Source organism: Catellatospora sp. KI3 (genome assembly GCF_029948125.1).
Lineage (GTDB): Bacteria > Actinomycetota > Actinomycetes > Mycobacteriales > Micromonosporaceae > Catellatospora.
The window spans coordinates 344,409-402,079 of sequence record NZ_JASAMB010000003.1; the positions used below are offsets into that span (position 1 = coordinate 344,409).

At 73.0% G+C, this 57,671-nt stretch carries 46 protein-coding genes (2 of these 46 cut by a window edge); 22 read left to right on the top strand and 24 right to left on the bottom strand.

The features are described from left to right. Nucleotides 1-2,222, bottom strand: partial view of a ThuA domain-containing protein gene (locus QEZ54_RS08025; protein ID WP_281303845.1) — the 5' portion only. It extends 1,210 nt beyond the left edge of the window; only the first 2,222 of its 3,432 coding nucleotides appear in the window; the start codon lies at nt 2,220-2,222; its stop codon lies off the left edge, out of view. Nucleotides 2,223-2,377: 155 nt separating this feature from the next. Here QEZ54_RS08025 and QEZ54_RS08030 point away from each other — a divergent pair, with 155 nt between their 5' ends. Next, the gene (locus QEZ54_RS08030) at nt 2,378-3,052 is read left to right on the top strand and encodes a hypothetical protein (RefSeq protein ID WP_281303846.1); all 675 of its coding nucleotides are present in this window, start codon (nt 2,378-2,380) and stop codon (nt 3,050-3,052) included. A 211-nt stretch (nt 3,053-3,263) separates the two neighbouring features. Here QEZ54_RS08030 and QEZ54_RS08035 read toward each other — a convergent pair whose 3' ends face one another. The 3 genes from QEZ54_RS08035 to QEZ54_RS08045 form a co-directional block, all read right to left on the bottom strand. Then, nucleotides 3,264-3,842, bottom strand: a complete 579-nt coding sequence (locus QEZ54_RS08035) for a DUF5709 domain-containing protein (RefSeq protein ID WP_281303847.1) — start codon at nt 3,840-3,842, stop codon at nt 3,264-3,266. 137 nt (nt 3,843-3,979) lie between these two features. Further along, nucleotides 3,980-4,345: a nuclear transport factor 2 family protein gene (locus QEZ54_RS08040; protein WP_281303848.1), complete on the bottom strand. Its 366-nt coding sequence runs from the start codon at nt 4,343-4,345 to the stop codon at nt 3,980-3,982. 134 nt (nt 4,346-4,479) lie between these two features. Continuing rightward, complete coding sequence (locus tag QEZ54_RS08045) at nt 4,480-5,223, bottom strand: phosphotransferase (protein WP_281303849.1); 744 nt, start codon at nt 5,221-5,223, stop codon at nt 4,480-4,482. Between the two features lie 265 nt (nt 5,224-5,488). Between QEZ54_RS08045 and sigK the strand changes: the two genes are divergently transcribed. From sigK to QEZ54_RS08090, 9 genes are all read left to right on the top strand, one after another. Next, complete coding sequence (gene sigK, locus QEZ54_RS08050; protein WP_281303928.1) at nt 5,489-6,067, top strand: ECF RNA polymerase sigma factor SigK; 579 nt, start codon at nt 5,489-5,491, stop codon at nt 6,065-6,067. Beyond that, nucleotides 6,064-6,789, top strand: coding sequence for an anti-sigma factor (locus QEZ54_RS08055; protein WP_281303850.1), 726 nt, complete (start codon nt 6,064-6,066; stop codon nt 6,787-6,789). The genes sigK and QEZ54_RS08055 overlap by 4 nt, the downstream gene beginning before the upstream one ends. Before the next feature lie 116 nt (nt 6,790-6,905). Further along, complete coding sequence (locus QEZ54_RS08060) at nt 6,906-7,517, top strand: fasciclin domain-containing protein (protein WP_281303851.1); 612 nt, start codon at nt 6,906-6,908, stop codon at nt 7,515-7,517. Nucleotides 7,518-7,579: 62 nt separating this feature from the next. Beyond that, nucleotides 7,580-9,091, top strand: coding sequence for a molybdopterin-dependent oxidoreductase (locus QEZ54_RS08065; protein ID WP_281303852.1), 1,512 nt, complete (start codon nt 7,580-7,582; stop codon nt 9,089-9,091). Nucleotides 9,092-9,154: 63 nt separating this feature from the next. Next, complete coding sequence (locus QEZ54_RS08070; RefSeq protein WP_281303853.1) at nt 9,155-9,886, top strand: peptidylprolyl isomerase; 732 nt, start codon at nt 9,155-9,157, stop codon at nt 9,884-9,886. Nucleotides 9,887-10,195: 309 nt separating this feature from the next. Then, a complete protein-coding gene (locus tag QEZ54_RS08075) occupies nt 10,196-10,666 on the top strand; it encodes a GNAT family N-acetyltransferase (RefSeq protein ID WP_281303854.1) in 471 nt (156 codons plus the stop codon). An 87-nt stretch (nt 10,667-10,753) separates the two neighbouring features. Continuing rightward, nucleotides 10,754-11,506 carry an MBL fold metallo-hydrolase gene (locus QEZ54_RS08080; RefSeq protein WP_281303855.1) on the top strand — a complete coding sequence of 251 codons (753 nt, stop codon included), beginning with the start codon at nt 10,754-10,756 and terminating at the stop codon, nt 11,504-11,506. Continuing rightward, the gene (locus QEZ54_RS08085) at nt 11,503-12,825 is read left to right on the top strand and encodes a phage holin family protein (RefSeq protein ID WP_281303856.1); all 1,323 of its coding nucleotides are present in this window, start codon (nt 11,503-11,505) and stop codon (nt 12,823-12,825) included. Before QEZ54_RS08080 ends, QEZ54_RS08085 begins: the two co-directional genes overlap by 4 nt. A gap of 95 nt (nt 12,826-12,920) precedes the next feature. Then, nucleotides 12,921-13,529 (top strand): hypothetical protein, encoded by a 609-nt coding sequence (locus QEZ54_RS08090; protein WP_281303857.1) that lies wholly within the window; start codon nt 12,921-12,923, stop codon nt 13,527-13,529. Here the strand turns inward: QEZ54_RS08090 and QEZ54_RS08095 are convergent. After that, entirely contained in the window at nt 13,490-14,356 is an 867-nt protein-coding gene (locus QEZ54_RS08095; protein ID WP_281303858.1) for a bile acid:sodium symporter family protein, read from the bottom strand. The genes QEZ54_RS08090 and QEZ54_RS08095 overlap by 40 nt on opposite strands. Before the next feature lie 222 nt (nt 14,357-14,578). On the opposite strand from QEZ54_RS08095, the gene QEZ54_RS08100 reads away from it, so the two are divergent. The 4 genes from QEZ54_RS08100 (at nt 14,579) to QEZ54_RS08115 (ending at nt 20,885) form a co-directional block, all read left to right on the top strand. Further along, nucleotides 14,579-15,535, top strand: a complete 957-nt coding sequence (locus QEZ54_RS08100; RefSeq protein WP_281303859.1) for a hypothetical protein — start codon at nt 14,579-14,581, stop codon at nt 15,533-15,535. A gap of 380 nt (nt 15,536-15,915) precedes the next feature. Then, entirely contained in the window at nt 15,916-18,738 is a 2,823-nt protein-coding gene (locus QEZ54_RS08105; RefSeq protein WP_281303860.1) for an AbfB domain-containing protein, read from the top strand. A gap of 100 nt (nt 18,739-18,838) precedes the next feature. Beyond that, nucleotides 18,839-19,360, top strand: a complete 522-nt coding sequence (locus QEZ54_RS08110) for a hypothetical protein (RefSeq protein WP_281303861.1) — start codon at nt 18,839-18,841, stop codon at nt 19,358-19,360. Nucleotides 19,361-19,454: 94 nt separating this feature from the next. Then, the gene (locus tag QEZ54_RS08115) at nt 19,455-20,885 is read left to right on the top strand and encodes a serine/threonine-protein kinase (RefSeq protein WP_281303862.1); all 1,431 of its coding nucleotides are present in this window, start codon (nt 19,455-19,457) and stop codon (nt 20,883-20,885) included. Nucleotides 20,886-20,897: 12 nt separating this feature from the next. Here QEZ54_RS08115 and QEZ54_RS08120 read toward each other — a convergent pair whose 3' ends face one another. Continuing rightward, a complete protein-coding gene (locus QEZ54_RS08120) occupies nt 20,898-21,710 on the bottom strand; it encodes an alpha/beta hydrolase (RefSeq protein ID WP_281303863.1) in 813 nt (270 codons plus the stop codon). Between the two features lie 130 nt (nt 21,711-21,840). Here QEZ54_RS08120 and QEZ54_RS08125 point away from each other — a divergent pair, with 130 nt between their 5' ends. Next, nucleotides 21,841-22,254, top strand: a complete 414-nt coding sequence (locus QEZ54_RS08125; RefSeq protein ID WP_281303864.1) for an SHOCT domain-containing protein — start codon at nt 21,841-21,843, stop codon at nt 22,252-22,254. A 72-nt stretch (nt 22,255-22,326) separates the two neighbouring features. After that, complete coding sequence (locus tag QEZ54_RS08130) at nt 22,327-23,109, top strand: rhomboid family intramembrane serine protease (RefSeq protein ID WP_281303865.1); 783 nt, start codon at nt 22,327-22,329, stop codon at nt 23,107-23,109. A 36-nt stretch (nt 23,110-23,145) separates the two neighbouring features. On the opposite strand, the gene QEZ54_RS08135 is transcribed toward QEZ54_RS08130, so the two are convergent. From QEZ54_RS08135 to QEZ54_RS08195, 13 genes are all read right to left on the bottom strand, one after another. Next, on the bottom strand, nt 23,146-23,328 hold the full coding sequence (locus QEZ54_RS08135; RefSeq protein WP_281303866.1) for a hypothetical protein: 183 nt from the start codon (nt 23,326-23,328) through the stop codon (nt 23,146-23,148). Nucleotides 23,329-23,348: 20 nt separating this feature from the next. Next, on the bottom strand, nt 23,349-23,477 hold the full coding sequence (locus tag QEZ54_RS08140; RefSeq protein WP_281303867.1) for a hypothetical protein: 129 nt from the start codon (nt 23,475-23,477) through the stop codon (nt 23,349-23,351). Between the two features lie 5 nt (nt 23,478-23,482). Then, nucleotides 23,483-24,553 carry a glycosyl hydrolase family 18 protein gene (locus QEZ54_RS08145; protein ID WP_281303868.1) on the bottom strand — a complete coding sequence of 357 codons (1,071 nt, stop codon included), beginning with the start codon at nt 24,551-24,553 and terminating at the stop codon, nt 23,483-23,485. A gap of 121 nt (nt 24,554-24,674) precedes the next feature. After that, nucleotides 24,675-26,207 (bottom strand): rifampin monooxygenase, encoded by a 1,533-nt coding sequence (gene rox, locus QEZ54_RS08150; protein ID WP_281303869.1) that lies wholly within the window; start codon nt 26,205-26,207, stop codon nt 24,675-24,677. A 230-nt stretch (nt 26,208-26,437) separates the two neighbouring features. After that, nucleotides 26,438-29,296: an MXAN_6230/SCO0854 family RING domain-containing protein gene (locus tag QEZ54_RS08155; RefSeq protein WP_281303870.1), complete on the bottom strand. Its 2,859-nt coding sequence runs from the start codon at nt 29,294-29,296 to the stop codon at nt 26,438-26,440. Between the two features lie 168 nt (nt 29,297-29,464). Continuing rightward, complete coding sequence (locus tag QEZ54_RS08160; protein WP_281303871.1) at nt 29,465-30,073, bottom strand: phosphoribosylanthranilate isomerase; 609 nt, start codon at nt 30,071-30,073, stop codon at nt 29,465-29,467. A gap of 103 nt (nt 30,074-30,176) precedes the next feature. Beyond that, on the bottom strand, nt 30,177-31,175 hold the full coding sequence (locus tag QEZ54_RS08165; protein WP_281303872.1) for a cellulose binding domain-containing protein: 999 nt from the start codon (nt 31,173-31,175) through the stop codon (nt 30,177-30,179). 132 nt (nt 31,176-31,307) lie between these two features. Further along, nucleotides 31,308-32,876 carry a YbjN domain-containing protein gene (locus tag QEZ54_RS08170; protein ID WP_281303873.1) on the bottom strand — a complete coding sequence of 523 codons (1,569 nt, stop codon included), beginning with the start codon at nt 32,874-32,876 and terminating at the stop codon, nt 31,308-31,310. Further along, entirely contained in the window at nt 32,873-34,654 is a 1,782-nt protein-coding gene (locus QEZ54_RS08175; protein WP_281303874.1) for an HSP90 family protein, read from the bottom strand. The genes QEZ54_RS08170 and QEZ54_RS08175 overlap by 4 nt, the downstream gene beginning before the upstream one ends. Further along, complete coding sequence (locus QEZ54_RS08180) at nt 34,651-35,085, bottom strand: YbjN domain-containing protein (RefSeq protein WP_281303875.1); 435 nt, start codon at nt 35,083-35,085, stop codon at nt 34,651-34,653. The genes QEZ54_RS08175 and QEZ54_RS08180 overlap by 4 nt, the downstream gene beginning before the upstream one ends. A gap of 97 nt (nt 35,086-35,182) precedes the next feature. Then, nucleotides 35,183-37,792: a glycoside hydrolase family 97 protein gene (locus tag QEZ54_RS08185; protein WP_281303876.1), complete on the bottom strand. Its 2,610-nt coding sequence runs from the start codon at nt 37,790-37,792 to the stop codon at nt 35,183-35,185. Between the two features lie 215 nt (nt 37,793-38,007). Continuing rightward, nucleotides 38,008-39,477 carry an RICIN domain-containing protein gene (locus QEZ54_RS08190; RefSeq protein WP_281303877.1) on the bottom strand — a complete coding sequence of 490 codons (1,470 nt, stop codon included), beginning with the start codon at nt 39,475-39,477 and terminating at the stop codon, nt 38,008-38,010. A 117-nt stretch (nt 39,478-39,594) separates the two neighbouring features. Beyond that, nucleotides 39,595-40,905 (bottom strand): RICIN domain-containing protein, encoded by a 1,311-nt coding sequence (locus QEZ54_RS08195; protein ID WP_281303878.1) that lies wholly within the window; start codon nt 40,903-40,905, stop codon nt 39,595-39,597. A 231-nt stretch (nt 40,906-41,136) separates the two neighbouring features. Here QEZ54_RS08195 and QEZ54_RS08200 point away from each other — a divergent pair, with 231 nt between their 5' ends. Then, complete coding sequence (locus tag QEZ54_RS08200) at nt 41,137-41,799, top strand: Type 1 glutamine amidotransferase-like domain-containing protein (protein ID WP_281303879.1); 663 nt, start codon at nt 41,137-41,139, stop codon at nt 41,797-41,799. 83 nt (nt 41,800-41,882) lie between these two features. Here QEZ54_RS08200 and QEZ54_RS36360 read toward each other — a convergent pair whose 3' ends face one another. The 3 genes from QEZ54_RS36360 to QEZ54_RS08215 all read right to left on the bottom strand — a co-directional run bounded on the left by QEZ54_RS36360 (nt 41,883) and on the right by QEZ54_RS08215 (nt 47,115). Further along, nucleotides 41,883-43,460, bottom strand: a complete 1,578-nt coding sequence (locus QEZ54_RS36360) for a SigE family RNA polymerase sigma factor (RefSeq protein WP_348650522.1) — start codon at nt 43,458-43,460, stop codon at nt 41,883-41,885. 52 nt (nt 43,461-43,512) lie between these two features. Next, nucleotides 43,513-45,465, bottom strand: a complete 1,953-nt coding sequence (locus tag QEZ54_RS08210; protein ID WP_281303880.1) for a toprim domain-containing protein — start codon at nt 45,463-45,465, stop codon at nt 43,513-43,515. A gap of 189 nt (nt 45,466-45,654) precedes the next feature. After that, nucleotides 45,655-47,115, bottom strand: coding sequence for a condensation domain-containing protein (locus QEZ54_RS08215; RefSeq protein ID WP_281303881.1), 1,461 nt, complete (start codon nt 47,113-47,115; stop codon nt 45,655-45,657). 145 nt (nt 47,116-47,260) lie between these two features. On the opposite strand from QEZ54_RS08215, the gene QEZ54_RS08220 reads away from it, so the two are divergent. The 5 genes from QEZ54_RS08220 to QEZ54_RS08240 are packed head-to-tail and all read left to right on the top strand — an operon-like array spanning nt 47,261 to nt 54,296. Next, complete coding sequence (locus QEZ54_RS08220; protein WP_281303882.1) at nt 47,261-48,724, top strand: class I adenylate-forming enzyme family protein; 1,464 nt, start codon at nt 47,261-47,263, stop codon at nt 48,722-48,724. Beyond that, a complete protein-coding gene (locus QEZ54_RS08225; RefSeq protein ID WP_281303883.1) occupies nt 48,721-51,579 on the top strand; it encodes a non-ribosomal peptide synthetase in 2,859 nt (952 codons plus the stop codon). Before QEZ54_RS08220 ends, QEZ54_RS08225 begins: the two co-directional genes overlap by 4 nt. After that, entirely contained in the window at nt 51,576-51,815 is a 240-nt protein-coding gene (locus QEZ54_RS08230) for an acyl carrier protein (RefSeq protein ID WP_281303884.1), read from the top strand. The genes QEZ54_RS08225 and QEZ54_RS08230 overlap by 4 nt, the downstream gene beginning before the upstream one ends. Continuing rightward, complete coding sequence (locus tag QEZ54_RS08235; RefSeq protein WP_281303885.1) at nt 51,812-53,128, top strand: condensation domain-containing protein; 1,317 nt, start codon at nt 51,812-51,814, stop codon at nt 53,126-53,128. Before QEZ54_RS08230 ends, QEZ54_RS08235 begins: the two co-directional genes overlap by 4 nt. Then, nucleotides 53,121-54,296, top strand: a complete 1,176-nt coding sequence (locus QEZ54_RS08240) for a macrolide family glycosyltransferase (protein ID WP_281303886.1) — start codon at nt 53,121-53,123, stop codon at nt 54,294-54,296. The genes QEZ54_RS08235 and QEZ54_RS08240 overlap by 8 nt, the downstream gene beginning before the upstream one ends. A 25-nt stretch (nt 54,297-54,321) precedes the next feature. Here QEZ54_RS08240 and QEZ54_RS08245 read toward each other — a convergent pair whose 3' ends face one another. Then, nucleotides 54,322-56,073 carry an ABC transporter ATP-binding protein gene (locus QEZ54_RS08245; RefSeq protein WP_281303887.1) on the bottom strand — a complete coding sequence of 584 codons (1,752 nt, stop codon included), beginning with the start codon at nt 56,071-56,073 and terminating at the stop codon, nt 54,322-54,324. Between the two features lie 14 nt (nt 56,074-56,087). Then, a protein-coding gene (locus tag QEZ54_RS08250) for an ABC transporter ATP-binding protein (RefSeq protein ID WP_281303888.1) crosses the window boundary here: on the bottom strand, nt 56,088-57,671 show its 3' portion. Its footprint extends 153 nt past the window's final position; only the last 1,584 of its 1,737 coding nucleotides appear in the window; its start codon lies beyond the right edge, outside the window; it ends in the stop codon at nt 56,088-56,090.

Consider the following 57,671-nt stretch of genomic DNA (forward strand, 5'->3'; position numbering starts at 1 on the left):
CCGTTGTCCCGGCTCGCGGTGATCTTCGCGGTGGGCGGCACACCGTTGGCCACGTAGTCGATCCGGTAGATGCCGGCTCCCTCGTTGGAGCCGCCGCGCCCACTGCCCGAGCCGGCGCCGAAGTCGATGACGTACAGCGATCCGTCGGGCCCGAACTCGGCCTCGAACGGCTGGATCCAGCTCATGCCCGCGAAGATCCCGTTGACCGACTGCAGCGAGCCGACGGTGGTGGGCCCGAACCGCGGGTCCGTGAAGGTCTGCGCCGTCTTGTGCAGCGACAGCGTCTTCCACCACTGGCGGGTCAGCTCGTAGACGATCCACTTGCCCTCGAAGTACTCGGGGAACTTCGAGATCCGGGGGTTGGCCGGGTCGTAGTCGTAGACCGGGCCGCTCATCGGGCCGCCGCCCCCGGTGCCGACCTCGGGGAACTGCGCCGAGGCGGAGTAGGCGTACCAGAGCAGCGCGCCGCGGGCCGCGGGCAGGGTGGTCAGGCCGGTGTTGTTCGGGGAGTTGTTGACCGGCGCGGCGCAGTTGAACTTCGCCCCGGAGACGCCGGTGGCGAAGTCGTAGTCGTTGAAGGCGGTGTTGTCGCCGATGCAGTACGGCCAGCCGTAGTTGCCGGCGCTGGTGACCCGGTTGAACTCGACGGTGCCCTCCGGGCCGCGGTTGGCGTTGGCGGCCGTGGCGTCGGGGCCGTAGTCGGCGACCAGGACGGCGTTGGACAGCGGGTCGACGGTGATCCGGAACGGGTTGCGGAAGCCCATCGCGTACACCTCGGCCCTGGTCTTGGCCGTGCCCGGCGCGAACAGGTTCCCGGCGGGCACGGTGTAGGTGCCGTCGGCCTGCGGCCGGATGCGCAGGATCTTGCCGCGCAGGTCGTTGGTGTTGCCGGCGGTGCCCTGGGCGTCGAACGCCCGCCGCCCGGAGCGCTCGTCGATCGGGGTGTAGCCGCTGGACTCGAACGGGTCGGTGTTGTCGCCGATGCCGGCGTACAGGTTGCCGTCGCGGCCCATGGCGATGGAGCCGCCCATGTGCGAGTTGGCCCGCGCCTCCCCGCGCAGCGTCGGTATGGTGAGCAGCCGTTTCTCGGAGCTGAGCGCGATCGTGGCGCCGGTTACGGTGAACCGGGACAGGTTGAGCTGGTTGAGGGTCTTGTCCGACCAGAGCAGGTACAGCCAGTTGTTGGTGGCGAAGTTGTTGTCCAGTGTCAGCCCGAGCAGCCCGTCGGACTGGCTGGTCTGGGTCGGGGTGTAGGCGAAGTCGAGCAGGGTGGTGACCGCGAGGGTAGCCTGGTCGACCACCTTCACCGCGCCGGTGCGCTGGATGTAGAACACCCGCCGGTCGGGCGCCACCGCCAGCTCGAACGGGTCGGCCAGGTCCGCGTTGACCAGCGGCACCCGCTGGAACTGCCCGTTCTGGGTGGCGCTGCAGTCGCCCGCGACCGCGCCGGCGGCCCACTCGATGCCCCAGCGCAGGTGGTCCAGGAACAGCGGATTGCTGAACGCGGAGCTGCTGTGCCCGCCCGCGGTGAACCAGGACCGGCCGCCGTCGTAGTTCTGGCACCACGAGTACGCGTGGTCGACGCCCTCGTCCAGGCCGGAGATGCCGTCCCGGACCTTGATCTGGGCGAGGGTGTGCACCCGGCCGGTCGGGTTGGTCTTCCAGTTGTACCACTCCTCACTGTGTTCCCACAGCTCAGGAAGGTTGCGAGTGGACGGATGGACCCGGTCGAGCACCTTGATCCGCCCCGGGTACACCCCGCCGGTCGCGGAGAAGTCCGGGTGGTAGTCGAAGATCGTGCCGACCAGGCCGTCGTACCAGGCCCAGTCGCGCTCGCTGGCCGAGGCGGCGTGCAGTCCCGCCCAGCCGCCGCCACCGCGGATGAAGTTCTGCAGCGCGAGCCGCTGCGACGCGTCGAGCAGCGCCCCGGACGCGGGGGTCGAGTTGGTGTTGTTGAAGACCAGCGCGTCGAACCGGGCGAGGTTGGCGTCGGTGAACGCGGCGGCGTCGGTGGTCGCCTCGACCTCGAAGTCGTACGCGGCCCCCAGCTGCTGGACGGCGGCGACGCCGGCGGGGATCGAGTCGTGGTAGTAGTTCGTGATCTTCGAGAAGACCAGCACCCGGAACCGGGGTGCGGCGGACGCGGGCGCGGCCACCGAGGTGGACAGCACCAGGGCGGCGAGGGTGACGATGGCGGGCAGGATGCTTCGGCGGCGACTCATGCGGGCGCTCCCTGACAGGGGACGGGCAGGCAGGTGGAGTGCGTACTGTTCGCCGAAGGTCCACATCATAAATCGGTAACAGCCGATGCGTCAAAGGATCCGGCGAGATCCGAAGCGGTCTTCGGGCGGGTGCGCGCAGCCGCTATGCTCCCGACGTGTCCACCCCCGACATCGGCGGCAGCCGCGACGCCGAGAACGCGCTGACCATCGCGCTGGCCGAGTACACCGCGCTCAACGACCTGCAGAAGGCGCTGCGGGACCAGTCCGCCGCCCGCTTCAACTTCTTCCTCGCCATCGTCACCGCCGCCGCGGCGGTCTCCGGCGGCCTGGCCTCGGGGGGCAAGCTGAGCGAGGCCGCGAAGGGCACGCTCGGCACGGTGGGCTTCCTGATACTGGTCCTGGGCCTGTCGACGTTCCTGCGCCAGGTCGAGTTCAGCCAGCGGGGCAACCGCTACGCCGCCGCCACCGACACGCTGCGCACCTATCTGGCGCGCAGCTGCGCCCCGGTCGCGCCGTACCTGATCATGCCGGTGATCGGTGACGTCGGTGTCATCGGCACGACCTACCGCAGGCGCACCGGCGTGCTGCGCGATGCCATGAGCCTGCCCGGCACGGTCGGGATCATCAACAGCGCGCTGCTGGCGCTCGGCGCGGGCTTCGTCACCGGGATCTGGCTCGACTACACGATCTGGCCCCCGGCCGCCGCCTTCGCCGCGTTCGCGCTCAGCATGGTGCTGCACATAGGCCACCTGCGGCGGGCGTTCCGGCGCAGCCGGACCGAGGTCGCCGCGCTGCTGGCCGCCCGCGGGCTCGACGCCGACCCGAACTGAGCGCGTACCCGGCGGCGCCGGTGCCGTATCTTCGTGCGATCTCCGCCGTTGAAGAACTCAGAGTCACCGCCGTGAGGGGTTGCGGCGGTCTGAACTCAGCCGGTGGGACTGCTCGAGGGGTGCAGTCCCACCGGTGCGTTTCGCCGCCGGCGCCGATATCCGGCTCGCCCGGATGCCCGGCCCCGGGCTGAGCGGCCGACCCCCGCGGTCGCTACGGTCGGTCGCCCGGCTCCTCGTGCATCGCGAGCTCCTCGGCGCTGGCACCGCCGCCGGCGGGGCCGGCGTCGTAGGCGACCGCGTCGGCCTCCTCGTCGGAGGCGAGGCCTTCGTCGGGTGCCACGAGCCGCCCGACCGTACCCCCGGAGACGGGATCGTCACCCATCCGCTCGTACATCGAGACCTGCGACTCCAGGTGGGGATCGACGGGTCCCCGGTCCGCCAGCCGCCGGTCGAGCGCGGCCTGCTCGTCGTCGACGATGCTGGAGCCCGTGTCGCCGTTCGGCCGGTCGGCGTCGGAGATCTCAGCCAGAACGTCCGGTTCCTCCCGGGACAGCCGCGCGTCCAGCGACTCCCCGTCGTGCTGCTCCTGCGCGGTGACACCGAACTCGTCCAGGGCCAGCGGGCCTTCGTCGCGGTCGGCGGGGAGCGCGGCGGGGTCGGGGCCGTCGGCTTCCCGCACGGACGGCACCCGCTCGTCGGCGGTGGAGTCGGCGTCGGCGTACTCCGGAATGCCGTCGGCTGCCGGGTCGGAGACCAGGTGCGGATAGTTGTCGTCATGCTGAGGTGCCATGTCTGCGCGGTACCCGATCTTCGCCCGGCCAAACGGCGGCGGCCGGGCTGAGCGCGCTGCTCGGGGGCGCTCCCGCACCCCGAACAGCGCGCCGAGCCCGGGCGCCGGACCGGACGTCCCGGCGGCGGAGGCGCCGATCAGCGGTAGTCGTTCTCCTTGAGCTCGATCACCCAGGCGCGGCGCTCGGCGATCAACCCGTCGCGCATGACGAACACCTCGGCCATCGACATGCGCATGGCGGAGCCGTCGACGCGCCGGACCGAGCCGGTGAGCTCGGCCATCACCACGTCGTCCTGCTCGACCATGCGGACCGTGTCCAGCGTCGGCGGCTGGATGAAACCCGGGCCGTCGATGGCCTCGTCGTAGGCCTGCTTGCCGGTCAGCTGGAACCCGCCGAAGACGGTCCACCTGATGTCGTCGGTCAGGCACGACAGGATCTGCGCGTGGTCGTTCCTGCGGAAGCCGTCCAGGTACCGCTCGACCGTTCGCTTGTTCTCCGACATGCGTACTCCTCCTGAATCCGTACTGCTCCCGGTGGGGCCCGAGGCTCAACGTCGGCGCGTGCGTCAGGGCATCGCGCCGGGCCCCTGGATGGGTACGGAGCCGGTCGCGCGAATTCGACACGGCCGGAGCGTCGTCAGACCGGCCGGACCTCGGCGAGCCGCCGGACCGCGTACCCGTCGTCCCAGCAGACGGCGGCCTCCCAGGCGGCCGACGCCTGCGCGGCGGCGTCGTAGGCCGCGTCGTCGAGGTCGGCGGCGTTGCCGGGCAGCACCAGGTCGAGGTCGGGCACGTCCACGTGCGCCTCGTCCCAGTCGATCAGCGCGACCCGGTCCGCGGTCACGAGCACGTTGCCCGGGTTGGCGGGATTGCCGTGCACGACGCAGGTCGGCCGTCCGGCGAGCCGCGCCCACGCCACCCGGCACCGGGCGACGCCCTCCGGAGGCATCGCGCCGAGGTCGATCTTCGTGCCCGATCCGGCGTGCAGCAGATCGGTCGATGATCGCCAGCCGGACCGCTGCGGCCAGCCCCGCGTCAACCGGTGCAGCTCGCGGAGCGTGCCGGCCACTCGGCGCCAGTCGGCCTGCGTCTCAGGCGGCCCGCCGTCCAGGTACGTCATCACGACCAGGCCGTCGACGAACAGCCGCCCGTCCACCGTGGGAACCGGCACCGGCACGGTCAGGCCCGCGCGGTCGAGGTGCCGGATGAGCTCGGCCTCCCACGCGAGGTCGGCATCGCTTCTGGTGCCGAGGCGCGCGACGGCGGGGCGCCCGTCGACGCGTACGCGCCACACGTCGTTGGCGACCCCACCGGTGAGCCGCTCCATGCGGACCGCGTCGTCACCCCACTGCCTCAGCGCCTCCCACCCCACCGGCCACATGCTACGGGGCTTGCGTACGTCGCCCACCCGCCAGCCGACGCCACGCGTCCGGCGCGCACGGCGCGGCGGGCAGGTGTCCGACCCTGTTGGATGACAGCCGGGCCGGTTCCCGGAGCGCCTCCGTCGCAGAACTTGCGGGTTCCACCCATCCGTGCGCGACTCGGCACCGAACCTCCAGCGTCGCCGAAACGACGGCGGCGACCCTGAGCAGACCCGAAGGTGGAACGTGAACGGTGCCGACCAGCCCAATCCGCGGTACGACCACCTGTCACGCGTCCCCGACCCGGCCGAACAGGCCGACGCCGAGACGCTGCTGCGGGCGGTGGCCCGCGGCGACGAGACCGCCTTCACCCGCCTGTACGAACTGGTCGCCCCCCGCGTGTACGGGCTGGCCAGGCGGGTCCTGCGCGACCCGGCGCAGGCTGAGGAGGTCGCGCAGGAGGTGCTGGTGGAGGTGTGGCGCACCGCCAGCCGCTTCGATCCGGCGCGCGGCTCGGCCACCGCCTGGGTCTTCACCATCACCCACCGCCGGGCCGTCGACCGGGTCCGCTCGGAGCAGGCGGCGCTGGACCGGATAAGACGGCTGACCCCGGAGGCGGCGCAGACCCCGGCCGACGAGGTCGAGGACCAGGCCACCGCCCGGCTGCGCCGCCAACAGGTGCGACGCTGCCTCACCACGCTCACCGACCTGCAACGCGAGGCGATCACCTTGGCCTACTACGGCGGATACACCTACCAGCAGGTGGCCCAGCTGCTCGACGCCGGACTGCCTTCGGTGAAGTCCCGGATGCGCGACGGCCTGATCCGGCTGCGCGACTGCCTCGGTGTGGAGGTGTCGGCATGAGCGACATCCACACCCTGGCCGGCCCCTACGTCCTGCATGCCCTCGACGAGACCGAACGCGACACCTTCGAGCAGCACCTGAGCGGTTGCGGCACCTGCGCGACCGAGGTCGCCGAACTGACCGAGACCGCGGCCCGGCTGGCGGAGGACACCTGGTCTGTGCCCCCACCCGGGCTGCGGGAGCGGGTCGTCGCCCAGGCGCGGCTCACCCGGCAGCTGCCGCCGACCCGGCACCCGCGCCGACGGCACGCGCCGACGCGCTGGTGGCGCCATCCCGCACTCGCGACCGCGACGGCGTGCCTGCTGGTCGCGGCACTCGCCGCCGGGATCACCTACACCGTGCAGGAGCGGCGGGTCCGCGCCGACCGAGCCGCGGCCGAGCAGCTGGCCCGGGTGCAGGCCGTGCTCGCGGCCCCGGACGCGCGCCTGCGCACGGCCGCCGTCGGCGGCGGCGGGCAGGTCACCATGGTGGCGGCACCCAGCCGGGGCTCGGCCGTGGTCATGCTGGCCGCACCCTCGCCCGGCGCCGACCGGGCGTACCAGCTCTGGCTGATCCGCGACGGCGTACCGTACCCGGGCGCGGTCCTGGCCACCGGGCAGGGCACCGCCACGCAGCTGGTGGACGGCCTTGACTCCGTCGACGCGCTGGGCCTGACGGCAGAGCCCGCGGGCGGTTCGGCCGTGCCCACGCTGCCCGTGCTGGCCCAGCTCGCCATGGGCTGACCATATGCCGTTGAACGCGAATCGGATTTTTCTGAAATGGACCCATCCGCCCCGGGATCTGCGCCGAACACCCTGTACAACCGGACTCCGCCGGGGTCCCGCCACGAAGGGTCATCATGAAGTCGAAGAAGACGTTCGTCGCACTCCTCACCGCCGGTGTGGCCGTACTGGCCCTGTCCGCCTGCGGGGGATCAACCACTGCCGAGACCTCGACGTCCGCATCCGCCTCCAAAGGCATGTCGGCCGCTCCGGCGGGCGAGTTCGGACCCGGCTGCGCCGCCGTACCCACCGACCCGTCCAACGCCGGCAGCTTCGAGGCGATGGCCAAGGTCCCCGTCGCCACCGCGGCCTCGGGCAACCCGCTGCTGTCGACGCTGGTCACCGCCGTGAAGAAGGCCAACCTGGTCGACACCCTCAACGGCGCGCCGGCGGTGACGGTCTTCGCGCCCACCAACGACGCCTTCGCGAAGATCCCGAAGGCCGACCTGGACAAGGTCCTGGCCGACAACGCCACCCTCACCAAGATCCTCACCTACCACGTGGTCGCCGGGAAGATCGCGCCCGACCAGCTCGCCGGCGTCCACAAGACCCTGCAGGGCGGCGACATCACCGTGGCGGGCTCCGGCACCGACTTCACCGTCGACGGCAACGCCAAGGTGGTCTGCGGCAACGTCCAGACCGCCAACGCGACGGTCTACATCATCGACTCCGTGCTCATGCCGAAGTGACCTCCACCCGTCCCGGGCCCGCCGGCACCATCCCCGGCGGGCCCGCCCTCGGAAGGGCCGCCATGCGCATCCTCAACCCTGGCACCACCAGGTCCGCCGCCGCCGGTGTGCTCGCCGCCGCGGCGGGGTCGGCGGCCGCGGAACTGTGCGCGGCACTGCTGCGGCCCGAATCGTCGCCGCTGATCGGCATCGGCTCCACCGTCATCGACGCGACCCCCACCCCTGCCAAGGAGTATGCGGTCCGCACCTTCGGCGCCTACGACAAGCCGCTGCTGCTGATCGCGATGGCGGCGGTGCTGGTGCTGCTCGCCGGTGGGCTCGGGATGGTGGCGCGCCGACGGCCGCGGTCGGCGCAGGCGGCAGCGGCGGCACTGGGTGTGCTCGCCGCCGCCGCGGTCGTCTCCCGCCCGGCGGCCGCACCGCTCGACGCGGTGCCGTCGCTGCTCGCCGGAGCGGTCGCCGCCGTGGTCCTCGGCTTGCTGACCGGTCCGCTCGGCGCGCCCGGACCCGCCGCGGCCACCGTACCGGCCGACCGCCGCCGCTTCCTGCTGGCCGCCGGCGCGGTAGCGGGCTCGTCGCTGGCCGTCGGCGGGGTCGCCGCCACCATCCGCGTCCTGACCTCCGGCTCGGCTGAACGCGCGCGGGAGGCGATCACACTTCCGCCGCCCGTGCAGCCGGCCGGACCGCGCAACACCACACCCGGCTTCTACACCCCGGTCACCGACTTCTACCGCGTCGACACCGCCCTGACCCTGCCCCGTGTCGACGTCCGGCAGTGGCGGCTGCGCATCCACGGCATGGTCGACCGGCCGCTCACCCTCGACTTCGAGCAGCTGCTCGCCCGAGGGCTCATCGAGCGCGACATCACTCTGAACTGCGTCTCCAACGAGGTCGGCGGCCCCTACATCGGCACCACCCGCTGGCTCGGCGTACCGCTGGCGCCGCTGCTGCGCCAGGCGGGCGTCGGACCCGGCGCCGACCAGGTCGTGGCGCGCTCGGCCGACGGCATGACCCTGGGCACTCCCGTGGAGACGGTGCTGGACGGCCGCGACGCGATGCTGGCCGTCGGGATGGACGGCCGACCGCTGCCGCCCGAGCACGGCTTTCCGGTCCGGATGCTGACCCCCGGCGTCTACGGCTACGCCGGCTCCTGCAAATGGATCACCGAGCTCGAACTGGCCCGCTTCGCCGACTTCGACCCGTACTGGGTGCGCCGGGGCTGGGCCCGTCACGCACCGGTCAGGACAGCCTCACGCATCGACCGCCCGGCGCCGTTCGCCGAGGTCGCCGCCGGGACGGTCGCCGTCGCCGGGGTGGCGTGGGCCCAGGGGCGCGGCATCCGCGCCGTGGAACTCCAGGTCGATGACGGACCCTGGCAGCAGGTCGAACTGCTGCCAGGCGGGGGCGCCGACACCTGGGTCCAGTGGCGCTACCGCTGGCAGGCCGCTCCGGGCGGTCACCGCCTGCGCGTCCGCGCCACCGACGGCACCGGGCGGACCCAGCCCGAACGGCGCGCCACCCCGTTCCCCGACGGCGCCACCGGCTGGCACACCCTGGCCGTCACCGCCACCTGACCCTAGGCCATGGCAGCGCACGCCGCGCTGACCGCTCTCGAAACCTGATGTATATCTTTCCATATGCGAATCAACTTGATCCGGATCACGATCACCGGACTCGTCGCCGGGCTGCTGTCCGCCGCCGCCACCCCTGCCGCGGCCGACCCGGCACCCCGGACCACCAACGGCCCCTGCCAGTATGCCGAGACCCCCGACGACCCGCCGGCGCGGCCGGTCGGCCTGCCCTTCGATCCGCGGCACCAGCAGACCTGGAACACCCACGTCGTGCTCAGCACCAGCCACGGGAAGATCACGATCACGCTGGACGCCGCCAAGGCGCCCTGCACCGTGCAGAGCTTCGAGCACCTGATCCTGCACCGGTTCTACCACGGCACCAACTGCCACCGGCTGACCGCGTACCCGACGCTGAAGGTCCTGCAGTGCGGCGACCCGTCCGGCACCGGCAGCGGCGGCCCCGGCTACCAGTACAAGGACGAGCTGCCCACCGACCTGCCGCCCGTACCGGACCGGCCCGGCCGCGTCTACTACCCGCGCGGCACCCTGGCCATGGCCAACGCCGGACCGGACACCAACGGCAGCCAGTTCTTCCTCGTCTACGCCGACTCGATCCTGCGGCCCGACTACACCGTCTTCGGCACCGTCGACGAGGCCGGGATGGCCGCCCTGGACGCGATCGCCGCCGGTGGCATCCAGCCGACCCCCGAAGACCCCGCGCCGGTGGACGGTGCACCCGCGCTGACCGCCGACATCCAGCGGGCCTGCGTACACCTGTTCCCGCTGCCTTTCTGCTGACCGGACCCGGCACCTCCGCCGCCGGACTCGCGATTCGTCGAGTCCGGCGGGGCGGAGGAGCCGGGATCGTGGTGCCGAACCGGGTCGACGTCAGTGGACGTGGTAGCCGTCCCGCTCGGCGGCCCGGTCGTCGAACGCCGCGAACTCCTCCACCCGCTCCCGCACCTCGCCGCTGCCGGGGGCGTCGTCGAGGAGGCTCAGCACGTCGCCGACGACCCCGAGCCGGACTTGGTACGCGGGAAGACGGCCGCGATATGGTGGCGCGTGGACATGCGCACCCCAGCCGGTTCAGTCGACGCAGCCCGTGGGATGCCGCGGGACATCCAGGTTCGGCGGATTCAGCCCGGTGCTGAGGCCGAGTTCGTCACGGGGCTGGAGTGGCTCTTCGCGCCGCCCGGCGGCCGCCCCGCCGACTGGGACCGCGACCGCGCCGTCGAGCGCACCGCGCAGGTCCTGGCCAAGGACGACGCCGCGTTGTTCGAAGCCCGCTCGCGCCAGGACGAGCTCGTCGGCGTGGCCAGCGTCTACCTGGACATCATGTCGGTGCGCTTCGGCCGCCGGGCCTCGATCGAGGACCTCGCCGTCCACCCCGGACGGCGTTCCCGGGGCGTCGGCGCCGCCCTCCTGGCCACCGCCAGGTCCTGGGCGTACGAACACGGCGCCGACTACGTGTTCCTGGAGTCCGGCAACGCCCGGACCGAGGCGCACCGCTTCTACCTCCGCGAAGGTGCGATCCAGGCGGCTGCGTCGTTCAGATGGTCCAGGAGCGCCTCCGACTGAACGAAAGCGCAGGGCGAACCCGGACTTCCGGGTCATAATGGCGGAGGAAGAGACACAGACGCGACAGGCATACCGCCGGAGGCTGGCGTGACGTCTTCTGCGGTGTTCCTCGGCCATTCGACGGTCCTGCTGGCCCTCGGGGGCGTCAGAGTGCTCACCGATCCGGTGCTGCGGTCGCGCCTGCTGTTCCTGCGCCGGACCGCCGCCGCGGTCGCACCCGACCACTACGCCGCGGTCGACGCCGTCGTACTGTCCCACCTGCACCACGACCACTGCGACCTGCCGTCGCTGGCGCTGCTCGGCCGCGACGTCCAGTTGATCGCCCCGGAGGGGGCCGAGGACTTCCTCCGGCGGCGCGGCTTCGCGCGCGTCGTCACCCTGCGGGCGGGGAGGTCCCACACGGTGGGGCAGGTGACCGTGACCGCGACCCCCGCGCTGCACGACGGGCGGCGGGAGCCGTTCGGCCCCCGGGCCGCCGCCGTGGGGTACCTGATCGAATCCGGACAGGCCGCCGTCTACTTCGCCGGTGACACCGACCTGTTCGGCGCGATGGCAGACCTGTGCCCGGAACTCGATCTCGCCCTGCTGCCGGTGTGGGGGTGGGGGCCGAACCTCGGACCGGGGCATCTGGACCCGGAGCGGGCCGCCGCGGCGGTCGCGCTGCTGCGCCCCCGCTTCACGGTGCCCGTGCACTGGGGCACGCTGTTCCCGTACGGGCTGAAGCCGTTCTTCGGCGGCAGGCTGCGCACCCCGCCCCGCGCCTTCGCCGACGCCGTCGCCGCCCGGGGGACACCCACCGAGGTGCGGCTGCTCGCGCCGGGCCGCGGGATGACCTGGTGAGCGCCGTCCGCCGGACGCTCGGGGCCGGCCGGTTGGGGCTGGCGATCCCGGTACTGCTGCTCGACTGGGCGGCGCTGGGTATCGCCATCGCCGTCACACCCGGGCTGACCGCCGCCACCGGCTGGGACGTGCTGCTGGCCGCGGTGCTGCTCGCGGCCGCCGCGGCGCTGCTGCGGCCGGTGCTGGCCTCGCTGGCCGCCCGGCTCGGCTGGGGCGGCGTCGTCGCGGGTTGGCTGCTGACCCAGGCGGTGCTCGTCTACCTGGCGCTGTCGCTGGCCCCGCACATACAGGTGGACGGGTTCTGGCCGGCGTTCTGGGCATCGTGGATCTACTCCGCGATCGTCAGCGCCGGTCTGTGGGTCGTGACCGCGGGCGACGACCGGGTGGTGCTGGCGCACCTGCTGCGCAACGCCAGGAAGACCCGCGCCCCCGCCACCGCGGCACCCGCCGTCGTGGTGATCCAGATCGACGGGCTGTCGGCGCCGCTGGCCCGCTGGGCGGTCCAGGCCGGGAACCTGCCCACGCTGACCCGGTGGATCCGGTCGGGCAGCCACCGGCTGGTCGAGTGGCACGCGCAGCTGCCGGCGACCACCCCGGCCAGCCAGGCCGGCCTGCTGCACGGCGCCAGCGGGCACGTGCCCGCGTTCCGGTGGCTGGAGAAGGAGACCGGCCGGCTCGTCGTCACCAACCACCCCAAGGACGCCGAGTACGTGGAGCAGGGGTTCTCCGACGGGCGAGGGCTGCTCGCCGACGGCGGGGTGAGTCTCAGCAACGTCTTCTCCGGTGACGCGCCCGTCAGCATGCTGACCATGAGCACCGCGGCGCGCAGGGGCGCCCGACGGGGTCCGAGCAGGCAGATCGGCAGCTACCTGATCGATCCGTTCGGGCTCACCCGCTCACTGGTGCTGACCGCCGCCGAGATGGTCAAGGAACTGTTCCAGGCCCGGCGCCAGCGCGTGCGCGGCATCGAACCCCGCGTCCACCGCGACTTCTCCTATGTGCTGCTGCGCGGCGTCACCAACGTGCTGCTGCGCGATCTCAACCTCAACCTGGTGGCCGAGCACATGATGCGCGGCGCGCCGGTGATCTACTGCGACTTCGTCGACTACGACGAGATCGCCCATCACGCCGGACCCACCCGGCCCGAGTCCCTGGCGGCCCTCGACGGGATCGACTGGGTGCTGGGCACCCTGGAGCAGCTCGCCGCCGAAGCTCCGCGCCCGTACCACCTGGTGGTCGTCTCCGATCACGGGCAGAGCCAGGGCGCGACGTTCCTGCAGCGGTACGGGACGACCCTGGAGCGCTGGTCGGCAGCCTGATCTCCGAGGGGTCCGCCAGGGTCGCCACGGAACCGGAGAACGAGCAGTGGGGCAGGGTCCGTACGCTGCTGACCGAGCTCAGCGGCGAGCAGAAGATGATCGGCAAGCTGTCCGACACCGTGCTGGAGGGACAGGAGCCGTCCCCGCCCGCGGTCGCCCGGGGCGTGGCGTCGGTCGTCGTCGCCTCGGGCAACCTCGGCATGGTCTACCTGGCGCGCGAAGCCGGTCGGCTGAGCATGGAGGACATCGAGTCGAGGCATCCGAACCTGCTGGCGGGTCTGGTCAGCCACCCGGGGATCGGGTTCGTGATGGTCCGTTCCCGGTCGCTCGGTGCGCTGGTGCTGGGGCGCGGGGGCGTGCGCCACCTCGCCGACGGGCGGGTGGCCGGCTCCGATCCGCTCGCCGCGTTCGGCCCGTACGCCGCGGCCGACCTCGCCCGCCACGACATGTTGCCGCACGTCGGCGACGTCGTCGTGAACAGTCTCCTGGACTCCTCGACGGAGGAGGTGGCGGCGTTCGAGGAGCTCGTCGGCTGCCACGGCGGGATGGGCGGCTGGCAGACCCGGCCGGTGCTGATCCATCCCGCCGGCTGGTCGGCACCGACGGCCCTGGTCGGTGCCGACGCCGTACATCGGCAGCTGGTGTGCTGGCTCGAGGACCTCGGTCAGCGGACGCTGCTGCGGCCGCCGGGGCGGACCAGGTAGCCGAACGCGGCGGCGGTGAAGAACATGATGATGCTGTACACGGCGGCGGGCACCGCGATCTGCGCGCTGCCCAGCAGGGTGGTGGCGATGACGATGGCCAGGGTGCCGTTGTGGATGCCGATCTCCATGGCGGTGGCCACCGAGTCGGCGGGCCCGACTCTCAGCAGCCTGGGCGCCGCGTAGCCGACCAGCAGGCTCAGTACGTTGAACAGCAGCGCGACCACCCCGGCGGCCTTGAAGTAGTCCGCCACGCTGTCCCACTCCTTGACGAGCGTGCCGGCGATGACCAGCACCAGCACCGCCACCGACAGGATGCGGACCGGCTTGGCCATCCGCTCGGCGAAGCCCAGCGAGCGGTGCCGCACGAACATGCCCAGCGCCACCGGCACCAGCACGATCGCGAACACCTGCAGCACCTTGTCGAACTGCAGGCCGACCTGGTCGGTGCCGGACATGAACTCGTCCAGGGCGAAGTTGACGACCAGCGGCAGCGTGAACACCGCGAGCACCGAGTTGACCGCGGTCAGGGTGACGTTGAGGGCCACGTTGCCGCCGAACAGGTGGCTGTAGAGGTTGGCGGTGGTGCCGCCGGGCGAGGCGGCCAGCAGCATCATGCCCACCGCCAGCGCGGGCGGCAGGTCGAACAGCAGCACCAGCCCGTAGCAGGCCACCGGGAGCAGGAGCACCTGGCAGACCAGTGCGACGAGGACCGCGCGGGGGTAGGCGGCGATGCGTCCGAAGTCGGCGATGGTGAGTCCGAGGCCCAGGCCCAGCATCACGATGCCGAGGGCGACGGGCAGGAACACCTGGGTCAGTACGGAATCCATAGCCGAGGATTGTTCACTCTTGTGGCGCCCGTCACATCGACCGTACAGCCGGTGGACCCGGCGCCGCCGCTCGGCTACGCGACCCGCCGTCAGTGCCTGGACCTCGCCGTGCCATGGGCGCGGCCAGGCCGCCTAGCGGACGCATAGCCGATGGCAAGCCTGCTTGCGCAGCCTGGTGAAGGTCCGGGTGCTCGGCCCGGGTCGTTACGTAAGGGAGCTTCGATGAGAGGCAGAATCCGCGCGGCGCTGCTCGCCGCGACGGTGCTCGGCGTGGTCCTCGCTTCAGCCGGCACGGCGCAGGCCGGCCAGGAGTCGCAACCGACATGGCGCGACGCGCGGGCCGCCGCTGCGGCGTCCGGCGGGATCAGCGCGGCCGCGAAGGGCGGGATCGGCATCGCCGCGACCTGGTACACCGGTACCGTCGCGCCCGGCGGCACCCAGGGCTGGACGTGGCAGAACGCGCCGGCGGACGCCGCCTACGCGGTCGGCTACAACCCCTCCGGCGCCACCACCTCGGCCGCGTGCCAGTTCGAGACGATCAGCAGCCAGTACGTCCAGCTGTGGGGCGGGCAGCGGCAGTTCCAGTTCACCCTCAAGAACGTCGGCACGATCTCCTGCGGTGCGACCGTCCAGCTCTCGGCGGTGACCAGCACGGTCCAGGCCAACACCGGCGGGGTCAGCCCCGGCGGCACCCAGACGCACCTGTGGAACATCCCCTGGCACACCAACTGGCTGGTCGCCCTCAACCCGACCGGCGCCACGAGTTCGGCGGCCTGCCAGTTCCGGGTGACCCGCACCTGGTACGTGCAGCCGGGCGCGGCGGGCGCGCTGCGCCAGTTCTGGGTCGAGGTCAAGAACGTCGGGACCGTCACCTGCCAGACCGACATCCGGCTCGGCTCCACCACGGTCAGCAACAGCTTCGCCGTCGGCTCCGTGGGCTCCGGGGTCACCTGGTCCACGATCTGGAACAACGCCAACCCCGTCACCTCGGTCTACGTGGTCGGCGTGTCCCCGCAGGGCAGCTACCCCATCCCGTGCCAGTTCGAGGTCACGCGCATGGTCTACCGCCAGTACATCGACGGCAGTGGAGTCTCGCAGCGCCAGATCCTCATGTCGTTCAAGAACGTCAGCGGCACCACCTGCGGTGGGCTGGCCGAACTGCAGACCTTGGCAGCCTGATCCGCTGCTGAACGCGGCCACCGCGCGACGATCGCCTCGTCGCGCGGTGGCCGCGTTCGCGTCGCGTATCCGCTGGTACGCCGTAGTCGCGGGGCCGGCCGCCGTCGGCGATGGACGGCAGAGCCGGGACCGATCATCGACGACTGGCCATTGACGAGGTTCGGTCGGCCTCTATAACGTTATAGAGCGCCGCTCGCCGTGGACGTCCACGGCATGGGCGGCCTGCAGTGCCACCCGCACCGGTGCCCCCACCACCGTCACGGTCGGCGCAGCGGCGCGACGCCGCCATGCCGACCTCCGCGCTGTGCCCGTCGCACGTCGGCGGGCCCCGTGCCGTGCAGGGACCCCTGATCCGTTCCGTCCCTCTGCAAAGGAGCGCCATGCGCCGCCTCACCGCTTCGGCGGCGGCCGTGCTGACACTGGCGGGGGTGCTGATCTTCAGCGCCTCCCCGGCCTCGGCCGTCACCCCCAAGACGCCGCCCCTGTCGACCCCGTGGACCAGCCAGGTGTCCACCACCAACCCGCTGCCGGAGTATCCGCGACCGCAGCTGACCCGCCCGGACTGGCAGTCGCTCAACGGCGAGTGGCAGTTCTCCAACCCCGCCACCGACGGCGCGGGCAACGTCAACCGCAACGCCGCGCCGCCGCTGGGGCAGACGCTGCCCGAGCGCATCCTGGTGCCGTACCCGGTGGAGTCCGCGCTGTCGGGCATCATGCGCAACGACAACCGCGACCTGTTCTTCTACCGCCGCACCTTCACCGTCCCCGCGGCGTGGACCGGCCGCCGGGTGCAGCTGCACTTCGGCGCCGTCGACTACGAGGCCACCGTCTGGGTCAACGGCGTACAGGTCACCACCCATCGCGGCGGCTACGACCGGTTCGAAGTGGACATCACCGGCCAGCTCAACGGCGGCACCAACGAACTGGTCGTGCGCGTGTACGACCCCACCGACGGCCGAGGGGAGAAGCAGCCGCTCGGCAAGCAGGTCAACAGCCCCAGCGGCATCTTCTACACGCCCACCTCCGGCATCTGGCAGACGGTATGGCTGGAGCCGACCCCGGTCTCCTCGATCTTCTCCGTGGACGTCTACGCCAACCTGGCCAACAACACCGCCCGGGTACGGGTCTTCACCCGGGGCGACGTCACCGGGCACACCGTCCTGGCCGAGGCCATGGCCGGCGCGACCGTCGTCGGCACCGCGACCGGCGGCTTCACCGAGTTCACCGTCCCGGTGCCCAACGCCCGGCGCTGGTCCCCGGACGACCCCTACCTCTACAACCTGCGGGTATCGCTGCGCAACGGCGCCGGTGCGGCCGTCGACCAGGTCGTCAGCTACTTCGGCATGCGCGAGGTCGGCACCAAGCTCGTCAACGGCGTACTGCGCCCCACCCTGAACGGCGAGTTCGTGTTCCAGGTGGGCACCCTCGACCAGGGCTTCTGGCCTGACGGCCTGTACACCGCCCCGACCGACGCGGCGCTCGCCTTCGACCTGCAGAAGCACAAGGACCTCGGCTTCAACATGGTGCGCAAGCACATCAAGGTCGAGCCGGCCCGCTGGTACTACCACGCCGACCGCCTCGGCCTGCTGGTCTGGCAGGACGTCCCGTCGACGCCCGCGTTCGACGCCAACCGCACCCCGGCGCAGATCGCCGAGTTCGAGACCGAGGCCCGCGAGATCATCGACGAGCACCGCTTCTCCCCGGCCGTGATCACCTACGTGCCGTTCAACGAGGGCTGGGGGGAGTGGAGCCTGGCCGAGACCCAGCGCGTCACCACCGCGCTCAAGAACTACGACCCGACCCGCCTGGTCAACGCGCACAGCGGCTACAACTGCTGCGTGTCCAAGGGCGACCCGGGCACCGGCGACATCATGGACTGGCACGTGTACACCGGCCCCGACAGCCCGCGCCCGTCGGCGACCCGGGTCTCGGTGCTCGGCGAGTTCGGCGGCCTGGGGCTGCGCACCCCCGGCCACGAGTACAGCCCCAACGGGCAGTTCTTCGCCTACGAGCAGCTGTCGTCGGCCGCGCAGCTCAACGACCGCTACACCGGCATGATCCGCGACGTCCAGAACCTGATGACCGTCAAGGGCGTCTCGGCGTACGTGTACACCGAGATCACCGACGTCGAGGGCGAGTACAACGGACTGCTCACCTACGACCGGCAGATCCAGAAGGTGGACACCAGCCAGCTGCGGGCCGCGCACGCGGCACTGATCAACGCCTCCCGCAACCTCAACGCGCAGGTGCCGCTGACCCTCGGGCACGTACGCTCGCTGCGCGTGACCACGCCCGGCTACACCGACCGCTACCTGCGCCACGCCAACTCGCTGGCCCGCACCGACGTGCTCAACACGGCCAGCGCCGACGGCGCCCGGCAGGACGCGTCGTTCCGCACCGTGGCCGGGCTGGGCAACCCGCGCTGCTACTCGTTCGAGTCGGTCAACTTCCCAGGCCGCTACCTGCGGCACTCGAACTACCAGGTGCGCCTGGACGCCGACACCGGCGGCACGTTCGCCGCCGACGCGACCTGGTGCACCAGGCCCGGGCTGGCCGCGGGCGGCACGTCGTTCGAGTCGCTCAACATGCCCGGCTACCACCTGCGCCACTACGCCGACAACGTGTACGCCGCCCGCAGCGGCGGGCCGAACGCCTGGGACACCGCCGCCGGCTTCGCCGCCGACAGCACCTGGAACGTCGCCGACCCGGCGCTGTGGCGCAGCTCGGTGCTGCTGGCGACCAACGTCCGCCAGTCGCTGCGGGTCACCACGTGGGGCTTCACCGACCGGTACCTGCGCCACGCCGACAGCCTCGCCTGGACCGAGATCGTCAACTCCGGCAGCAGCGCCCTGCTGAAGGCGGACGCGACGTACACGGTGCGGCGGGGACTGGCCGACTCGTCCTGCTACTCGTTCGAGTCGGCCAACTTCCCGGGCCAGTACCTGCGCCACGCCTCCGGCCGGGTGCGCAACTCGCCCGACGACGGCACGGCGCTGATGCGCCAGGACGCCACGTTCTGCGCCCGGCCCGGCGTCGGCGGCACCGGGACCACCTTCGAGTCGCTGAACCTTCCGGGCTCGTACCTGCGGCACTTCGAGTCGCAGGTGTACATCGCCTCCGGCGGCGGTGACGGGGGCTTCAACCGGCCCCAGACGCTGAGTGCGGACAGCAGCTGGGCCGTCGCGGCCCCCTGGGCGCCGTGACCGCGGCGCGGGCGGCGGGCCACCCCCGCCGCCCGCGCCACCGCTGTCCAGTAGCCGACTCGGCGTTGCGGCAGGGAAGATCGTCTTCTGTCATGTACGCATGACTCACGCTCTGCGCCCAGCCCGCGTGCTCGCGGCACTCGCCCTGCTCGGCTCGCTCACCCTGGCGGCATGCGGGCCCTCCGGCGCGGAGCCTACGGCGAACCCGGCCGCACCGGCCGCCTCCAGCACCACCGCCGCCCTGCCGGACCTGTGTACGCTGCTGGACCCCGCCGAAGTGGCCGCCGCGGCCAAAACCGACATCCCGTTCCACCGCGCGGAGCCCGGCCAGGGCTTCATCGTCTGCGCCTACCACCAGGGCACCGGCGCCGCGTCGCCGGCGATCTACGTGCAGTACCAGACCGGCACGGCCGGCAGCCTCGACTTCGGCACCGGCGGCGAGCAGCTGCGGATCTCGCAGCTGCGCGCCAAGTGGTACGAGCAGGGTTCGAAGCTCATGGTCGCCGTCGACCAGGACCTGCTGATCGTCAACCTCGGCCTCGCCGGCCGGAAGCTGCGCGGCGGCGATCCGCGCGCGCTGGCCGTCGACCTCGCCGAGCGGGTCCTGGTCGACCTGCGCTGACCCGTTCCCACTATGCGACCACGGCGTCGGAGTGTCGGGGTCCGACGCTATCGTCGGCCGGTCCAACCGATCAAGGCGAGAAGCGAGACAGGCCATGCACAGTCCAGGAGCGCTGCTCGGCGGACGCTACCGGTTGGACGACCGGATCGGCGCCGGCGGCATGGGGGAGGTCTGGCGGGCGACCGACACGGTGCTCGGCCGGGTCGTCGCGGTGAAGACCGTGCTGCCCGCACTGCTCGCCGACCCCGGGTTCATCCGCCGGTTCCTCGCCGAGGCGCGCGCGATGGCCGGGGTCCGCCACCGCAGCGTGGTCACCATCCACGACTACCACGGCGACGCCGACGGCGCATACCTGGTGATGGAGCACATCGAGGGCGAGTCGCTGTCGCAGACCCTCGGCCGGCACGGGCGGTTGACCGCCGAGTCCACCCTGGCCATCGTCGCGCAGACCGCCCAGGCGCTGCAGGCCGTACACGACCAGGGCATCGTGCACCGCGACGTCAAACCCGGCAACCTGCTGGTGCGGCTCGACGGCAGCATCGTCCTCACGGACTTCGGCATCGCCCGCGGGCAGGACAGCACCTCGCTCACCACACCCGGCGGCATCCTCGGCACACCGTCCTACCTCGCTCCGGAGCAGGTGCTCGGCCACCCCGCCGACGCGCGCAGCGACGTCTACGCGCTCGGCGTCGTGGCGTACGAGTGCCTGGCCGGACGGCGCCCGTTCACCGGCGACAATCCGTTCGCGGTCGCCATGCAGCGGGTGGCGCAGCCGCCGCCCCCGCTGGGCCCCGATGTTCCGGCGCCCGTGGCCGCCCTGGTGGAACGGGCCCTCGCGGTCGACCCCGGGCAGCGCTGGCCGTCCGCCGCCGCCCTGGCCGCGGCCGCCGACGGCGTGCTGAGCGGGGCGCCGGCCGAGGCGCATGCCGCGGCCAGGCCCCCCGTCGCGATCGCCGTCACCGGTCCGGGCGATGAGTCCAGCGCGATCGCCGTGCGCCGCCGGGCTCCTTTGCTCGTCGCGGCTGCGGCGGCGTTCGTGCTCCTCACGGGCGGCGGGGTGACCGCCTGGACGGTGTGGGGCTCGGACGTCTTCCCCCCGTGGTCGGCGCCGGACGAGGTCGGCACCGGGCAGCAGGTGCCCGCCGGCTACGTGGCGTGCGGCGCGGCCGCCTGCCCGCCCGCACCCGAGTGCTGGGGCGGTCTGGTCAGGACGGGCGGCACGGCGCACCGGCCGAAGCGGCAACCCTGCGACGGGCCGCACGGCTGGGAGACGTTCGTCGTGGCGCCGCTGCCGGCCGGGGCGGAGTTCGTCCGCCAGGACGAGCTCATGAACCGGGACGATGTCGCGGCCCTCTGCTCCGCGCAGACCATGGCGCAGCGGACCCGCGAGGGTGCCACGACCACGGGCTGGGAGCGCCAGGCCTGGCCGGTCCAGGTCGACAAGGACACCTGGCTGCTGTACTGCCTGGCCACTCGCGTCGGGGCCGGTGACATCACCGAGTCGGTGTTCAAGGCGCCCGGCTGACCGGCGCGTTCCTCATCGGCTCCGGGACGTCAGCAGCGCGCGCGTGTGCATCGCGACCGCGCGCCTACGCTCGACCGGGACCATGTGCGTCTCACCGGGGAACTGGACGAGCGACGCGTGCGGCAGGAGGGCGGCCGTACGCTCCGGCTCCCGGCCGAACACCTGGTCGTGCGTGCCGCTGACGATCAGAGTCCGTGCCGAGACCAGGGACAGCGACGCCTCGTCGACGGGTGAGTCGAGCACCGCGCGCAGTCCGCGCACGATGACCTGAGGATCGTTCATGCCTTCCGCGGCGCGACCACGGCGGGTGCGCAGCCGAAGACGGAGCAGCCAGTTCAGCCAGGGGCGGCGGAACATGCCGACGAAGTCCGCCCCCAGCGCGGCGAAGTCCCCGTCCGCCGCGAGGTCGAGCTGGCGGCGTACCAGCTGCGATCCTTCCGGTGAGAACCGGTGCGCGCTGGCCAGCAGTACCAGCTCCGAGACCAGGTCCGGGTGGTCGGCGGCGACGCGCAGGGCGACGATGCCGCCGTACGAGACGCCGACGAGCTGCACCGGCGCCCCGAGCTCGCCGATGATGGCGGCCACGTCGGCGACGATCGTCGCGAGGCTGTGGCTCTCGCCCGGCGCCGGGTCGTAGCCGAGCAGGATGAAGCCGCGGTCGGGCGGCAGCACCGCGGCGACCCGGCCGGCGTCCCGCGCGATGCGCTGCGGTGTCGGCCGCTGCATGAAGGCCTGGCCCCCGGCGAGTACGAGGATGGGCTGATCGTCGCGGCCGACTCGGGCGTAGGGGATCCGGCCGAGCAATGTACCGGTCTCGATCGTCACGTCGGAGGATGGTAGCCCTGGTCGCGTCCGGGAAGGTACCCGTTTTCGCGTTCCGGCATCGGGCCCGACGAGTGTGCCATAGCGTGGCACGCAGAGGTACCAGCGCACTGCGCCACCCGTGACGTCGAGGATGCACATGATGAACTTGGCGGAGTCTTCTGTCGGCAACGGCGACGTCCTGCTGTGGATGTTGGAGTTCTTCCTGTTCGTGATCTGGTTCTGGCTTCTGGTCATCGTCTTCTCCGACCTCTTCCGCGACCACGAGACGTCAGGCTGGGCCAAGGCACTGTGGATCATCCTGGTCATCGTGCTGCCGTACCTGGGCGTCCTGCTCTACCTGATCGTGCGCGGCCGGGGCATGGCCGAGCGGAACCTGAAGCAGCAGCAGGCCATGAAGCAGCAGATGGACGCCCAGATCCGCGCAGCGGTCGGCACCGGCGCATCCCCCGCCGACCAGATCGCACAGGCGAAGGCGCTGCTCGACAGCGGTGCTGTCACCCAGGCCGAGTTTGAAGCCCTCAAGGCGAAGGCACTGACAGCCTGATGCCCTGAAGCGGGCCGCCGCGACTGGCCCGGGTGCGCCACCATGAGCGCCATGACAGTCCCTGGTGCCCAAATGGCCGTTGCGGTACGGGCGTTTCGCGCCGGGCCGCTGACCGCCGCGATTGCCCTGCTCACCACGGCGACCTTCGCTGCGCAGCTCGCGGAACCGGCGGTGGTCGACCTGCTGCACCGAGACGCCGCCCTGATCCGCGACGGGCAGTGGTGGCGGCTGCTGTCGCCGCTGCTCGTGCAGCCGTCGGGGTGGGGCCAGTACCTGTACAACACCCTGGGCCTGCTGCTGGTGGGCGTGGCGGTGGAGCGGCGCCTCGGCCAGGTCCGCTGGCTGCTGCTCTTTCTGGCGGGCGGCCTGGCGGGCGTGGCGTTCGCGCTGCTGCTCGACCCGTCCGGCACCGGCGGCGGCTCCTCCGACGCCGTCGCCGCCCTGATCGGCGCACTCGCCGTCCTCACCTGGCGCGACAGCTCGCCACCGGCCATGGCCTCCCGCCTCTACGGGTTCCACTTCACGGTGTACTTGGCGGTGCTCGCCGCAGCCGGGCCGACCGCCGGAACCATCGCGGGCGCGCTGGCGGTCGCCGTGTTCATGGCAACCCGGGCCGGTAGGGTCGGCCGGTGGGGTCTGGCCGCGGCCGTGGTCACGGGTGCGCTGGTGATGGTCGGCCTGGGCGACCCGCACGGCGTCGGCCTGCTGACCGGGCTGGTGCTGGCGATGGCACTCGCCAGAACAGCCGCGAAGCCGACCACACCACGTCCGCGCTCGGGCGACGAGTTAGAGCCCGGGGTCGGCGCACCCACAGGCGCACCCGCGGGCGCCGCACCACCACCGCAAACACCATGATCCGGTACGGCGGCCGCGGGCGAGCCCATGGGCCGGTCAGAAATCCTCGTCGTCGTCCCGCGCCCGGTGGATGCTCTCCGCGATGGCATCAGCGTCCCAGCCGCCGTCCGACCTGCTGTCCCGCCATGCGGCCACGGCCTCCTCGGCCTGCTCCTCGTCCCAGTCATACTCCTCGACCAGGGTGTCCGCGATCAACCGGTCCAGGGTCAGGTCGTCCATGGCGAGCCAGTCTACGGCCGTCAGCTGCCGTCGGCCGGTAGGAACTCCGGCAGCCCGAGCCGGGGGAAACGGTCGCTGTGGAACGTCACGATCTCGGCGATCGCCCCGCCGGTGACACGCAGGACGTCGATCGTCAGCGGCAGGTACACGGAGTTCAGGGCTGGAACGGGCGGGTCATCGCGGCGAGCAGCGTGTTCTCGTCGTCGTCACCGGCCAGGTGCCAGGTGAACGCGCCGCGCAGGCCGGCGCGTGCGGCGTACGCGGATCGCTCCTGGATGGAGTCGGCGTCCTCGTAGCTCACGAACGTCTGGGTGCCGGGATGGAACAGCCACGGCGAGCGGGCCACCGGATGGCGGTGGACCTGCCAGGCCGGATCCGCCAGCAGGTCGCGCCGGATGTCGCGCCAGTCGCCGGCGTAATAGTCGCCGACCTGCGGTTGGTACAGCCCGGCCTGCTCACCGGCTGCGGCGACATGGAAGCCGCGGCCGTAGAAGGGCACGCCGAGCACGAGCTTGTCCCGGGGCACCCCGTGGCTCTCGAAGTACTCGACCGCACCGGTGACGTGGTTCCAGCGCCGCAGTTCAGGCGCGAGCGGATCCTGCGCCACCTCGGCCAGCGGCGCGTTGAACGTGGCGACCGGCGAGAAGCCGGTCCCGAAGTCGTAGGTCATCAGGTTGACGAAGTCCAGGACCTCGGCGAGTGCGGCGAGCTCGTAACTGTCCGCCGGGTCGTACGGGCCCGCTGCCTGCAGCCGACCGGCCGGAAGGGCGGCGGTCAGCAGCCGGTCCGGGCCCAGCTCGCGACGCAGCTCCCGCGCCAGCAGGGTGAGGTTGGCGCGGTCCTCGGGCCGGTGGACCACCTCGGCCGGGCCGCCCGCGACGGGGAACTCCCAGTCCAGGTCCAACCCGTCGAAGTCCACCGCCAGATCCAGGCACCGGGCCGCGAACGCGGCCCGCGAGCCGGGCGTGAGCGCCGCGTCGGAGAAGCCGTCGGCGCCCCAGCCGCCGACGGAGAGCACGACGCGCAGGCGGGGGTTGGCCCGCTTGAGCTCGGCCAGGGTCGCGAGGTGCTCGGGCGCCCGCGACGGCAGCACCGGCTGCCCGTCCTCGATCGTGGCGAACGCGTAGAAGACGTGGGTGAGCAGGCCGGCGGCCCTGGCGTCGACCCGGTACGCCTCATCCGTGCCGTGGAAGTAGGCGCCCAGTACCGTCCGCTCCGTGATCATCCTGGCACCGTAGCAGCGGGCTGAGCAGTTCCCGCCGATGGCTTGGCCCCAGCCCGTCGAGCGGAGAACGTCGGCATGGCGGAAACCGCCATGCCGACGCGGCTTCTCGGTTCGAGCGAGATCAGTCGGCGGGCTTGCCGAACCAGCGGGAGAGATGGTCGTCCAGGTCCTGCTGGTCGTCGCCGATCCAGGCGACATGGCCGTCGGGGCGCAGCAGCACGCATGCAGCGTCCAGTGCCGCGGTGGCGTCCCCGAGGTAGTCGACCCGGTCCGCCCAGCCGCCGACGGTCAGCCGCTTCGTGCGGTCCAGCAGCATGCCGCGGCCGTGGTGCAGCAGACCGTAGAGGTTGCCCGGTTCGACATCGAGGTCGGGCAGGCGGCGGCCGAGCAGGTCGTGGCCGGCCCCGAGGTCGTAGCGGACGCCGATGGCGGTGATCTTCTCCAGCAGGTGGCGGTTGACCACGTCGAAGTCCATCAGTTCGGTGAGCAGCCTGCGCACCGCCTGCGGGCCCGGTTCGGTGGACAGCAGTTCCAGCTGGGCGCGGGTGTTGTCGAGCACGGCCGCGGCGACCGGCTGACGTTCGGCCTGGTAGGTGTCCAGCAGGGAGTCCGGTGCCCAGCCGCGTACCTGCGCGGCCAGTTTCCAGCCGAGGTTGAACGCGTCCTGGACGCCCAGGTTGAGCCCCTGCCCGCCGATGGGCGGATGGATGTGCGCCGCGTCGCCGGCCAGCAGCACCCGCCCGACCCGGTAGCGCTCGGCCAACCGGGTGGCGTCCCCGAAGCGGGACAGCCAGCGCGGGGAGTGGACGCCGAAGTCCGTTCCGGCGACGACCCGCAACTGGTGCCGGAAGTCCTCGATCGTGGGCGGCTGCGCGCGATCGCTGACCCCGGCAGCGGGGATGATGACCCGGTAGACGTCCGGGCCGAAGGGGGTGAGGATGAAGCGCTTGTCGGTCTCGCGCACCTCGGCGACCTTGGCGGCGATCTCCTCCGGCGGTGCCCCCGCTTGCATCTCGCCCATCAGCGTGTCGTTGCGCGAGGGCTCGCCGGGGAAGTCGACGCCGAGCAGTTTGCGCACCGTGCTGCGTGCGCCGTCGCAGCCGACCAGGTACCGCGAGCGCAGCCGCTGCCCGTCGGCCAGCTCGATGGTCACGCCCTCGTCGTCCTGCTCCAGACCGGCCACCGCGCAGCCGTGCCGGACCTGCGCACCCAGCGCGGTCGCATGGTCTTCGAGCTGCTGCACGATGACCGGCTGCGGAATGCCCAGCAGATAGGCGTACGGCGAGTCCAGGTCCGCGGGCGCGGGCTTCTCGATGGCGGCGAAGAAGGCGCTGGCCGGGCGCCGCCTTCCGTGTTCGAGGAGGCGCTCCAGCAGCCCGCGCATCGCCATCAGCTCGATGCTGCGGATGTGCAGACCGACGATGCGGACGAACGACGCGGGCTCGGTCTCCTGCTCCAGCACGAGCACCCGCACGTCGTGCAGCCGCAGTTCGGCGGCGAGCATCGCGCCGGTCGGCCCGCACCCGACGATGATCACGTCGAACGCGGGGGGCGTGCTGTCAGCGGGGAGTCCAGGCGCCGGGAGCGCGTGGAAGGGGTCGCGTCCGAGCGCATCGGTTGCGGACCGCTCGGTGGTGACCTGTGGAGAGTGCATGGGTGTTGCCTTTCGGGAGGCCTTGTCGGCGGCGCTCCCGGCGACACCTACGTCAGTCGCCCGGCCGTGACGGCAAGGGGGAGCACCCACATCGGTACAGCGTTCATGGGTCTCACCTCCTCGGGCGATGTCACGGTCAGCTGCAAGCTACAAGCCCGAGCCTCATCCGTCCAGTGCTTTGGCGCCGGTGTGAGCACCACCGCCGGGGCACCCCGCGCGGCGACGGGGCCTCAGGCAGACGGCGTATCCGCGTTCGGCCGCGCCGGCAGGCCCGCCAGCAGGTCGGCAGCGGTGATGCGGTGCCAGCGCGTGCCGGGCTCGCCGTCGACGAGCAGCGCCGCCGAGCCTTCCGCCACCTCGCCGCCCGCGATCGCCGCCAGCCGTCCCGCGTCCTGCGTGGCGGCGAACACGCGGCCCAGGGTCTCGGGTGCGGCGCCGCCGGTCGGCGCGGCCGCCGCCGCGCGGATCGCGGCGACCGCCGCGGCCGGATCGGCGGCCTCGACGGCGGTGGCGGTGCCGTCGGCGTGCACCACGTATACGCGGTCGGCGCGGGCCGCGGCGTGCCAGGCCGCGACGTCGAGCAGGGACGCGCGGCTGCCGCCGCGGAAGTGCTCCCACACGTCGGCGGCGACGCGGCCGAGCCGGGCGCTGTGCGCACCGATGCTGTGGCCGTACCCCTTGGTGGACAGGCTCACGTCGATCCACATCACCTCGCCCGCGGCGACGTCGAGGATCAGCGGTGCCAGCGACTTCGCGTCGCCGCGCAGGCCGAACTTCTGCATGACCCGCGCCGCGTCGAAGCGGCGGCTGCCCTGGACCGGCAGCGAGAACCCGGCGAACGCGGCGTCGAGCAGCTCGAACGGCACGTCGTTGTAGCTCAGCACCACCGGCACGGCCCAGCGGACGCCCGCCCCGATGAGCGCGTCCCGGTGCAGGTCGAGGTACTCGGTGGCGCCCAGCGGCGCCGGGGCGGAGGTGAGGTCACCGGAGTGGACCGCGGCGGTGTGCTTGAACCGCAGGCGGGTGAAGTCGCAGTAGCCGACCGGGGCCCACTGCTCGTCGTAGAAGCCGCAGGACAGGTCGAGGTCGACCCGGTGCTTACGGCTGTCGACCCAGTGCAGGAACAGCCGCAGCACCGCCGCGTCGGCGAGCGTACGAACGCTGCCCCGCGGCCAGCCGGCCAGCTGCGCGGACCCGGCGCGCTCACGGGTCGGCGCCGGTACGCCCGCCAGCGCGGCGTCCAGCACGGCGGCGTCGAACCGGTCGAGCCCCCGGGCGCGGGCGGCCAGCTCGGTGTCCGCGATCGCGCGGACCTGGGTGATCACGTCGGCGGGCAGCGGGACGCGCTGCTCCGGCGCGGTCCAGGTGCGCACCACGTCGCCCTTGGGGAAGAACGTGCGCCGCGGCGTGCCGATCTCCGGTCCGCGTGCGGCTGAGGGCGGTGCGGACCGGACGGGGGTACGCACGACGACACCGAAGGCCCGGCGCAGCGCGGCGCCGATCACGCCGACCTCGGCCGTACCGGCGGCGCCGACCGCCGCCGCGACCGGCCCGGGTGCGGACACCGCTGCGGCCGCCTCGGTGATGACGGCCTTGGTGGCATCGCGGCCGTGCAGCGCGCTGGCGGCCGCCGCCAGCACGTTCGGCGACACCCGGGCCGCCGTGTGCGCCAGCGCCTCGACGACCGTGCGCCGCGTCGCGGCGCCGTCGCCGGCCAGGCGCAGCAGGTGGTCGGCCCGCCGCCAGAGGTCCCCGGGTCGCTGCGCCAGCAGCCCCGCTGCGGCCGACGCGTCGCCGTCGGCCACGGCCTCCTCGACCAGCGCGGCGAACGTGCGCACGCGCACCGACACCGTGCCGTCGGGGTGCTCGGACAGGACGAACCGCTCGGGGCGGCGCGCGGCCGACGCGATGACGGCGAGCCCGAGCGGGCTCGCGGCCGGGGCGCGCGTCGCGCGCAGGGTCGCGAACACCGCCGCCGCCTGCGGGTGCGCGGCGACGTGCTCGTACGGGTGCAGCCGCTCGGCCAGCCGCTTCCACACCACCGGATGGCGGGCCATGTCCTCGGCGGCCGTGGCCGGGTCGAGCCTCTCGACGCGGGTCAGCACGGCCCGGCGCAGCGGTCGCGGCAGCGCCCGCACCCTCGGCGCGGCCACGGTGAGCCGCGGCTCGTCCGCCGGGCGGTACGCCTCCAGCGGCCCGTCCGCCTCCGGCTTGCGGGGCAGCACCAGACCGGCGTCGCCGCCGGAGTACGCCCACAGCGTCCGGGCGATGTCGGTGACGGTCGACCAGCGCGCCGCCGCCTCAGCCAGCACCTGCGGGTACGAGCCGGTGAGCGTGCTCGCGTGCAGCGCCCACGCGACGACCGCGGCCAGGGTCTCGCGGGCCGGAACCTGCTCGGGCAGCCAGTCCAGCCGGCCCGGCGCGGTCGCCGCCACCAGAGTGAACAGGTCGGCCAGGTCCGCCGTGCCCAGGGCGCTGGTCCGGGCGACGAGGTCGTCGCGCAGCCGCACCGCGGTGGTGTCCGAGTCCTCGTCCACGGTGATGAGCCGCAGCCGCAGCGGTTCCCCGGCCGTGGCGGGATCGGGCTCCGTGACCAGCACGTACGGGCTGATCGAGGTGAGCCGTCGTCCGCAGACCGCGCAGGCGGAGAATTCGGCGGGATCGAAGCACTCCTGGCAGACGGCATGCCCGCACGGATCGAGCATCCGGACCGAGCCGGCGGTGCCGCACAGCACGCACGGTGCCGCGTCCGCCTGGAAGAAGTGCACCAGCAGCCGGTCGACGAACAGCGCGTCGGGCTCGGCCGGGATGTCGGGGAAGCTGCGGAACAGCGGAACGTGCGTACGGTCGGCGCCGACGGCCTCGTCGGCCACCGCGCACACCCAGTCGGCCCAGCGCACCCGGGTCGCCGCGTCCAGCTGGACGAACCGGTCCCGCAGCGGCGCGGCCAGCAGCCAGCCCCGGGCGGCGAGGTCGACCTCGAACGCGCGCACCCATGCCGCGCCGTCCACCGCGGGCCCGGACCCGGTCGGCGCGGGCAGCGCGACCACACCCGCACGGCGCAGCGTGACGGTGGCGAGCGCGTCCATGCAGAATCCTCCGGCTGCCGAGGGCACGCCGGGCATCGGCGCGGAAAAGCCGGGTCGGTGAGTCGGAACGCTAATTTCGGTCCAAGAAGTGGGAGAGAAGGAAGCGCACCTGGGAGCCGACCCGGCCCGCCGATGCTACGACGGCCGCCCTGCCCGCTGCCACCCGGTTTATTGCGGAGCGGCCGACCGGGCCGTCGCGACGAACCGGCGGATCAGGTCGTGGTCCTTCACACCCCGCGACGCCTCGACTCCGCTGGAGACGTCCACGCCCCACGGCCGGGCCGCGACGATCGCGTCGGCGACGTTGTCCGGGCTCAGACCGCCCGCGAGCAGCCACCTGCCCTGCGGCGGGGCCGCGCCGAGCAGCGACAGGTCCCAGCGCTCGCCGGACCCCGCGACCGGCGAGTCGAGCAGCAGCAGCTCCTCGCCGTACGCGCCGACCCGCACGTCGGTGTCGGCGCGCAGGGTCGTCGCCCGGATCAGCTGGAAGGGCAGCCCGGCCAGCTCCTCGAACGCCGACCGCGAGTAGTCCCCGTGCAGCTGCAGGGCCCGGACCCCGGCCGCGACGGCGAGCCGGGCCGCCTCGGCGGCCGCGACGCCGTGGACGACGCCGACCGTGAGCACCGCCGGCGGGACCCCGGCCGTGAGGAGCCTGGCCTGGCCGGGGTCGACCCGGCGGACACTGTCGGTCAGCACGAACCCGACCGCGTCTGCCCCGGCGGCGACCACCGTCGCGACGTCGGCCTCGGTCCGGACCCCGCACACCTTCACGAACATGTCGAACACGATAGATCAGCCCGGTGCCCGGCCCGCCTCGGTCGGGCGGACCGGGCGGACCCGCCCCGTCCGCCCGACCGCCGCGGGGCCGGACCGCGCCGGGTCAGGCCGCGGTGCAGGCGGTCGTGCCGTTGAGCGCGAAGTTGCTCGGCAGCGGCGATCCGGTGGGCGTCGCCACGCTGAAGCCGAAGGTGGCGGACCCGCCCGGCTTGATGGTGGCGATGTAGAACGCCGGGGTCGCCGTCGCCTGCTCGCCCGTCCGGGTCACGGTCGCGTTGAAGGCGCCGAGCACCGTCTGCGCGGTCGGCAGCGTGAACGTGACCGTCCAGTTCTGCAGCACCGTCGCCGCCGTCATGTTCTCCACGGTCACCGTCACCGTGAGCTGCGTGCCGTAGCTGATGATGGAGGGCCGGCAGGTCGGTGCGGGCTGCAGCGCCCTGGTGGTGAACGTGACCGGGTCGGAGCGCACCGACCGGTTGCCGTTGGGGTCGAAGGCGATCACCACCACCGTGTACGTCGTGCTCGGTGTCAGGTTGTAGAGGTAGATGGTGCCGATGTTGTTCGTGGCCCAGTCCGTCCACACGCCGTTGACCTGTCGCTGCACCCAGTATCCGGCGACGCGGTTGTTGTCGGTGGAGCCGTTGGTGTTGATCGCCGCGGCGATCGTGCTCACCGAGTGCGCGATCGGCGTGGCCGGCTTGGTCGGCGGGACCGCATCGGGCAGCGGGGCCGTGGTCACGAAGATGTAGGCCGACGGGCTGCTCGCGGTGTAGCCCGAGCCGGCCCGGGCGTTGGCGATGACGCGGTACTCGTACACCTTGTCGGGGGTGAGCCCGGTGTGGGTGAACGACGTGGTCGCGCTGTGGGCCAGGTCGTACCAGGGGACCAGCGGGCCGTCGATGACCTGGACGGTGTAGTCCTGCACCGGGCCGGCGGACGCGGCCCAGGTGATCGTGATGCTGACCTGGGTGACCTGGGTGGCGACCGGTGTCCCGGGCGTGGGCAGCGGCGTGGCCGCGACGGCCGGCCCGGCCGCGACGGCGGCGGTGACCACGACCGCCGTGGCCACGCCGAGCAGGCGCAAGGGGAAGCGAGCATTCATGAGCGCGATGGTGCATCCACGGAGCCGCGAAATCCGCCGTGCTTGGACAGCGTTGGACACCTCACCGACGCCGTGCCGCCGACCGGCCCGGTGCGGCGGGAACGCCGCACCGGGCCGGTCGGACCGCAGCCGTCAGGGCAGCTCGGCCGCCTCGGCAGCGAACTGCACCCCGGTCATGATCGCCCCGTGCAGGAGCACCGCCAGCTGGGGCGCGGCCACGCCGTGCTCCAGATCGGTGATGGTCTCACCGGCCAGGAGCAGCTCACCCCTGCCGGTGTCGTGCACGTACGCCTTCGGCAGCACCCGGTCGTGGTTCCAGGCGTTGCAGAACGCGTAAGCCTCCATGAGCCGGTCGGCGGGCAGCGTCCGCTCGGCGACCACCCGCACGACCAGGACCTCGCCGCGCTCGCCCGCCCGGTCGAACGTGAACATGCCGTCGCCCCACTGGCCGCTGACCGTGCCGTCCTCGTCGACGCGGTAGCGGTCCCCGCGGTCGTCCAGGACCGCGGTGACGGCCTGCACGCTCAGCGGCTCGACCAGCTCCTCGCGGCCCTCCGGCGGCAGCCCGGCCTCCGCGTCCCAGGTCGAGGCCGGCCGGTCCGGCGGCAGCTCGACCCCGTCGGTGATCGGCGTCTGCGCCAGCAGCTCGGCGATCCGGCGCGACTGGTGGTCGGTGCCGTTGCGGGCGTCGAACCGGTCCGCGATCTCGCGCGCCTGCGCCGCCAGGTCGGCGCCGAGCTGCGCCACGGTCAGGTCGGCTTCGGCCCGGCTGTCGAAGGACGGCCGGTGTATGACGCGGTCGGTGTCGCCCGCGAGCCGGCAGACCAGCGCCCCCGCCGCCGCGAAGTCCATCGCCGACGCCTCGTCGTAGGGCCGGTCCAGCCAGCTCAGGTGCTCGGCGAGGATGTCGAGCCCACGCTCGGTGTGGCCGGTCAGCGCGCAGAAGCGGATGTGCTCACCCAGGAACGGGAACGCGTCGCGCTCGTGCCGGTGCACCCGGTACGAGCGCACGTGCGCCCGCGCCGCCTCGTCGTAGCGGCCTAGCCGCAGGTACGCCATCTGCGCCACGACCAGTGCCTTCTCCGGCTGCTCGGCGCAGCCGAGCACCCCAGTCAGCACCGGCTCGACGGTGTCCAGCGCCCGCTCCCACTCGCCCCACCCGGCGAGCAGGTCGGCCTGCCGCGACGGGTCGCAGCCGGCGCAGTCGCTGTTCTCGTCGCGCTCGGCCGTGCGCCACTGGTCGAACCAGCGGCGGGCCTCGGCCTGGTCGCCGAGGTGGTCGGCGATGCGGCAGCGCAGGTTGTAGACCGCCTGCAGGCTGTGGCCGCCGGCGCGGAAGCGCCGCTCCATGTCGTCCAGCGCGGCGACGGTCTGCGCCAGGCCGACCCGGGGCGTGTTGCGCAGCGTCGCCACCGCCCACTTGTGGAACCAGCGCAGCAGCTCGGCGTCGCCGTCGTCGAACATGGACGGATCGCGGTCGAACGCGGCCAGGCACCAGCCGAACGCCGGCAGCAAACGCCACCGCTCGGTGTGGTTGCCGTACGTCTCGATCAGCTCGATGCGGGCGTCGTAGCCCAGCCGGACGTCGCCGGCGGCGTCGGCGTGCGCGGCGATGCGCTCCAGCTCGGCGATCTTGCCGTCGCCGTACGGCATCGCTTCGGCCTCGTCGAGGGCGTCGCGCAGGTCGGGCAGGCTGGTCATGCGTTCTCCGTAGGAAAGGCGCGGTCGAGCAGGGAAAGGAACGAGCGGTTCAGCGCGGCGGTGTCGACCGCGCGCAGCGGGTGGTGCCCGGCCAGCAGCGCCTGCCCGTACAGCGCCTCCACCGCGTGCCGCAGTGCCGGGCCGGGCGGGTACGACGCCAGCTTGCGGATCAGCGGGTGCCGCCAGTTGAGCACCAGCTCCGGCCGGTGCTCCACCGTCACTTCGTCGAACGCCGACAGCACGTCGGACCACAGCTCGTCGGCGGCGTCGATGCTGCGCCGCACCGTGTCCTGGGTGCGGGCCTGCTGGCTGACCACGTACAGGGCGGGCATGGTCACCGGGTCGAACTGGCGGATCAGCGGCACGCAGTCCAGCTCGCGCAGCACGGCGCGGGCGGTCTCCAGGAACGGCGCGACCGCCTCCGACTGGCCCGGCGGGAGCGGCTCCAGCTTGGCGGCCAGCTCACCCGGGTCGAGCCGGCGCACCCGCGCCTGCGGCTCCACGTGGGACAGCCGCTCCAGGATCTGGGTGTCGTAGGCGTAGCCGGCGTTGACGATCGGCGTCCCGGCCGCGCTCGCGATCGCGGCCAGCGACCGGAACTCGTCGACGGTCTCGACGTACCGGATCATCGACCGGCCCTGGCGGAACGTGCGCAGCGCCATCGTGCCGTGGCTCGTCTCGAACGGCAGCCACGCGTCGACCAGGCGCAGCATCTCGTCATCGCGGACGGCGAGGGCCTTGACGCCGAGATGGTGCACGCGAAGGAACCTGGACAGCCGGTCCGGGTCGTTGACCGACAGGTCGAGCAGCCAGTCGCGGATCTGCCCGCCGAGCGCCTCGCGGACCGAGGAGAGCAGGTCGTCCTCGTACAGCGACTCGCGGCTGGCGGTCGGGCGCAGCATGCTCGTGTCGACCACGCACCGGACGAAGAACGCCCACTCGGGCACCAGCTTCGAGGTGTCCTCGCTGAGCAGCATCCGCTTGAGGTAGACGCGGTGCCCGCCCTGGCCCACCGCCGCCGGGGAGGCGAGCACGAAACCGACGCCGCGCAGGCCCGCCTCGGGCACGTTCAGGTCGATGACCTCCATCGGGCGGCTGCCGAGCACCCGGGCGCCGTAGTCGAGCAGCGCCGTTCGGCGGACCTCGGGATCGTCGTGGGCCACCTCCCACGGAGCCTGCGGCTCCGTGATCCGCGCGCCGCCCACCGTCACCTCGACGTCGAGCAGCTGACCGTACGACGACGCGAGCTCGCGCACCGCCGTCGCGGTGAGCCAGTGCCCGGCACCGGGGCGCGGGCGCAGCGTGACCGTGGTGCCGATGTCGGCGCCGCCGTCGGCGGCGTCGACGCTGTACCGCCCCTCGGCGAAGCCGGTCCAGCGCACCGCGGGCCCGCCCTTGGCCGAGCGGGACACCACCTCGATGGCGTCGGCCACCATGAAGCACGACAGCAGCCCGATGCCGAACTGGCCGAGGAAGTCCTGCCGGGCGAAGCCCAGGTCGTCGCGTTTGGACGTGCGGCCGACGCTGGCGAGGAACGTGTGCACCTCCTCCTCGGTCAGGCCGATGCCGTTGTCGGTCACGCGCAGCGCACCGTCGGGCAGCGGCTCGATGACCACCCGGCCCGCGGGGGCGCCGGGGTCCTGGACGCGCCGCGCCGTGATCGCGTCGGCGGCGTTCTGCAGCAGCTCGCGGACGTAGACGCGCGGGCTCGCGTACAGGTGGTGGCTGAGCAGGTCGACGACGCCGCGCAGATCGACCTGGAAGCGGTGCTCGGTCACGCCGCCAGCTCCGCGGCGGCCTCGGCGAGCTGGCTGCCGGTGGAGATCCCGCACCGGATGATCTGGTCCAGTTGCGGATGCGACACGCCGCGGGAGAGGTCGGCCATGACCTCGCCGACGACCCGGGCCGTGCCGTCGTCGTTGACGTGCACGTACGCCTTGGGCCACAGCCGGTCGTGGTTCCACTCGTTGCAGAACGCGTACAGCCGGGGCACGTCGTCGACCGTGAAACCGGTCGCCACGATGGTCCGCACCTGGAGGGCCTCGCCGGTCGCGCCCTGCCGCAGGAAGTAGACGACGTTGTCGTTCCACACTCCGCCGATGTCGCCGTCGTCGTCGGTGCTGAAGTTGTAGCCGCGGGTGCTCAGCACGGCCGCGATCAGATCGTTGGTCAGCGGCACGAGGGTCTGCACCTCGCCGTCGGATGGCATGAAACTCGGCTCCTGTTCCTGATGTCAGGCAAGGCCGCGACCGTATCAGCCGACGCTGACAACCGGCCGGTCCATTTCGGCGCCGACGCTCCGACCGTCAGGCGCGGCCCCATTTCTGGTTGCCGCCGGGCCCGCAGGGCCACAGGATCAGCTGGGTGCCGTTGGCCGTGCCGTTGTCGTACGCGTCCAGGCACTTGCCGGAGGCGACGCCGACGACCCAGCCGTTGGAGCGGACCCGCCACTGCTGCCCGGTCGAGCCGTTGCAGTCGAAGATCTGCACCGGGGTGCCGTCCCCGGTGGCACCGCCGGCCGCCTCAAGGCACTTGCCGTCGAACACCCGCAGCTGGTTGGCGGCGGTGGAGGTCCAGGTCTGGTTCATGGCGGGGTGGCAGTCCCACAGCGCGGGCCGGGTGCCGTTGGCCTGGCTGCTGTTGGGCACGTCGACGCAGCGCCCCGAAGCGACGCCCTTGAGGAGGGCCGGGGTGCTGCTGCGGTACCACTTCTGGTTCGGGCCGCCGTTGCAGGTCCACAGGACCAGGGCGGTGCCGTTGTTCGTGCCGTTGGCGTACGCGTCGAGGCACTTGCCGGAGGCCGCGTTGACGACCGATCCGTCGGAGTTGACGGTCCACTGCCTGGTGGTGGCCGTGGTGCAGTCGTTGATCTGCACGGCGGAGCCGTCGGTGCTCCCGGCGGCGGTGAGGCACTTGGTGCCGTAGACGAGCAGCTGGCCCGCCGGGTTCACCGTCCACCTCTGGTTCGCGCCGCCGTGGCAGTCCCACAGGACCACGGCTGTGCCGTTGGCCTGGCTGTTGTTGGGGACGTCGGCGCAGATGCCCGACTCCTGGCCCTTGAGGATGCCGCCCGGGTCGCCGGTGCCGCAGCTCAGCATCCCGGCGGTGTACGGGCAGAGCACGGTGGCGAAGCCGCCCCGGGTCGCCAGCGGCACGGACAGCGTGGTCGCGCTGGTGACGACCCGGACCTCCCGCAGCAGGCCGCCGGAGCCGTCCCGGACCGTCTCGGCGAGCCACTGGCCGGCGCCGAGGAAGGCGAGCGGGGTCTGGAACGTCTTCGCGGCCAGGGCGGAGACGCCGCCGACGTACCACTTCGCGCCGCCGCGCCGGGCGAGGTAGGCCTCCCGGTTGGGGCGGCCGCCGAGCAGCCGGGTCTCGTCCCAGGCCGTGGGGAGCTGGTTGAGGATGCGCAGCGCCTCGGGGCGGGCCTCGTAGCTGGCCGGGTTGTCGGCGTCGTGCTGCCAGCCCGACTCGAAGACGACCGCGGTGGCCAGCTCGTGCGCGTCGGTGGTGTCGCGGTTGACGCTGAAGGTGACGGGGGTGAAGTCCATGCTGGCGATGGCGTTGCGGGTGAACGGGAGGATCGTGTTGAGCGCGGCCCGGTTCTGCTGCTGCTCGGCGCCGAAGACGGCCTCCGCCGTCATGACGTGGGGCCAGGTGCGCTGCATGCCGCGCGGCGTGGCGCTGCCGTGGAAGTTGGCCATCAGCTTCAGCTCGGCCGTGCGGGCGAGCACGGCGTCATACCACTTCAGCGTAGGCTGGGTGAACTGGTAGCTGAAGTCGATCTTCACCCCGGCGACGCCCCAGCTCTTGACCAGTGGCAGCCACGCCTCGCGCTGCTGGGCGGTCTGCAGGTCGGCCGAGTTGAACCAGACGATCACCCCCACGCCCCGGTCCCGGGCGTAGGCGACCACGCCCGGCAGCCAGCTCGACTGCCAGCCCTCGTCGATGAGGACGTAGCTCCAGCCGTTGCGCTGGGCGAAGTCGACGTACTGCCGCTGCCGGGCGGCGTCGGCCGGGCTGGCGTGCTCGGTCAGCCAGGACCAGGCCACCGTGCCGGGCTTCACCCACGAGGTGTCGGTGAACTTCGCCGGGCTGGCGAGGTCGTCGACGATGGTCGACTCGGTGACCGTCTTCAGGTCGCCGATCGCCGCGGTGCGCCACGGCGTCGCCAGCGGCAGGGTCGCGGTGACCGGTGCCGCGGTGATCGAGGTGGTGTACGTGCCGGAGCCGGCCTGGTGCGACAGCGCGCTCGACGCGTACCGCCCGTCCAGGTCGGACTCGGCGAGCAGGGCGAATACGCCGCCCACGTCGAACAGGGCCGGCACGCCGTAGTTGTCGGAGGCGGCGGCGCCTGCCGTCGTCTCGAACCATACCCCCTGGTCCTCGCTGTGCGGTGGGACCAGCCAGGCCGGTGCCGAGGTGGGCAGGGCCCAGGACGAGGCCTCCCGGCGTACGGTGACCGAGCCGCTGCCGGGCAGCAGGTAGCGGTAGGCGGCCCCGGCGTCGGACACCCGCACCACGACGTCGAGCCGGGCGCCGCCCGTGCCCGTGAACGACAGCGTCGTCTGCGTGTAGGTGGTCTGCCGGCTGCGCTTCTTGCCGGTCGGCATCGTGTACGACTCGGTGACCGACTGGTCGGCGCGCGCGGTGAACGCCAGGTTGCGGGTGAGGTCTGCGGCGGCGGTCTCGATGCCGATGGGCGAGGGCAGCAGCACGGCGCTGCCCCGGCTCGACGCGCCGAAGCTGAGCACCCCGCCGTCCAGCGTGACCTGCGCGGAGACCACTCCGGCGGGCCCGGTGACCGTCCACGTCGTGGCGGCTGTCGCGGCGGTGGGGGTGAGGGCGACCGCGGTCGTGCTCGCGGCGAGGGTGGTGAGCAGCGCGACGTACGCGCGGAGCCTGCGGCGGATCATGCCGTCTCCTTGGTCGATGACGGTCACACGTCCGCCGAGACGTGCGTCAGATGCGCCCCCAATCCCACCACACCTCAACAACATCAAACAAGTGCCAAGCGTCGATGTCTGCCGCAGTTTCATGGAAAGTGCTGGAATCTTGGACCTGATTCGTGCACTTTCCCCGAAACTGCGGCCGCTCATGGCGCCCCGCGGGCGCGGTCACGAAGGGAGGGTCAGACGGCTGTGCGGGACCATTGCTGGTTGGTGCCGCCGTTGCACGGGTACTGCTTGAGGATCACACCGTCCGCAGTGGAGGCGGCCGGAACGTCCACGCACTTGCCGCTGTGCCGTGGCCGCAGCTCGAGGTAGCTGCCGTTGGCGACCAGCTGGAACTGCTGGTTGGTGCCGCTGCCGCAGGTGTACTGGATGAGCTCGGCTCCGTCGGCGGTGGAGGCGCTCGCCACGTCGAGGCACTTTCCGCTGTGCCGGCTGACGATGCGCCAGTAGCCGCTGCCGGCGTCCTGGAACTGCCACTGCTGCCACGCGTTGCCGTTGTAGGTGTACTGCCCGACGCGCGCCCCGTTGTCGGTGTTCGGTGCCTGGACGTCCATGGCCTTGCCGCTGTGGCGCACGTTGATCCGGTAGTACGTGGTCGGCGTCGGGGTGGTGTCGCCGACGGTGTCGCCCCAGGCGTACCGGATCCGGTCGGCGCCGGAGGTGTTGCGGACGGTCAGGTTGAGGGCGGTGCCGCTGCCGCTGAGGGCGAACATCGAGTAGTGGTCGTAACCGGAGGTGCCGGTCGGCTTGCCGCCGAGGGCGGGCCAGTAGGTGCCGCCCATCTGGTTGTCCCGCATGACCTGAGCCATGGCGCGGATGTGGCGGACGAAGTTGTCGGTGCTGTTCGCGTCGCCGTAGTTGAGTCCGGTGGCCATCGGGGCGCCGAACTCGGTGGCCACCGCGCGGGCGGCGCAGTTGCCCAGCCGGGTCTGGATGTGGCTGCGGAAGGCGTCGTAGGTCATGGCGCTGTAGAAGAAGGCGTAGTGGTGGAACGACAGCAGCGTGGCGTTGAAGCGGCTGTCGTTGCAGACGTCGCGCAGGTCCTGGCTGTAACCGGTGCCGCCGATCAGCACCCGGCCGGGCACCGCCGAGGGGTGGGCGCCGAGCCAGTTCGCCGCGACGTTGCGCCAGTCCGCCGAGGTGTAGCCGTGCGGCTCGTTCATCGGCTCGAAGTAGACGTTGCCGTTCGACGCGTACGCGCTGATGACCGTGGACCACATCGCGTTCCAGGCGGTGAGGTTCGTGATCTTGCCGCCGGAGGCGGCGCCGTCCTCCCAGTAGGCGAGGATGACCTTGAATCCGCGCTCGGTGGCCGCGTCGATGGCGCCGCGGTAGGCGCTCCACCAGGCCGTGTTGGCCACGGTGTGGGTGTTGATGGGCAGCCGGACGGTGTTGACGCCCATGGTGGCGGCCATGTCGTCGTAGAGGGCGTTGGCCTTGGCCCGTACCGTCGCGTTGCTGTCGGACTGGCTCAGGCCCTGCACGACCAGCGTGCCGGTGCTGAAGTTGTCGCCCAGCACGGCCCAGTTCATGCCCCGGAACTGGCGGGTGGCGGCGCTGGCCGGCGACGCGGAGACGACGAGGCCGGCCAGCGCGGTGAGCGCGGCCACCGTCAGCAGGGTCAGCAGCCGACGCGGCGACGACACGCGCCGTACCGGCATGGTTACGTAAACATCGGGTGGATTGATCTGTGCCATGGAAATGTCCGATCTCTAGGTTTCGAGCTCCGGTTCATGGGGTCGGATGCGACCTGCGGGCCGGGCTCAGGCCAGGGTGTGGCTCCACTGCTGGTTGTTGCCGCTGCCGCAGGTGTACTGCTGGACGTCCGCGCCGTCGCCGGTGCCGGAGTTGACGACGTCGAGGCACTTGCCGCTGTGCCGGGCCACGAGCCGGAAGTAGCTCCCGGCGGCCTGCCACTGCCACTGCTGGTTGGTGCCGCCGCCGCAGGTGTACTGGATGATGTTGGCCCCGTCGGCGGTGGAGGCGCTCGACACGTCCAGGCACTTGCCGCTGTTCTGGTTGACGATGCGGAAGTAGCCGCCGCCCGCGTCCTGGAACTGCCACCGCTGGTTGCCGCCGCTGTTCCAGGTCCACTGCTTGACCTCGGCGTTGTTCGCGGTGGAGGCCGAGACCACGTCCAGCACCTTGCCGCTGTTGCGGTTGGTCACGCGGTAGGCGGGGGCGGCGCCGGGCACGTCGGCCACCGGCAGGATCGTGCCGTGGCGGCAGCCGGAGCAGTTGATCTGGCTGAGGCCCGACCAGGAGTTCAGGTTGGCGCTGGTGGCGGTCCATATGCCGCCGTTGGTGTACTTGTCGATCCAGATGCGCCAGGAGCCGTCACCCATCCGGAGCACGGCCGGTCCCTCGTACCCCGAGCTCCACAGCTGGCCCTGGCTGCTCCACCCGCTGGTGAGGCCAGTGCTGGTCCAGTGCTCGATGTACTTGGAGGTCTCGTTCTTGGTGAAGGCGTGGTAGGTGCTGCCCGACTTCACCACGTACGTGTCGATGTGGTTGAAGCCGAGGCCGCCCATCTGCGCCGGTCCGCTCCAGGAGGTCAGCGCGGCGTTCTGGGCGGTGAAGACGTAGGGGCGGAAGCAGTCGGAGCACGTCGTCTGGGCGATGCTCACGATGACCCGGACGACGCCGTCCTCGACGTAGAACTCGGGCGCCCAGGTGAACCGGGTGCCGGCGACGCCGGAGTCGACACTGGCCACGTGGACCCAGTTGACCAGGTCGGGGCTGGAGGCGATGTTGAAGTACGTCGAGTTCGTGGTCCACGACTGGACGGTGTAGGCGATGTAGTAGAGCCCGTTGTGCGCGATGATGCTGGGATCGCGCAGTACGCCGGACGGGCCGCGGTAGTTGGTGTCGGCCAGCACGCCGAAGTTCGTGCCGTCGGTCGACGAGTAGACCCAGAGTTCCTGGTCGGCGGCGGCGTCTCCCTTGAACGTGGTGTAGACGTAGCCGGGGGCGGCTTGTGCCGGTGACGCGACGACCGCCGCGGTGCCGACGGCGGTGAGCACCGCGAGGCTGAGTCGGGCCACCCAGCGTCTGGCCTTGAGCTTTCTGTCCACAGCTGATCTCCTGGGTCGATGGGGCGGGGTCCCGCGTGGAGTCGCACGAGACATCGATGTTTCGGGATGTTAGCGCAAACATTTCTTCTGCGCAGTCTGGGCAACACCGGCAAGGCTGTCAATACCGGCCGACCTGAGGGCGTCGGCGGCGGCTGGCCGAACTACGCTGAGCCCCAGCGCGGCTGCCGGTCTAAGGCGTGTTCGCCGCCCGCGTAAGACCTGGGAGGGATCTTGAAACTCTTGCTCACGTCGGGCGGGGTCACCAACCCGAGCATCCAATCGGCGCTCGTGGACCTCCTCGGCAAGCCGATAGCCGAGTGCCGGGCCCTGTGCGTCCCGACGGCGCAGTGGGGACACCCGATGTGCGGTCCCGACTCGGTCCGGGGCATGGTGGCCGCCGAGCCCACCTGGCGGCACCTGTCCGGCCTGGGCTGGGGCTCGCTCGGTGTCCTCGAACTCACCGCGCTGCCCACCATCGGCGCGCAGCGCTGGGTCCCCTGGGTGCGGGAGGCCGACGTGCTCCTGGTCGACGGCGGCGACGCGACGTACCTGTGCCACTGGATGCGGGAGTCCGGGCTGGCCGAGCTGCTGCCGTCACTGCCCGACCTGGTCTGGGTGGGCGTGAGCGCCGGCAGCATGGTGATGACGCCCCGCATCGGCGCGTACTTCGTCGAGTGGCCGTCCGCGCCGGACGACCGCACGCTGGGTGTCGTCGACTTCTCGATCTTCCCGCACCTGGACGCGTTCCCGACGAACACCCTGGCCGACGCGCAGCGGTGGGCCGCCGACCTCGGCGTTCCGGCCTACGCCATCGACGAGCAGACAGCCATCAAGGTCGTCGACGGCACCGTCGAGGTGGTCTCAGAAGGACAGTGGACGAAGCTGGGGTCGTAGGCCGCCCGGCGTGACGTCGCGGCCCGGCCCGTCGTCCCGGGTGGCCGACCGCAGCACCGGCGGTCGGCCACCCGGACGGGTCACTACGGGTACGGCACCTCACGTCGGCAGCCGCCGAGGTACGTGGCGAAGCCGTCCAGTGCCAGGGCGAGCGCCGCAGCGTCGCCGCTGGGCCCGGTGCGGCGCAGTACGCCCTGGTCGTGCCACAGCTGGTCGCGGTCCCGCACGTAGGCGACCGGCAGGGCGGTCGTGGACGGAGCCTGCGCGGCCTGCTCGACGTGCCTCAGGACCGTGCCGTCGACCAGGGAGAACTCGACCCAGGTGAAGCCCGACCGCCCCTGGGCCAGCACTGCCGCGGAGCGGTCGGTGATCGGTGCCACCCGAGGACGCACGTCGAATTCGAGCACGTCCTGCCCCTCGTGCAGCACCGCGGCCAGGTCGACCTGCACCCGGTGGGACCGGCCGGTACGCGGGTCGAGCACGACCAGGCCGATCTGCTGCGCACGCGGCTTCACACCATCGCCGAGCAGGACCTCGCCGGTGTCCAGTACCCCGTAGAGATCGGACCACATGCGACGGGCGGCCTCGATCGGGGTCGACGTGAAGTCCGACAGCGAGATCAGACGCGGTGCGGGATAGCCGGGGATCACCACCCACCGGTCGCCCGGGGCGAACGCGATGGGGAAGTCGGGCAGCGTCCGCTGTGTCGTGCCGGTCAGGTCCCGCAGCACCGTGCGGCCGTCGTTGTAGCCCCACGCCAGCCAGCGGCCGCCGGGGGACAGGAGCAGGTTCGGCGCCTTCGTCGGGATCCGCAGGCCGTACCAGCCCGACGCGGTGGCCAGCTGCAGGTTCGTGCCGCCGTCGGCGAACATCTGCGCCCGCAGCAGCGACCCCTCGCCCACCCCGCGATCGGCGGGCAGCCTGGGCAGCGCCTGTCCGGGCGGCGGGAGTGCCTTGGGCAGCGCGGGTGCCGCCGGTGCGGTCGGCAGCGGACTGGCCGTCGGCGAGGGTGAGGCCGGGGCGGGTACGGCCGGTGGCGGCGACGCCTGCCGCGTCGTGAACACCGCCGCGGCGGCCAGCAGCGGCAGCACCACCAGCGCGGCGGTGGCCGCCACCCGGCGTACCCGGCGCCGGCGGGCCGTGGCCATCGCCGCGTCGGCGTCGGCGTACTGGCCGGCCTGCTCGGCGTACAGCGGCAATGCGCGCCGCAGGTGGTTCAGCGCCACGTGGGTCTGGCTCTTGACGGTGCCGATCGAGCAGCCCATGGCCGCCGCCGTGTCGGCTTCGGACAGGTCCTCGTAGAAGCGCAGCACCACGACCGCGCGCTGGCGCGGGCTCAGCGTGTCCAGCGCCTGGCCGACGGCGATCCGCTCCACGATGCGGTGCTGCTCGTTCGGGCCCGCCTGTTCGGGCACGTCGGCGACCGGGCGGGCCGGGCGGCGGCGCCACCAGGTGATCCGCTCATTGACCATGATCCGGCGTATGTACGCCTCGGGCTCGCCGTGGGCGACGATCTGCCGCCACCGCGCGGCCGCCCTGGCCAGTGCCGTCTGCACCAGATCCTCGGCCGCGTGGTGCTCGCCTGCCAGCAGGAACGCGGTACGCGACAGCGCGCCGCCCCTGGCCACCACGAACTCGTGGAACCCGTCGTATCTGTCCATGTGAAAACCTCCGCCCCCCACACGCGGCTGGCCCCGCGCGGGTTGGTGATCGTCAGGAGGTGATTTTCCCGGCGGTTCGCGACCCGGACTCCGGTGGTACGTCCTCGAAGTGCTGGACCACGCCCTGGCTGATCTCGTGCGGCGCCACGCGCAGCCGCGCCGCCACCGACGCCAGCAGCAGGTCGACGTCGCCATGCCGCACCGCGTCCAGCAGGTACGGCGCGACGATCCGGTTGGCCCGCACCCGCGCCTCCGGCCAGTCGGCGTGGAAACCGTCAGGAAACGCCCGGTCCAGTGCCCGCTCCACCCCGAGCAGCGCCAGCGGCCGCTCGGCGGCGAGCAGGTCCCGCCCGGCCGCCTGGGCACCGCGCGCGGCCAGCAGCTCGGCGATGTCCTTGAACCCCTCGGGTCCGGTGCCCAGGACCCTGCCGTGCGGCCAGCTCATGGCCAGCGGGTAGGCCCGCTCCAGTGCCTTCACGCCCGCCGGGTCGGCGTCGAAGCACATGACCAAGGACGTGTCGGCACCCGCCGCGGCGGCAAGCAGCGCGAGCTGCGCCGACGTGAACGCGGTGCCGCCCGGCGCCACCACGACGGTGCTCCCGGCGGCGCTGCGGTATGCCAGGTGCGCGGCGATGGCGTCGGTCGGCCCTTCCACGACGAGGAACCGGGTCGGGGTGCGCCGGCCGCGCAGCTGCGGCGCGAGCCCGTAGAGCAGCTCGCCCTTGTGGAAGATCGGCGTCTGGGGCGTGTTGTAGAACTTGGCTCTGCTGCGCCCCGACAGGTCCCGGCCGGTGAACCCGGCGATCCGGCCGTCAGGGGCGTGGACGGGGAAGACCAGGCGGTCGCGGAACACGTCGTACAAGCCGCGCCCGTGCAGCTCACTGGCGGCGACCAGGCCGGCGTCGAGCATGACCCGGTCGGTGAAGCCGAGCGAACGCAGATGCCGGAGCAGGACGTCGCCCCCGGCCGGGGCGACGCCGAGCTGCCAGCTGCTGTCGGGATCGGCCGCGGCGGTGATGCCCCGCGACCGGAGATAGGCCGCCGCGGCTCGGCTTGGAGCCAGCTTGCTGGCGTAGAAGGCCGCCGCGGCGGCGTTGACGGCGTACAGCGCGGCCTGGTCGCCCTGGTCGGCATCGGGTCCGGCGTCGAGCACCGGGGCGGGTCGCTGCCGCGGCAGGGTGCGCCGTCCGCCAGGCCGCTGGGTCGGGACCGTGCCCGAGGCGGCCGATCGGGCAAGCGCCCGCTCCAGCCGCGCCGTCACGGCGTCAGCGCTGCGGATGATCACCGCGATGGTCTCCATCAGCAGATCTGCGGTCGTCCCCGCGCGCACCACGGCCCACTGGCGCGGCTGCGGAACCGGGGCGTCGACCGGCTGCAGCCCGAATCGCCTGGCGACGACATGGGCGACCGCCGAGGCCTGCACACTGCGGGCCGGACCGTCAGGCAGCACGGGCAGGGCCAGCTGAGCGACCAGCAGGCCTGCTGCGGCCGACAGCGGCAGCTCGGCGGCGAGTTCGACACGGTCCCTGTCCGCCCGCACCGCGCTGTGCAGCCCCTGTCGCAACCGGACGGTCAGCCCGGCCTCACCGGCCAGCGCGGCGAGCGCCGCCACGACCGGCACCAGGTCGTGCGAAGGCCGCCGAGGTGCGGGCACCGCGTCGGTCTGGGCGACGTCGAAGACCCTGACGACGTCGAAGGCGTCGCCCGTGCCGTCCAGCGGGGCGAGCAGCATCAGACCGCGCTCGCCACGGCGCACGCGGGCGCCGCGCGCCCGCCACCGGTCATGCGTGGCCAGTTCGGTGGCGTCTGGTCGCTGTCGCGCGATCAGCAGGGCGTTTCTGGCGCCCCGCCCGCGGTGGCGGGCGGCCACGTCGAGCAGGCGATGCCAGGCCGGGGGACTGTCGAGGTCGGCTATCGCCAGTTGCAGCGTGAGCATGGCGTCGTGCAGCAGCGCCTGGCTGGGCGGGCGCATCCGTGCGGTCGCTCTCTCGTCGCCGTTGGCCACCCTCCGCATTCTATCGAGCCGACCGACAGGACACCCGGCTCGCCGCCGGCGCGCGGTGCCGTCGCGGGCGTCATCGCGCCCGCCAGGCCCACGCAGCCGTAACCCTGCCGTCCTCGGCAGAACGCGACGCGTTGAGGGCTCGCCACGGCGGTCGGCTGTCCGGGCATCCGACCCGGGTTGTGAGCGGCGTCAACGCCGCGCCGCGAGGCGCTCCTGCCGGTCAGGGCCTGGCGCCCAGGGCCAGGGCAGCTCGGCGAGCGCCGCGTCGACCAGCAGCCGCTCCAGGTCCCGGAGGAAGCGTTCGGCAGCCTCGGGCGGCAGGTAGGCAGTGTCCCCGGTGATCGCCAGGCCGATCCCGCCCGGCGCGTCGATGATCTCGACCCGCATCAGCCAGGTGAACGTCTCCAGCCCCTCCGCCACGGCGAACGTCGTGGCCGCCAGCGCCGCGCGCAGGCCGTTCGGATCGAACTCGGCACCGGGCCCGGACTCCGGCGCCAGGCGGATGTCGTTGAAGTAGCAGTGCCTGTTGACGCCGGTCGCGTACGGCAGGCCCGCCTCCTCGTGCGCCTGCGCCATCTGCTCCGGGTCGTAGTAGGCGTGCCGGTACGCCTCCAGCGCCGCGTGCCAGACCCGGGGCAGCGCCGCGGTGAACGTCGGCCGGTCGGCCAGGTCGACCACCAGCAGGCCGAGCTGGTTGAGCTTCGAGATCGCCTCGCGGTAGTCGTCGGCGGACCGGTTGTTGACCATCGTGTAGATCCCGCAGGTGTCCTGGCCCGACCACGCCGCGACCACGCCCGCGACCGCAGTGAGCAGCACGGTCGAGCTGGAGACCTGTTCGCGGTGGGCGATGGCGCGCGCCGCGGTGTCGGCGGCCTGGGAGGTGAGCACGCAGCGGCGGAAGCGCGGCGACTGGGCGGCGCCGACGGCGGGCAGCGTGTCGGCGGGCAGGCGCCGGGTGCTGTCGAGCCAGTGCCCGACCGCGCGCCGGCAGCGCCGCTGATGCCGTTCGCTCTGCTCGAGCCGGGCGATGTCGGCCGACTGGGCCGGTGGCGGCGTCGGCACCGTGCCGCGCACCAGCAGCAGCCGCAGGTCCCGCAGGATGAGTTCGGCGGCCCGGAAGTCGACGGTGGTGTGGCTGAACACCACGACGATCCGGCACACCCGCTCGCCACTGAGCAGCAGCGCGAACCGCTGCGGCCACTCCTGGTCGTGCTCGAACGGCGTGCCCGCCAGGTCGGCGGCCACCTGCTGGGCCAGTTGCGCGCCGTCGTCGTCGGGGACCGGTCCCGTCGGGATCAGCAGGACGGGCTGTTCGCCCTGCTCGGCCACGACCTGGCGCAGCTCGCCGTCCACCGCGCGGACGCGGGTGCGCAGTGAGGTGTGCCGGGAGAGCAGCGCGCCGATGGCGCGCAGCGCCGACGGCGCGTCCAACGGGCTCCGGCGGGGTGCGGCGACGACCCGGCGCAGGCTGAACATGGCGTGGCTGGCGCCGTGGCGGCGGATGGCGATCCACAGCGCCCGCTGGCCCCAGGTGAGCGGGGCGCCGGGGTCGGGGGGCCCGGCGAACGGGGCGTGCACCTGGGTGGCGGACCAGGTCGCCGCGAGCGGGACGGGCGTCGTGGCGGCGAGGTGGTGCCCATCGACGGACATCACCACAGGTTAGGGCGGCACGATGGAAAGCGCTTTCCTCCGTTCGGCCGATCCCTCATCGACGGCCCCGGATGCAGACTCGTGACGTCACCGCGGGCGAGATGCCGATCCCCGCCGTCCATGTCCCGTTAGGAGACGTGCTCCCATGCCTGGGATCGGCGAACCCGTGCCGTGCCGCACCGTGCCCGGCCTGCTGGCGATGCGGCGCGCCCGGCACCCGGAACAGGTCGCCGTCGAGGTCGCGGGCGTCGACACGCTCACCTTCGAACGCTGGGACCGCGACTCGGCCGCGGTCGGGTCGGCGCTGCGCGAGCAGGGCGTCACCCGGGGCAGCGCGGTGGGGCTGGTCTTCTCCGGCCGCGACTGGACCAGCTTCGCCGTCGCCTACTGCGGGGTGCAGAAGGCGGGCGCGGTCGCCGTACCGCTGCCGGACCAGCTGCCCCCGGCCCGGCTGGCCCAGCTGCTGGCCGCGTGCGCCGCCGACCGGGTGCTGACCGGGCCCGACCAGGTCCGGGAGCTGGTCGAGGCGGGTGCGCCCGACGCGGCCGACCACGCCCGCCCCGAGGACGTCGCCCAGATCCTGTTCACCTCCGGCACCTCCGGCCGACCCAAACCGGTCGCGGCCAGCCACGCCAACCTCACCGACGGCGTGTCGACGCACCCGCGGCGCCAGGCCCTGGCCCACTCGCGGCAGTTCCTGCACGCCTTCCCGATCGGCACCAACGCCGCGCAGACGATGCTGATGAACGCGCTCACCGCCCGGCCCGCGGCGTTGACCCTGCCGCGGTTCACGCCCCGCCGGTTCGCCGCCCGGCTGACCGAGGTCGGAACCGTGTTCCTCGTGCCCGCGATGGCGATCGAGCTGCTCGACTCCGGGTCGCTGGACGGCCTCGACCTGACCGGCGTGCAGCTGGTCGGCTCGACCGCCGCGCCCCTGCCCCCGGCCGTCGCGCTGCGGTTGGCGCGGGCCTTCCCCAACGCGGCGATCGTCAACCACTACACCTCGACCGAGGCCGCGCCGGCGCACACCAACATGATCTTCGACCCGGACCGCCCGGACGCGGTCGGGCGGGTCGCCGCGGGCAGCGTACGCGTCACCGGCGCCGACGGCCGCCCGGTGCCCGACGGCGAGCCCGGCCACGTCTGGCTGCGCTCGCCGCACGCCCGCCGCTACCTCGGCGACGAGGACGCCACCCGCGCCACGTTCCAGGACGGCTGGGTCCGCATGGGCGACGTGGGCCGCCTGCACGAGGGCTTCCTGTACCTCACCGACCGCGACAGCGACATCGTCAAGTCCGGCGCGTACAAGATCTCCACGCTGGAGGTCGAGGCGGCCCTGCACGAGCATCCGGCCGTCGCGGCGGCCGCGGTCGTCGGCGTGCCGCACCCGGTCCTCGGCGCCAGGCTTGCCGCCGCCGTGGTGACCCGTCCGGACGCCGCCCCGCTGGACCTGCCCGCCGTCCGCGCGTTCCTCGCCGAGCGGCTCGCCGACCACCAGCTGCCCGGCGACCTGCTCGTGCTCGATCAGCTGCCGCGCAACGACGCGGGCAAGGTCCTGAAACGACAACTGGTGGAACTCTTCCCAGCCGGCCCCGGAGGTGGCGTGTGAATCAGGTCAGACACGGCGTGTGGTTCACCGAGCAGGCGCGCGCCGCCGGCACGGCGTACCACATGGCGCTCGGGGTGTGGTTCGACGGGGAACTCGACCGGCACGCCCTCGGCGAGGCGTGCGCCGCGGTCGTCGCCCGGCACCCCGCGCTCGGGTGCGCCGTCGCCCTGCGCGGCGACCTGCCCGAGCTGGTGCCGGCCGCGGAGAAGGTCGCGCTGACCGACGAGCCGTACCGCCCGGAGCGGGTACGCGAGGAGATCGCCCGCCCGTACGACCTGGGTCGCGGCCCGCTGGCCCGCTTCCTGCTGCTGCGCGAGTCGCCCACCCGCCACCTGCTGCTGTTCACCGCCCACCACCTGGTCTTCGACGGCATGTCCAAGGACCTGCTGCTGGCCGACCTCGCCGCCGCCTACGACGGAGCCGAGCTCACGCCGCTGCCCGCCGCCGCCGACGAGCCCGGCGAAGCCCAGGTCGAGGCCGCCCGGCGGTACTGGGCCGAGCGCCAGCCGCCCGGCGGCGAGGTGGTGCTGCCCGAGCTGGCCGGGGTGTCAACGGTGGCCGAGCCTGGGCACGCGGTGCAGTTCGACCTGCCGACCGTCGAGGTCGCCGGCCTCACCCGGTTCGAGGTGCTACTGGGCGCGGTGCATGTGCTGCTGGCCCGCTACGGCAACACGGGGCTGCCGGTGGCGATCGGACTGTCCACCCGCACCGGGGACACCCGCGACCACGTCGGCCTGCACGTCAACGAACTGCCCGTGCACGTCGCCCCGGCCGTCGGCGGTTTCCGCGACTACGCCGCTGATCTGCGCTCGCGGCTGCGCGAGCTGTACCGCCACCGCGCCGTGCCTCTGGCGCAGGTCGCGGGCGGTCTGCGGGCGGCACCGTCGCTGACCCCGGTGTCGGTCGGCTACCGGCGCCGCGGTCCCGCACCCGCGTTCCGGGGCCTGACCGCGCGGGTCGACTGGGCGCTGTTCAGCGGCGCCGCCCGCAACGCGCTGCACCTGCAGTTCGTCGACGGCCCCGACGGGCTCACCGCGAGCCTGCAGCACGACCCGGCCCGGCTGCCCGCCGCCGCGGCCGAGCGCATCGGGCAGCACCTGCGCACGGTCCTGGCCGCCGTCGCCGCCGACCCGGACGCCGACGTCGCCACCATGCCGGTCATGCCCGCCGCCGAGCACGACACCGTCGTGCACCGCTGGAACGACACCGCCCGCGCCGAGGGCGGCACCGTGGCGCAGCTGCTGGCCGCGCAGGCCCGGCTGCGCCCGGACGACGTCGCGGTCGTCGACGGCGCACACCGGCTCACCTACGCCGAGCTCGACCGGGCCACCGCCGAGCTGGCCGCCCGGCTGCCCGGTCCGGGCGCGCTCGTCGCGATCCGGCTGCCGCGCGGCCGGCAGGCGCTGGTGGCGATGCTCGCGGTGATGCGGGCCGGTGCCGCGTACGTACCCGTCGACCCGTCCTATCCGGAGGCACGGCAGGAGCTCATCCTGGCCGACGCCGATCCGGCACTGGTCCTCGACGACCTCGACAGCGTGCCGGCGGCCAGGTCCGGCAGCCCGGTCCCGGCCGGGACCGCGTACGTCATGTACACCTCCGGCACCACCGGCCGCCCCAAGGGCGTCGTGGTGCCGCACCCCGCGCTGGCCAACCTGCTCGCGGGGATGGCCGAGACGATCGGCAGCGGCCCGGGGGACCGGTGGCTGGGGCTGACCCCGCTGTCGTTCGACATCTCCGGGCTGGAGCTGTTCCTGCCCCTGGTCACCGGCGGCCGCCTGGTCATCGCCGACGAGGCCGGGGTCCTGGACGGCGGGGCCGTCACCGCGCTGATCGACCGGGAGGGCGTCAGCCACGTCCAGGCCACCCCGTCGGGCTGGCAGGTGCTGCTCGACGCCGGATTCGACGGCCGGGCCGTCACCGCGCTGGCCGGCGGCGAGGCCCTGCCGCTGGACCTGGCCCGCACGCTGCGCGCGCGGACGGCCAGGCTGATCAACGTGTACGGCCCGACGGAGACCACGATCTGGTCGACCGCCGACGAGGTCCCCGCCGACCCCGACACGGTCACCATCGGCCGCCCGATCGCCAACACCCGCGCCTACGTCCTGGACCCCGCCGACCGCCCCCTGCCCATCGGCGTATGGGGCGAGCTGTGCCTGGGCGGACTCGGCGTCGCCGACGGCTACCTGCGCCGCCCCGACCTCACCGGACAGCGCTTCGGCCCCGACCCGTTCACGTCCGGGCGGCTCTACCGCACCGGCGACCGCTGCCGCTGGACGGCCGACGGCCGCCTCGTCTACGGCGGCCGCACCGACAGCCAGGTCAAGGTGCGCGGCCACCGGGTCGAGCTGGAGGAGATCGAGGTCCGCCTGCGCGAGCACCCCGCCGTCGCCCAGGCCGCCGTGGCCCTGCGCGACGGCGAGCTCGCCGCGTACGTAGTGGGCCGCGGTGCCGACCCCGACGGTCCGGAGCTGCGCCGGCACCTGGCGCGGTGGCTGCCCCCGGCACTGGTCCCGACATCGTGGACGGTGCTGGCGCGGCTCCCGGTCACCCCCAGCGGCAAGCTCGACCGGGCCGCCCTGCCCGCACCCGCGCCGACCCGGGCGGCCCCGGCCGCGCCCGCCGCCGAGCACGACGACGAACTGCTGCCGGTGCTGCGCCGCATCTGGTGCGACGTGCTGGCCCTCGACGACATCGGTGTCGACGAGGACCTGTTCGACCTGGGCGGGCACTCGCTGACCATCACCCGGATCAGCGCCCGGATCACCCAGCAGCTCGGCCGAGACGTGCCCCTGGACGTCTTCTTCGACACCCCGACCATCGCCGACGTCGCGGCCTACCTGCGGGCGCGGCCGTGACCGCCCACCTGGGCCGGCGGCTGGCCGAACTCGTACACGGCGCCACCGCCGGGGCCGTCACCGCCGACCAGGCCCTGTCCGGCGGGTCGCTGCGCGCGCTGGGCCTGGACTCCCTCGGCGCGCTGCGGCTCATCGACGCGATCGACCTCGAGTTCGGCGTCGAGGTCGACCTCGGCGACGGCCCCGGCGCCGACACCCTCGACGCGATCACCCGAATGGTGGCCGAGCGGCTATGAGACACCTACCGCTGTCCGCGCTGCAGCAGCGCTTCTGGTACCTGTGCACCGCCTACCCGGGCGAGGCGTCGCCGATCCTGGTGCTCAACTGGCGGCTGCGCGGCCCGCTGGACCTGGCCGCCTGGCGGGGCGCGGTGAACGCGGTCGTCGACCGGCACGAGAGCCTGCGCACCGGCTTCGTGCTGCGCGACGGCGAACCCGTGCAGGTGGTCATGCCACCGGCCGGGATCGACACCCCGGTCGTGGACCTGACCGGTCACCCGCCCGAGGAGCGCGACGCCCGCGCCGGCGAGCTGCTGTCGGCCCGTACCCACCGGCTGCTCGACCTCACGGCCGACCCGCTGGTCGGGTCGACGCTGCTGCGGCTGGCCGACGACCACCATGTGTGGTGCTTCACCATGCACCACCTGCTGGCCGACGGGGCGTCGCTGCGTACCGTCGGCCGCGAGGTGCGCGCCGGCTACCTGGCCGCCCTCGACGGCGCCGCCCCCGACCTGCCCCCGCTGACCCTGCAGTACGGCGACTTCGCGCAGTGGCAGTCCGAGCAGGACCAGGCCGCCGAACTGGCCTACTGGCAGGGGCACCTGTCCGGCGCGCCGTCGCTGGAGCTGCCGACCGACCTGCCCCGGCCCGCGGAGAAGTCCGCGCACAGCGCCGAGCACATCCACCTGATGCCGCCGGAGCTGGCCGAGCAGGTCGCCGAGCTGTCCCGGCGGACCCGCTGCACCCCGTTCATGGTGCTGCTGACCGCGCTGCAGCTGCTGCTGGGCGAGCGCAGCGGCCAGGACGACTTCTGCGTCGGCACTCCCGTCGCCGGGCGGGTGCGCGCCGAGTTCGAACCCGTGGTCGGGCTGTTCGCCAACACCCTGGCGCTGCGCGCCGACCTCGCCGGCGATCCGACCTTCGCCGAGCTGCTCAAACGCACCCGCGCCACCGTGATCGGGGGGTTGCAGCGCCAGTCGGTGCCGCTGGGGCGGATCATCGCGACCCTCGGCGTACCCCGCGACCCGGGCCGGACCCAGCTGTTCGACGTCGTGTTCAGCATGCGCAACGACGGCACCGCGCTCGCGCCGCGCCTGGGGCCGCTGGAGGTCGAGGGGTTCCCGCACGGCCACGCCAAGGTGCTGCACGACCTCGTGTTCGACATCTGGCGCCTGGACTCCTCGGGCCTGCGCGCCGGCATCCGGTACGACACGGCGCTGTTCAAACCCGACACCGTCGACGAACTGGCCCGCCGCTACGAGCAGATCCTGTCCGCCGCGGTGGCCCGGCCGGGCGACCGCCTCTCCGAACTGGGGGCCACCCGTGGGTAGACACATCGCCTTCTTCAACATCCCCGCCATCGGGCACGTCTACCCTACGCTGGCCGTAGTCGAGGAGCTCACCCGCCGCGGGCACCGGGTCACCTACGCCACCACCGGGGCCCGCGCCGCGACCGTGCGGGCGGCCGGTGCCGCCGTGCGCGAGTACCGGTCGCTGCGCCCCGCCGACACCGACCCGGACCTGCGCGCGCCCTCGCGCGACGGCTACATCAGCCAGACGCTGCTCAGCTTCCTGGAGGAGGCCGAGGCGGCCTTCACGCAGCTGGCGGACGACTACCACGACGACCGCCCCGACCTGGTCGTGTTCGACCGGATGGCGTTCGCCGGGCGGGTGCTGGCCGCCCGGCTGGACCTGCCCACCGTCCAGCTGTGGCCGATGCTCGTCTCCAACGAGCACTGGAACATGGGCCAGGCCCTGAACGCGTTCGACCTGGGCGACCCGGTACTGCACACCTACCTGGCCAAACTGGAGGCGTTCCTCAGCACCCACTGCCCGGCCCTGCCGCCCGACCGGTTCCTCACCCCGACGCCCGAGGCGCACCTCGCCTTCTACCCGCGCGCGTTCCAGTACGCGGGGGAGCTGTTCGGACCGGAGTACCGGTTCGTCGGGCCGTGCCTGCGCCGCACCCGGCCGCAGTGGCACCCGCCCGGCGACCGCGACGTCGTCCTGGTCACCCTCGGCACCATCTACAACGCCCGCCCCGACTTCTACCGCTACTGCGCCGAGGCGTTCGCGGGCGGCGACTGGCACGTCGTGCTCACCGTGGGGCGGCGCATCGACCTCGACGCGCTCGGCCGCCTGCCCGCCAACGTCGAGGTGCACCGCTTCGTGCCGCAGCTCGACGTGCTCGCCCACGCCGCGGCCATGGTCTGCCACGCCGGCATGGGCGGGATCATGGAGGCGATGACCTTCGGCGTGCCGGTGCTGGCCGCGCCGCAGACCCTGGAGCAGGAGGCCAACGCGCTGCGCGTGGAGCAGCTGGGCCTGGGGGCGCGGCTGCCGGCGGACCTGGCCGATCCGGCCGGGCTGCGGTCCGCGATCGAGCTGATGGTGAAGGATCCGGCGATCGCCGACGGCGTGGGCCGCCTGCGCGACGCGGTCGCCGACGCCGGTGGCGCGCGGCGGGCCGCCGACGTCATCGAGCAGTGCCTGCGCTGACCGGGCGGCCCCGCCCGGGGCGGCGTCAGGCCAGGGCCTGCTCGCCGACCAGCCAGGCGGCGTGCAGTTTCGCGTACGGCGAGTCGGCCCGCGCCACCAGCGCGTCGTGGTGGCCCCGCTGCACCACCCGGCCGTCGTCGACGACGACCACCTCGTCGGCGCCGCGGGCGGTGGCCAGCCGGTGCGCGATCGTGATCGTGGTCCGGCCCCGCGACACCCGGTCCATGGCCGTACGCAGCCGCACCTCGGTCGCCGGGTCGACCGCGCTGGTCGCCTCGTCCAGGATCAGCAGGTCCGCGTCGGCGGCATGGGCCCGCGCCACCGCCACGAGCTGCCGCTCACCCACGCTGAGGCCCTCGCCGCGCTCGCCCACGACGGTGTCCAGCCCGTCGGGCAGCCCCGCCGCCCAGTCGAGCAGGCCCAGGTCGGCCAGCACACCGCGTACGTCGCCGTCGCCGAGCGCGCGGCCGAACCGGACGTTGTCGGCCAGCGAGCCGTGGAACAGGAACCCCTCCTGCGGCACCAGCACCACCCGCTCGCGCAGGCACCGCAACCGGATCCGGTCCACCGGCACGCCCGCGAGCAGCACCTGCCCCGCCGCCGGGGCGACCAGCCGGGTGACCAGCTTGACCAGCGTCGTCTTGCCCGCCCCGGTCCGCCCCACGACCGCCACCCGGGTGCCCGCCGCGATGTCCAGGTCGACCTCGCGCAGCACCGGCTCGGCCGTGTCCGGGTAGGCGTAGGACACCCCGCGCAGGCGCACCGGCACCGGGCCGGGCGGCAGGTCCACCGCCTCGGGGTGCTCGGCGGTGTCCGGCTCCTCGTCCAGGATGTCCAGCACCCGCCGCCACCCGGCGACCGCGCTCTGCAGGCCGTTCAGCATCTCTCCGGCGACCTGCGCCGGCAGTGCGAACTGCGCCACCAGGAACAGGAACGCCGCGATCTCGCCGACGGTCATCCGCCCGGCCACGCCCAGCACCACGCCGAGCGCGGCCGTCGCCGCCAGCGCCACCCCGGTGGCCAGCTCACCCACCGAGTACGCGGTCACCGTCAGCCGCGAGGCCCGCTGCGACGCCAGCCGGTGCGCGTCGACCGCCTCGTCCAGGCGCGCCACCGTACGCGCCGAGGCGTCGTAGGAGCGGATCACCTCGGCGCCCGCGACGCTCTCCGACACCACCGCGAGCATCTCCGCCGACCGCTGCCGCACCGCGCCGTACGCCTCGGCGAGGCTGCGCATGCACGCGCGCACCACCCAGGCCACCGGCGCGAACACCGCCAGCACCACCAGCGCCAGCGGCCAGGAGTAGTAGCACATGACCGCGCCGGTCACCAGCGTCTGCCCGGCGCAGGTGAACAGCACCACGCCGTTCCACTGCAGGAACGAGGTCACCTGGTCCACGTCGGAGGTCGCGCGGGCCACCAGCGCCCCGCGCTGCTGCGCGCCGATCCGCAGCACCGGCAGGTCGTGGACGTGCCGGAACACCTTCACCCGTACGGCGGCCAGCGCCGACTCGCTCACCTCGAACAGGCGCAGCATCATCGCGTACCCGCACCACATCGACCCCGCCAGCACGGCCAGCGCGGCCGCGCCGATCAGGGCGACCACCCCGAAGTCCGGCCCGCCCGGACCGCGCAGCCCGTCGTCGACGGCGCGCTGCACCGCCACCGGCACCGCGGCCCGACCCGCGGTCATGCCCACCGCCAGCAGCAGCGTGACCGCCAGGCCCCGGCCCAGCTCAGGCGAGAGCCGCAGCGCCCGCCGCAGCGTGTCCCACATCGCGTTGCACCCTCCTACCGGCCGTCCCGCCGGTCGTACGCCGACATCAGCTCCCGGTAGCCCGGCTCGCCCCGCGTCAGCTCGCCGTGTGTGCCCACCGCGGCCACCCGGCCCTGCGCCAGGTAGACGACCGCGTCGGCGAGCGAGACGGTCGGCCGCCGGGTCGCGACCAGCAGCATGGCCGGTCCCGCCGCCCGCAGGCCCGCGACGATCTCCGCCTCGACCATCGGATCGACCGCGCTGGTCGCGTCGTCGAGCACCAGCAGCCGCGGCTGCCCGGCCAGCGCGCGGGCCAGCGCGAGCCGCTGGCGCTGCCCACCCGACAGCGAGGCGCCGCGCTCGCCGACGCCGGTGTCCAGGCCCTGCGGCAGCGCCCGGACGAAGTCGTCGGCGCGCGCCACGGCCAGCGCCCGCCATACCGCGTCGTCGTCGACGCCGGGGCGGTCCAGCGCGACGTTGGCCCGGACGCTGTCGCGGAACAGGAACGGCACCTGCGGCACGAAGGCCACCGCCCGCGCGTACGCCCCGGCCGACAGCTCGCGCGCGTCGACGCCGCCGACCAGCACCCGGCCCGACTCGGGGTCCAGCAGCCGGGCCGCGACCGCCGCGACGGTCGACTTGCCCGCACCGGTCTGCCCGACCAGCGCGACCACATGCCCGGGCGTCACCCGCAACGACACGTCGCGCAGGTTGCGCACGCTGACGGCGTGCAGCCGCACCTCCGCCACCTCGTGCCCGAGATCGGCGGTGCCGTAAGGCGGCCCGTCGTCGGCGGCCAGCACCCGGTCCACCCGCTCGGCGCCGGCCACGGCCCGGGGTAGTGCCCCGAGCAGCCAGCCGATGGCCCGGATCGGCATGTCCAGCAGCGCGAACAGGAACGCCGCGGTGGTGAGCTCGCCCAGGCCGAGGGCGCCCTGCTCGCACCGCCAGGCGCCGACGACCAGCACCGCGATCGTGCCGAGCTGGGGCAGCGCGTCGACGGTGGGGTCGTGCCAGGCGCGCGACCGGCCGATCGAGACCAGCGTCGCGCGCAGTTCGTCGACCCTGGCCGCGAACCGTTCGGTCTGGTGCTCCTCGCGGCCCATCACCTTGACCGTCAGCGCACCGTCGAAGCTCTCGTGGGCCAGCGCGGTGACCTGCGCCCGGGTGGCCTGGCCGAGCCGGTGCCGGGGGGCCACGCGGCGGGAGTACGCGGCGAACACGGTCAGCAGCCCGGGGAACACCACCACCCCCACCAGGCCGACGGTCCAGTCGACGGCGAACAGCGCGGTCAGCGCCCCGGCCAGCAGGAACACCGTGGCCACGGCGTAGGCGAGGCTGCCCGCGGGCGACGCGGCGGCGTCCACGTCGGAGGAGGCGTTGGACAGCAGCGCCCCGGTCGGGTTCTCGCGGTGCCAGGCGGGCGGGAGGCTGAGGTACTTGCGGACGATCGCTTTTCGCTGCCGCGCCTGCAGACTCTGCTGCAGGTGCACGGCGCCGAGCCGGCGGCTGAAGATGCCGACGACCTTCAGCGCGCTGAGCCCGGTCAGCGCGGCGGCGGCCGCGGCCAGCAGCCCGGCGTCGACCCGCCCCCGGTCCAGCATCGGCGCCACCACGTC

Coding starts and splice junctions, on each gene's coding strand:
- QEZ54_RS08155 (WP_281303870.1), bottom strand. CDS start 29,296: ATGGACGCGCTCGCCACCGTCACGCTGCGCCGTGCGGGTGTGGTCGCG.
- QEZ54_RS08040 (WP_281303848.1), bottom strand. CDS start 4,345: ATGTCGGAGAACAAGCGAACGGTCGAGCGGTACCTGGACGGCTTCCGC.
- QEZ54_RS08245 (WP_281303887.1), bottom strand. CDS start 56,073: ATGTGGGACACGCTGCGGCGGGCGCTGCGGCTCTCGCCTGAGCTGGGC.
- QEZ54_RS08090 (WP_281303857.1), top strand. CDS start 12,921: ATGATCGGCAAGCTGTCCGACACCGTGCTGGAGGGACAGGAGCCGTCC.
- QEZ54_RS08095 (WP_281303858.1), bottom strand. CDS start 14,356: ATGGATTCCGTACTGACCCAGGTGTTCCTGCCCGTCGCCCTCGGCATC.
- QEZ54_RS08235 (WP_281303885.1), top strand. CDS start 51,812: ATGAGACACCTACCGCTGTCCGCGCTGCAGCAGCGCTTCTGGTACCTG.
- QEZ54_RS08130 (WP_281303865.1), top strand. CDS start 22,327: ATGGCCGTTGCGGTACGGGCGTTTCGCGCCGGGCCGCTGACCGCCGCG.
- QEZ54_RS08105 (WP_281303860.1), top strand. CDS start 15,916: ATGCGCCGCCTCACCGCTTCGGCGGCGGCCGTGCTGACACTGGCGGGG.
- rox (WP_281303869.1), bottom strand. CDS start 26,207: ATGCACTCTCCACAGGTCACCACCGAGCGGTCCGCAACCGATGCGCTC.
- QEZ54_RS08215 (WP_281303881.1), bottom strand. CDS start 47,115: ATGTCCGTCGATGGGCACCACCTCGCCGCCACGACGCCCGTCCCGCTC.
- QEZ54_RS36360 (WP_348650522.1), bottom strand. CDS start 43,460: ATGGACAGATACGACGGGTTCCACGAGTTCGTGGTGGCCAGGGGCGGC.
- QEZ54_RS08220 (WP_281303882.1), top strand. CDS start 47,261: ATGCCTGGGATCGGCGAACCCGTGCCGTGCCGCACCGTGCCCGGCCTG.
- QEZ54_RS08055 (WP_281303850.1), top strand. CDS start 6,064: ATGAGCGACATCCACACCCTGGCCGGCCCCTACGTCCTGCATGCCCTC.
- QEZ54_RS08115 (WP_281303862.1), top strand. CDS start 19,455: ATGCACAGTCCAGGAGCGCTGCTCGGCGGACGCTACCGGTTGGACGAC.
- QEZ54_RS08170 (WP_281303873.1), bottom strand. CDS start 32,876: ATGACCAGCCTGCCCGACCTGCGCGACGCCCTCGACGAGGCCGAAGCG.
- QEZ54_RS08100 (WP_281303859.1), top strand. CDS start 14,579: ATGAGAGGCAGAATCCGCGCGGCGCTGCTCGCCGCGACGGTGCTCGGC.
- QEZ54_RS08160 (WP_281303871.1), bottom strand. CDS start 30,073: ATGTTCGTGAAGGTGTGCGGGGTCCGGACCGAGGCCGACGTCGCGACG.
- QEZ54_RS08180 (WP_281303875.1), bottom strand. CDS start 35,085: ATGCCATCCGACGGCGAGGTGCAGACCCTCGTGCCGCTGACCAACGAT.
- QEZ54_RS08110 (WP_281303861.1), top strand. CDS start 18,839: ATGACTCACGCTCTGCGCCCAGCCCGCGTGCTCGCGGCACTCGCCCTG.
- QEZ54_RS08070 (WP_281303853.1), top strand. CDS start 9,155: ATGCGAATCAACTTGATCCGGATCACGATCACCGGACTCGTCGCCGGG.
- QEZ54_RS08075 (WP_281303854.1), top strand. CDS start 10,196: ATGCCGCGGGACATCCAGGTTCGGCGGATTCAGCCCGGTGCTGAGGCC.
- QEZ54_RS08145 (WP_281303868.1), bottom strand. CDS start 24,553: ATGATCACGGAGCGGACGGTACTGGGCGCCTACTTCCACGGCACGGAT.
- QEZ54_RS08135 (WP_281303866.1), bottom strand. CDS start 23,328: ATGGACGACCTGACCCTGGACCGGTTGATCGCGGACACCCTGGTCGAG.
- QEZ54_RS08125 (WP_281303864.1), top strand. CDS start 21,841: ATGCACATGATGAACTTGGCGGAGTCTTCTGTCGGCAACGGCGACGTC.
- QEZ54_RS08165 (WP_281303872.1), bottom strand. CDS start 31,175: ATGAATGCTCGCTTCCCCTTGCGCCTGCTCGGCGTGGCCACGGCGGTC.
- QEZ54_RS08060 (WP_281303851.1), top strand. CDS start 6,906: ATGAAGTCGAAGAAGACGTTCGTCGCACTCCTCACCGCCGGTGTGGCC.
- QEZ54_RS08035 (WP_281303847.1), bottom strand. CDS start 3,842: ATGGCACCTCAGCATGACGACAACTATCCGCACCTGGTCTCCGACCCG.
- QEZ54_RS08185 (WP_281303876.1), bottom strand. CDS start 37,792: ATGATCCGCCGCAGGCTCCGCGCGTACGTCGCGCTGCTCACCACCCTC.
- QEZ54_RS08045 (WP_281303849.1), bottom strand. CDS start 5,223: ATGTGGCCGGTGGGGTGGGAGGCGCTGAGGCAGTGGGGTGACGACGCG.
- QEZ54_RS08065 (WP_281303852.1), top strand. CDS start 7,580: ATGCGCATCCTCAACCCTGGCACCACCAGGTCCGCCGCCGCCGGTGTG.